Here is a 57,671-nt window from a genome sequence, read left to right as displayed (position 1 = left end):
TTTCCATCTCTTTTTAGACGCATTTTATGATTCAATAAGAGAATGAAGAAGTTTCACTTTACGCTGAATAATAAAGTAAAAATTTAACTTAAGTCACTCATTAATTTCAGTAACAGCCTTTATTAACATAAGATTTGTGACATTTCTCTTCCGCCCCGTTAAGCAGCAAGACACTATTTCGCAGCGGTTTTAATTTTGACTACAATAATAAGCATCTCTAACACTAACATTAGCCACACTAACCTCAGCTAATTTTTCTTCCTTCACCGCACAGGCTCAGATTTCATCCTGCGTCAATGACGCCCGGGTAATACACTATGACATTATAAAAGAGGATAACTGATGACTACACACCACCTGAATGCGTTAGATCTTTTAACCCTCCCCGTCTGGGTCGTTATTCCAGGAATGGAAGAAGTCCTTTTTGCCAATGCCGCCGCACGCGCGTTAGCCCAGGACGCCACCTTTTGCCATCTCAGAAACGGATTATTCTCCGCCCATGCGCAGGCTAACTTGTCGAATTATCTAATCGATCTGCGCAACCACCGGGATATCGTTGAAATTCTGACGGTATTTCGCGGTACGCAGGAGGCCGCTCTGACCTGCAAGCTGTCGGTTAAAATGTTGTCGCCTTACGGCGAGGTTATTCTGTTTGAAGGTATTGAAACCCCTCCGGCGCAGGGACTTAAAGCCAGCCGCTCAACAAATTATCAGCGTAAAAAGCAGGGATTTTATGCTCGCTTCTTCCTCACCAACTCCGCACCGATGTTACTGATCGACCCGTCCAGAGACGGCCTGATTGTAGACGCCAATCTCGCCGCCCTGAATTTTTATGGCTACGACCATGAAACGATGTGTCAGAAGCATACCTGGGAAATCAACATGTCAGGACGGAATATTATGCCCGTTATGCATGAGATCGCGCGTCTGCCCGGTGGGCATAAGCCCTTAAATTTCATTCACAAAATTGCAGATGGTACGACCCGCCACGTGCAGACCTACGCCGGTCCCATTGAAATTTATGGCGATCGGCTGATGCTTTGCATTATCCATGATATCACCGAGCAGAAGCGACTTGAGCAGGAGCTGGGGCGTGCAGCGATGCAGGATGCCCTGACCGGATTACTCAACCGGCGACAGTTTTACCAGCTGGCAGAACCTGGGGATCCGCAGCGGCTGATGTCATCGCAGGACTACTGTCTGCTGCTGGTTGATACCGATCGCTTTAAAGGCATTAACGATCTCTATGGCCATCTGAAGGGGGATGAGGTGCTTTGCGCCTTATCCCGGACTCTGGAGCAGTGCGCGCGCGAGGGTGACCTGGTATTCCGCTGGGGCGGTGAGGAGTTTGTATTGCTGCTCCCCCGTACCACGCTGGATATCGCGCTCGATCTTGCCGAGTCCGTTCGCGCCGCCGTCGCGAAAATGTGCATCCAGGGGCTTCCCCGCTTCACCGTCAGTATCGGCGTCGCTCATCATGAACCCGATGAGAACCTCGATGAACTGTTTAAGCGGGTGGATGATGCCTTATACAGGGCCAAAAATAATGGCAGGAACCGGGTGCTCGCCGCCTGAAGTTCGTGCAGCTTTCCGATATTTACATGACATCACAAAAGCGGTAGTTTTGAATGGATTTGCATAATTTATAGATAACCATTCATTTAAGGACTTTTTCATGGACCGGAGAACACTACTCAAATCCTCAGGATTGCTTTTGGGCGGCCTGACCCTGGGCCGTTTCCTGACGGGAACCGCCAACGCCAGCCAGGCGCAGACAATAGCCACGACCGGGAGCGTCACCCCGCTTTCTCCCCCAGGCGAATCTCATCCGCTGCTGCTCAATTTCAACGAGAACGCGGCGGGGATGTCTCCTGCGGCCAGACAGGCTATTGTGGATGCGCTTTCGCAGATGAATCGGTACCCTGACGCGGCCAGAGAAACATTAATTGGCAAAATCGCCCATCAGCATCAGGTCGAGCCAGGACAGATCTCCCTGGGTAACGGTTCGTCAGAGTCTATTCAGGCTTCGGTCCAGATGGCCGTCTTCCACGCGCAAAAGGCGGGTAAAGCCGCACAGGTGGTCGTGCCGGACCCGACCTTCAATTACGCAGAGCTGTATGCCGCCTCGCTGGGCGTCAACGTCGTCAAAGTCGCGCTTACGGACAAACTTGAATTTGATATCGCCAGCCTGAAGCAGGCGGTTGCGCGCTTTGACGGTGTTTCCGTGGTCTATCTGTGTAACCCCAATAACCCCACAGCCACCATCACCTCATCCAGCCAGCTCGCATCGTGGGTCACCTCCGCATCCGGTGATACCTGGTTTATCATGGATGAAGCGTACGCAGAATTTGTCACCCATCCTGATTTCAAAAGCGCTGTAGATCTGGTTAAGCAGGGCCATAAAAACGTCATTGTGACCAGAACGTTCTCTAAAATTTATGCGCTGGCAGGATTGCGGATCGGATATGCGGTTGCGCATGCCGATACCCTCGCGGACATAGAGGCGTTTATGTCGTTAGACAATACCAACATGGCCGGTGCCATCGCTGCTATTGCCTCACTGGAAGATCGTGAGTTTCTTGCCAACAGTCTTTCATCCACAAATACAGCGCGAAAAATTGTGACCGATGCGTTAGATGAACTGAAGCTGGAATACCTGCCCTCTCAGGCAAACTTTATTTTCCACAAAGTACCGGGAGAGGTTAAAACTTATCAGCAACGGATGAAGGAACATCATGTTTTTGTCGGTAGAGAATTCCCACCGGCGGTGGGATGGAACCGTCTGACGCTGGGGACTCCGCAGGAGATGATGCAGTTTGTGATCGTCCTGAAAATGTTCAGAGAAAAAGGCTGGGTATAGCGTTATGTGGACGCCAGGTTTATCAGTAACCTGCGCGTCCTGACCCTCTTGCTGCTTAACACGATTGTCCTGCGGCGTCTCTTTCATCAAACACCTGCCGGGCCAGGTGCAGCGTGGCATTCGCTGCCGGTAACCCGCAATAAAGCGCAGAGTGCATAATCAGTTCTTTCAACTCCTCACGCGTCACGCCGTTATTGAAGGCGGCATTCAGGTGCATCTTCAGCTCAGCTTCCCGGTTCAGGGCAATTAGCATCGCAATGGTGATCAGGCTACGGGTGTGGCGATCCAGGCCCGGACGACTCCAGATATCGCCCCACGCATAGCGGGTAATAAAATCCTGAAACTCTTCATTTAAAGGCGTCAGATTCTGCACCGTGCGATCAACATGCGCGTCACCCAGGACACTGCGTCGCACGGCCATTCCCTGCTGATAGCGTTCTTCATCCTGCATGCTGTCCTCCTAAAAAATGGAATAGTGCCGCATTCACGGCGTCTGGTGCTTCAAGCGATGACAAATGCGATGCCCCGACGGTCACCAGCGACGAGCCAGAAATACGCTGGTGCATGAACTGCGCATCAGCAACGGTGGTGACCGGATCGTCCTCACCGGCAATCAATAATACCGGCAGCGTAATTTCCGTTAACTCGTCGCGCAAATCGGCCTTCGCCAGCGCCTCACAGCAGGCGGCGTAGCCTTCAGCTGAGGTTTCATTGAGTTGCGTACAGAGCGTGGCGACGGTCTGCGGTGATGAGAGGCGAAATGCCGGAGTAAACCAGCGCTCCGGCGCGCTTGCGGCAATCCCCTCCATCCCCTGTTCACGCACCATTTTCGCCCTGTCAAGCCACCCTGTTTCATTACCGATTCTGGCGGCGCTGTTTATCACCGTCACGCTTAACATCCGCTGCGACTGGTGACGCGCCAGCCACAATCCGGTCAGTCCGCCCATCGATATGCCACAGAAATGCGCTTTTTCAATCTCCAGATGGTCCAGTAAATCGGTCACATCCTGCCCCAGTTGTTCGAGACTCGTGCTATCCGTTTTTCGCGTCTTCCCGTGCCCATGGGTGTCGTAGCGAACAACCCGAAACCGGGCGCACAGCGTTTGTAACTGAGGCTCCCACATCGACAACGTGGTCCCCAGAGAATTGGATAAGACCACTGCGGGCGCACGTTCTGGTCCGTCAATACGATAATTAAGATCCATACCGGTGTTCCTTATAGCGGGACAATACGCGTTCGACAAAAATCCCGGCGCTGCCCGTAGCCCCGGTCGGATCAAGGAGCCGGGCTATCTGTGAAATGGTGAGATAGTCTGTGACGCGAGGTTCGTTCACCAGCATCATCTGCAACGGTGTATTCTCTTCAACAGACCGCCGACAGAGCGATTCCAGCACATGGTGAGCATCCGCCTTACCGATAAACGCCGCAAGCGCCAGGGTGACCGATTCCGCCATCATCAGTCCGCGGGTGATATCCAGATTCTCACGCATTTTGTCCGGGAAAACCTGCATATGTTGCGTCAGGTGCTGCGTCTGCTCCATCGCATGTCCCACCAGCATGATAATCTCCGGCAAGACCTCCCATTCAGCCTGCCAGCCGCCCAATGCGCGCTCGTGTTGCTGAAGCTGACAGCTGTATAACGTTGTCATCAATCCTGGCGTACGCTGCATCGCTGTCAGAATCGAGGCGCAGCTGACCGGGTTACGTTTATGCGGCATCGCAGAAGATCCCCCCCGCCCGGGGGCATCCGCTTCACTGACCTCTGCCACTTCCGTTTGCATTAACAGAGAAAAATCCTGCGCAAATTTTGCCAGCGTTCCGCCAACGCCCGCATACCAGGCTCCCACCTCAAGCAGACGGTCGCGCTGGGTATGCCACGGCGTGTCCGGCAACGCTAACCCCAGCGCCTGCGCCAGTTTCTCCGCCACCGGCAAGGCGTCTTCTTTTAATGAAGCGAGGGTTCCGGCAGCACCGCCAAACTGTAAAACCATCAGACGCGGCAGCAGTTGTTGCAGACGCGTCTGCCAGCGCAGTAACGCATCGAGCGTACCGGCCAGTTTCAGACCCCACGTTACCGGCAGCGCCTGCTGCATCCAGGTTCTGCCCGGCATCACCGTCTGCTGGTAACGCGCCGCCTGTTCAGCAAAGGTATCGATTAATCGGGAGAGTTGGCCCTGCGTGCCAGCCAGCGCCTCGCGTAGTTGCAGGATCGTTCCCGTATCAATCACATCCTGACTGGTCGCTCCCCAGTGCACATAACGCGCGGCCTCTTCGTCCACCAGCCTGACCTGCGCGGTTAATTGTTTCACCAGCGGAATCGCCAGGTTTCCCGCGTAAGAGGCCGAATCAGCCAGCGCCGTCATGTCTATATTTTCGACGCGGCTGGCGCTGGCTATTGGCGCGACGGCCAAAGGCGGAATAACGCCGCATTCGGCCTGGGCACATGCAAGCGCCGCCTCGAAATCGAGCATTTTCTGCACCAAATTGCTGTCGGAAAAGGGTTCCGTTAACGCAGAGCCGCGCATCAGCGGGGTGAACAAAGTCATTAATTCTCCTTAAACTCTCTCGATAATCAGCGCAATCCCCTGCCCGACGCCAATGCACATCGTGCAAAGCCCATAACGCCCCCCGATCCGCTGTAGCTGATATGCCGCCGTCATTGCCAGACGTCCACCAGAAGCGCCAAGCGGATGCCCCAGAGCGATGGCCCCGCCATTGGGATTCACCTGTGGGGCATCGTCCGGCAGCCCCAGATCGCGCATCACCGCCAGCGCTTGTGCGGCAAACGCTTCATTCAGTTCGATAACGTCCATCTCTGCCAGAGTGAGTCCGGTCTGGGCCAGGACTTTACGAATCGCGGGCGCCGGGCCAAACCCCATGATCCGCGGTGCCACGCCAGCCGTTGCCACGCCGACAATACGCGCAAGTGGGTGCAAATCGTTTTGCGCCATCGCCCGTTCGCTGGCGAGTAGCAACGCACACGCCCCGTCATTCACGCCGGAAGCATTCCCGGCGGTCACCGTCCCCTCTGGCCGCACCACGCTTTTCAGTCGTGCCAGCGCCTCACTGGAGGTTGCCCGTGGGTGTTCATCCCGGGTAAACAGCAGAGGATCGCCCTTTCGTTGTGTGACGGATACGGGAGTCAGCTCAGCATTAAATACGCCGCGCTCCTGTGCCAGCAGGGTGCGCTGCTGGCTACGCAGGGCAAAAGCGTCCTGACTGGCGCGGCTGATACCGAACTCCTGCGCCACGTTTTCTGCCGTTTCCGGCATTGAATCCACGCCATAAAGCGCTTTCATTTGTGCATTAATAAAGCGCCAGCCAATGGTGGTATCTTCTATTTGCATACTGCGACTGTAGGGGCTTTCCGCTTTCCCCATGACAAACGGTGCGCGCGACATGCTCTCCACCCCACCCGCAATCATCAACTGTGTTTCGCCGCTTTTTATCGCCCTCGCCGCCACGCCGATGGCATCCAGACTGGATCCACACAGACGGTTGACGGTGCTGCCCGGTACGCATTCAGGCAGCCCTGCCAGCAACAGCGCCATACGCGCCACGTTGCGATTATCTTCTCCCGCCTGATTTGCGCAGCCGTAGATCACATCATCAATCAGCGCCGGATTAAGACCAGGGTTACGTGCAAGCAGCGCCTTCAGAGGGATCGCCGCCAGATCATCAGTACGGACACTTGCCAGCGCCCCGCCGAAACGACCAAATGGCGTACGTATCGCATCGCAGATAAATGCCTGATTCATCTTAGTTCCTTATGCGCTTTCCGCCAGTTGTTCAAAGCCAAGTGTGACAGGCGTTAAACGCTGCAACTCCTCGAATGACAGACCGTTGAAGATTTCCCGAACCACCGGGCTGCCGTTGAAAATGTCAATAACGGCCAGGTCGGTATAAATCCGGCTTACGCACCCCACACCGGTCAACGGATAGCTACAGCTTTCCACCAGCTTGCTCTGTCCGTCACGTGTCAGGTGATCCATCATCACAAAGACCTGGCGGGCGCCGATAGCCAGATCCATCGCCCCACCCACGGCCGGAATCGCATCCACCGCGCCGGTGCTCCAGTTCGCCAGATCGCCGGAGGCGGAAACCTGATAAGCACCCAGCACGCAGATATCCAGATGCCCGCCGCGCATCATGGCAAAGGAATCGCCGTGATGAAAAAAGCAGCCCCCCTGCAACAGCGTGACATACTCTTTACCGGCATTAATCAGCTCCGGATCTTCCTTGCCTTCAGCGGGCTTCGACCCCATCCCCAGCAGTCCGTTTTCACTGTGCAGAAAGATCTCCTTATCTGCGGGGAGGTAATTGGCTATACGCGTTGGTAAACCAATCCCCAGATTCACATATGCCCCTTCCGGGATGTCCCTGGCGACACGTTGCGCCATTTCATCACGCGATAATTTTTTCATCAGTGCTTCCTCAGGCGCTCAGGGCGGTGCGATTCAGATTTTCAAGGGAAAAGACACGCTGTACGAAAATGCCTGGCGTGATGATGTGTTCCGGATCCAGTTCACCCAGCGCGACCCGCTGGCTGACCTCCACTATTGTCGTTTTCGCCGCTGTGGCCATGATCGGACCAAAGTTACGCGCCGCTTTGCGGTACACCAGATTTCCCCAACGATCCGCCTGATGCGCTTTAATCAGGGCATAATCAGCGTGGATTGGGTATTCGAGCACGTAGTCACGCCCATCGATACGGCGGGTCTCTTTTCCCTCGGCCAACGGCGTACCAAAACCGGTTGGCGTAAAGATAGCCCCCAGTCCGGCCCCCGCCGCCTGGATGCGTGCCGCCAGGTTCCCCTGCGGCACCAGTTCCAGCTCAACTTCCCCACGGCGGTATAACCCGTCAAAAATCTGCGAATCCACCTGACGCGGGAAGGAACAAATCATCTTGCGCACCCGTTTTGCCTTCAGCAATGCGGCCAGACCGACCTCGCCATTACCGGCATTGTTATTGATAATGGTCAGGTCGCGGGCGCCCTGAGCAATCAGCGCATCAATCAGAAACGTGGGCTGTCCCGCCGTCCCGAATCCTCCAATCATAATGGTGGCGCCATCCGGGATCCCGGTAATGGCCTCTTCCAGCGAAGTGACGCTTTTATCAATCATCAGGTTGCTCCTTATTATGCGTATTTCGCACATTTATGCGTTGTTCGCACAAAATGTGACCCACATAACGGAGTCGATCAAGGGCGATAATCGAAATATGGTGCGATTATCGAACATCGTTTATATTTGTGTGCAGAATGTGATCTGTGACGAACAACGAGGTAAAAACAGTGGAAAAACATCCTGATGATCGACTCAACAACGAGGCCGATCCGTTTAAGGGCGATCCGAATTATATGGCCTCGCTGGCGCGCGGGCTGGAGGTGATACAGGCGTTTACACCTGCACGCCGGGTGATGTCGATATCGCAGATTAGCCAGAAAACCGGTATTCCGCGTGCGGCGGTGAGACGCTGTCTCTACACGCTGGGCAAACTGGGTTTTGTCTATGCCGAAGATGGGAAAAATTTTGAGCTTCGCCCACGGATCCTGGCGCTCGGTCACGCTTACCTGGCCTCTACGCCGCTGGCGCGCGCCACGCAGCCGGTGCTCAAACACCTTAGCGAAATGCTGAACGAATCATGTTCGATTGCCACCCTCGACGGCGACGACATTCTTTATATCGCCCGCGCCTCCAGCTCGCGCATTATGACTATCGATCTGGATATCGGTAGCCGCTTACCCGCATGGGCGACCTCAATGGGACGGGTATTGTTGAGTCATCTTTCCGACGAAAAGCTGAACGACCTGCTGGGTCGAATAACGATGATTCGTTTTACTTCCCAGACGGTCGATTCGATGTCAGCACTGCGGAGTGAACTGAAAAAGGTGCGTCAGCAGGGCTATGCACTTAACGATCAGGAGCTGGAGATAGGGCTGCGATCCCTTGCCGTACCGCTGATCAACGCGCAGGGACAGGTTCTGGCCGCACTCAACGTTGGCGTCCACGCCGGGCAGGTTTCTGCCGAAGAGCTGCGTACTCGTGTCCTGCCCGAACTGCAAAAAGCCGCGCAGGAATTATCGCTGCTCCTGCATTAACGACTGCGCTTGGCGTGGCGCTCCCAGTTTTCCAGCTTCGCCTGCGCCGTTTTACGTAATGCAACGTAACATGCCCCGCTGCCGCCGTGATGCGGTAGCGCCGTACAATACGCCTGCACATCGTCAAACTCGGTCAGCCAGCGTGCGACATAGCTGCGTACCACATTGGCATGTGACTTATCTTCCCGCCCTTTTCCATGAATAATAAGTACGTTACGTAAGCCATCCTGCTGCGCCTGCAGAATGAAGCTGAACACCATTTTGCGACACGACTCCACCGGCTGACGCAGAAGATTGAGGCTTGCCTGCTGGCTGTATTTTCCCGTGCGGAGTTTGTCGAGCACGCCCTGCTGCAACCCTTCCCGACGAAACTCCAGAGGCTGGTCAAGGGGAACAACATCAAGGAAGCCGGTCGTAAGAAAGTTATCAAGCTGGAGCGTATCCATACGCGGCTGCGTCCGCGGATTGCGAACCGGCTGCCAGTGTGTATCAACGTTGCGCTTCAGGGGCTGAACATCCTCCATGGCGTCAAGAAACAGCGATTTGTCGTCAAGATTCATGATTCATCCTCCAGCGCGTTAAGACGGCAGCTATGATAACCGCGCCCCCCGGCACCGACAACGGTTTACAGTTATTTCCAGTAATGGCTACTCAATACACATTCATGTAATAAATAGTTTGTATTTATTTTAACTGGAGTGAAATCGTATTTAATTGTCAGTTAACTACTCTGATTTAATTTATTTTTTTGTGAAATTAATCACTCAGCAAAACTGGTATATATTCTCTTCTCTTGTTATAAATTTGTTACCCGAAACGTGGATATAGTCCGGGAATAAATAATGGAATACTGCTGTGTGTACTGTAGGGTCTGGCGGATGTCGACAGGCTCTATTTTTTTATCTGCATCAGGATTGAATATGCCCACATTCCCGGCGAAATTGTGTCATCAACGGCGTCTGACGACTTTCATGGCGCTGAATAAGATAACAGGTTGCTTGCGGTAACCTCCCGTTCACCGGCAGCATCACCAGATGATGCGCCAGCAGCGGCTCGCTCCCTGCTCTCTGAGGAAGAATGCTCAGAAAATCACGCGTTGCAACCAGACTGATGCAGGCCGAAAAGGTTGCGCATACCACGCCGACAGGCGGTATTGGCGCGCGATCGTTAAGCTGTTCTTCCTGGTGCTGATAATAACTGCCCTGCTGCGGAGGTTCATTAATAGAGCGAGCGCCAATAGCGGGATGTCCGGTACGACAAAATATCGCAAAGGGCTTTTCCAGTCATTTCTTAAAGGTAAACCTGATAATACGTATTGCTTATCTTTCCAGGCGTCTGGCTGCTGATGTTAGTGGCGTGGTATCTTGTCGGTCTACCGATTGGTCCGGGAATTTATCCCCGCCTGAATGAAGAGTGAACGGATGCTGAGATTACTTGAAGATAAGATTGCGACACCTCTTGGGCCGCTATGGATAGTTTGCGATGAACAGTTTCATCTGCGCGCCGTTGAGTGGGAGCAACACAGTGACCGCATGGCGGAACTGCTGGATATTCACTACCGCCGCGAAGGATATGAACGCGTAAAGGCGAAGAATCCCGGCGGCCTGTGCGATAAGCTAAATGACTATTTCGCCGGTAATCTCAGCGTCATTGATACCCTGCCAACAGCAACCGCAGGCACGCCGTTTCAACGCGACGTGTGGCAGGTGCTACGCACCATCCCTAGTGGTCAGGTGATGCATTATGGTCAACTGGCTGAACAACTGGGACGTCCCGGCGCGGCGCGCGCCGTTGGTGCAGCGAATGGCTCCAACCCGATCAGTATTGTTGTTCCCTGCCATCGCGTTATTGGACGCAACGGCACAATGACCGGTTACGCCGGCGGTGTGCAGCGAAAAGAGTGGCTTTTACGCCACGAGGGCTATCTTCTGCTGTAGTGACCTGGCAATTTGTGCTTTCCTGCTCACACTTTTATGTAAAATGGCTGCAAAGAAAGCACTTATTTTCAAAGAGATATAAATATTTCACGCTCTGATGGGTGAATTATCCGCTATTGCGGTTAGCTCAGACTTACGTGCACACCAAAAAGATGTTAAAATTGACAAATATCAATTACGGCTTGAGCAGACCTATGATCCCGGAAAAGCGAATTATACGGCGCATTCAGTCTGGCGGTTGTGCTATCCATTGCCAGGATTGCAGCATTAGCCAGCTTTGCATCCCGTTCACTCTTAACGAGCATGAACTCGATCAGCTTGATAATATCATCGAGCGTAAAAAGCCTATCCAGAAAGGCCAGACACTGTTTAAAGCCGGCGATGAACTGAAGTCACTTTATGCTATTCGTTCCGGTACCATTAAGAGCTATACCATTACCGAACAGGGTGATGAGCAGATCACCGGCTTCCATTTAGCGGGCGATCTGGTGGGTTTTGATGCCATCGGGAGCGGTCATCACCCGAGCTTTGCGCAGGCGCTGGAAACATCGATGGTTTGTGAGATCCCATTCGAAACGCTGGACGACCTGTCCGGTAAGATGCCGAATCTGCGTCAGCAGATGATGCGTTTGATGAGCGGTGAAATCAAAGGCGACCAGGATATGATCCTGCTGCTTTCGAAGAAAAACGCGGAAGAGCGGCTGGCGGCGTTTATTTATAACCTGTCTCGTCGTTTTGCACAGCGCGGTTTTTCTCCACGCGAATTTCGCCTGACGATGACCCGTGGCGATATCGGCAACTACCTGGGCCTGACGGTTGAGACCATCAGCCGACTGCTGGGTCGTTTCCAGAAAAGCGGCATGCTGGCGGTGAAAGGTAAGTACATCACCATCGAAAACAGCGACGCGCTGGCAATTCTTGCTGGTCACACGCGTAACGTTGCATAATTTTTCCACAAGTAGTCAGTTACCCTTCTGTCAAATCGTTAAATTTTCAGATTTTCGATATGGCAGAAGGCTATTCCTTATCAACCTCAGCGTCGCCGCTTCAGTTGTTGAACATTTTACTCATAAAATGTCGCACGAATATCCATATGCAATGTGGCTGTGGTACCCTCATCAAGAAATTTGTACGTAATATCACAACGCTCAGGCGTCTTATTTTTATACTTGCACGACATTTCTGTCACACTTTCTCCCAACAAAGGGCCATCTGATCTTGCTGAATAATCCAGATATTTATTGACAGGATCGGAATAAGATATTTTCGTTTTATCGACAATGGCATCAGAGACAATAACGTCAATGACCATCTCTTTCCCGTCAGGATGATAGCGATAACGATAGCTCTTGTGCGGTTTTCCATTAATGACAGAAACGACAGTATTATTTTTATCATAGGAAAACGACGAGACAAGCTCACCGTTATCCATTTTCTTATTCAGGATAATGCAGTTTTTATCCGTTTCAAACGTCACCTTTTTGTTATCTTCCGTCCCCGCAATCCTGTTCCCTTCTCTCTTCAGACTTACTGCGCCAACGGGAGTGCCTTCCACATCCATGCTGGTCAGGCAGCCATGCGGATCGAGTTTTATCACTATCTCCTGGAAACTTTCGCCTGTTTCATCGCGGATGGAGAAATGCGCTTCCCGGACCTCGCCTTTTAATGGCTCAAAGTCATAAAGCGCAGCAAATAGTTTCATATTCGATTCAGAGTAATCATTTCCGCCAGAACATCCCGATAACCACGGTACGAAAAATAAAACGGACCAGCCAATTTTCATTTCTGACTCCTTGTCTTTTTGTGCATGAATCTATCAGCAGACGGATGCCAAAACAATCAACGTTAACAATAACGGGCAGATATGGACTCACCGTCACAATACCCGGTCCTCCCGTCTTCGACATGGGAAACAAAGCCACTCATAAAGCGGGGACAATGACAGACAGGTACCGCAGAAAATTGTATTGATTGAACAGGATATCGTCAAATAGCATAGATTTTCCTGATTTATTGATCTGGCAGGAGGTTCTGCCCTGTTTCAATCACCGTATATGGGTTACTCTTTTAATTACAAACTGCGGTGACAGTTGTAAGGAGACCCTGTATGGCTATGTATCAAAACATGCTGGTGGTTATCGATCCAAACCAGGACGACCAACCTGCTTTACGGCGTGCGGTGTATTTGCATCAACGGATTGGTGGCAAGATTAAAGCCTTTTTGCCGATCTATGACTTTTCCTACGAAATGACCACCCTGCTGTCACCCGACGAGCGTACGGCGATGCGCCAGGGTGTGATCAGTCAGCGGACGGCATGGATACGCGAGCAGGCGAAATACTATATCCAGGCGGGCGTGCCTGTTGATATCAAAGTGGTCTGGCACAACCGTCCCTTCGAAGCCATCATCCAGGAAGTGATCAGCGGTGGACACGATCTGGTGCTGAAAATGACGCATCAACACGATCGGCTGGAAGCAGTGATTTTCACCCCGACAGACTGGCATTTATTGCGTAAATGTCCAAGCCCGGTGTGGATGGTGAAAGACCAGCCGTGGCCGGAAGGCGGCAAAGCGCTGGTCGCGGTTAATCTCGCCAGCGAAGAGCCGTACCACAATGCGCTGAATGAAAAACTAGTCAAAGAGACCCTGCAACTGGCTGAGCAGGTTAACCATACCGAAGTCCATCTGGTTGGCGCCTACCCCGTTACCCCAATCAACATTGCCATTGAGCTGCCGGAATTCGACCCCAGCGTCTATAACGACGCCATTCGCGGTCAGCATCTGCTGGCGATGAAGGCGCTACGTCAGAAATTCAGCATCGATGAGAAAATGACTCACGTAGAGAAAGGCCTGCCGGAAGAAGTGATTCCGGATCTGGCAGAACATCTGCAGGCGGGTATCGTGGTGCTTGGTACCGTTGGCCGTACCGGACTTTCCGCCGCGTTCCTCGGCAACACTGCCGAGCAGGTGGTCGACCATCTGCGCTGTGACCTGCTGGTTATTAAGCCCGATCAGTATCAGACGCCAGTTGAACTGGACGACGACGAAGACGATTAACTGAGTGCAAGAGTGACTAAAAAGCCCCGCTAATTCGTAATGCCGATCGGTTAAGGATCGGCGTTATAACAAAGCGGGGTTTTTGTCATTCAGGACTTGTCGTCGCCACCAAGAAAGTAGATCCCCAGCGGAATCGCCAACAGGATAGTAAAGACCAGGCTGTAAACAAAAATCATCGAAGACTGAATGACATACATCGATGTCGTCCAGTCAGACAGTGGAATGTTGTACTGCTCAATGACGCCGCCAATCGTGGCTCGCGTCACTACCGATGCGGCAATGATAAATACGGTCAGCAGACCCAGCAGAAACTTCTTACCCTTCGCCGTCTTCAGCTTCCTCATGATCATGATATTGTCCTTACGCAGATGAAAGCCTCGTTACTTATCCATAACAATATCATGACAATAAGCCGCTGTCTGTTACAGAAATTGCGGCATAGCGGCTACATCACATACATCTGACTCAAACCAGAGCTAATTTTGCTATCCTTTGCTCCTTTTTATTAATGAACTGAATATTTCATCTGCATAAAATATCGCTGTCCCGTGGGAACCGACTATCAGGAGGAGCAGAAGACAGACATGATCGCTGAACTGTTTACCAAAAGTGCGTTTGATCTGGCCGTCATTGTAATCAGCGGCATCACGTTAGTCCTGATGGGCATTGTGTATCGCCGTACCAGTAAGAAAGGTTTTATATTTCACGCCGCGCAATTTCTGATTTATGCCATTATGATTAGCGTTGCGGGCGGCATCGCGAACAACCTTATCGACAGTTATGAGATAACCTTTATCACATCCGGGGTGATTGATTTTACCTGCACGTCCCTGATTGCACTTATTCTGACGGTGAAACTCTTTTTGCTGATTAACCAGTTTGAAAAAACGCAGATAGGGAAAGGCAGAGACGTGACCAGTGCCCGGATACTCTCTCGTATTATTAAGATCACCATTATTATTGCCATTGTCCTCCTCTATGGCGAACATTTTGGGATGAGCCTCTCTGGTCTTTTGACCTTCGGCGGCATCGGCGGTATTGCGGTGGGTATGGCGGGTAAAGATATCCTGAGCAATTTTTTCTCCGGGATCATGCTTTACTTTGATCGACCTTTTAGCATCGGCGACTGGATCCGCTCGCCAGACAGAAATATCGAAGGTACGGTTACCGAAATCGGCTGGCGTATCACCAAAATCAACACGTTTGATCATCGCCCTTTATATGTACCGAACTCAATCTTCTCCTCCATCAGCGTGGAAAATCCCGGCAGAATGAGTAACCGCCGTATTAATACGGTGATCGGGTTACGGTATGAGGATGCCGGTAAAATCGGCGCAGTCGTTGATGCAGTACGCCAGATGCTACAAACCCATGAGAAGATAGATCAGCAGCAGAAGCTGTTGGTCTATTTCAACGGTTTTGGCGATTCGTCGCTTAATATCATGGTCTACTGCTTCACCCGAACCACGGTATGGGAAGAGTGGCTCGCCGTCCAGCAAGAGGTCTATCTGAAGATTATTGATATCGTACAGGCACACGGCGCTGATTTTGCCTTCCCAAGCCAGACGTTATATATCGACAATCCTGCGTCGCAACCTCGCGCCCAGTAAAGCGGAAGACGCGGTACTCCGCGTCTTCTTCAACGTTATTTCAGCGAGGCAATATCAATAACAAAGCGATATTTCACGTCGCTTTTTAGCATCCGTTTCCAGGCGGTGTTGATCTCCTGAATATTGATCACCTCAACATCGGCCGTAATGCCATGCTTGCCGCAGAAGTCCATCATTTCCTGGGTTTCAGCAATACCGCCAATCACCGATCCCGCAACCGATTTGCGGCCTAAAATCAGCGGCGTACTGTTCAGGAAAGGATCCAGACTTCCCAGATAACCTACCAGCACCAGCGTGCCGCTCAGCGCCAGCGTAGGGATATACGGGTTCAGGTCATGAACGTAAGGCACCGTATCGATAATCAGATCGAATTGATTCGCGGCTGCTTTCATCTGAGCGTCATCTGTTGAAAGCACGACATGACCGACCCCCAGACGTCTGGCATCGGCTTCTTTGCCCGGAGAGCGCGTGAACAGCGTAACTTCTGCCCCCAGCGCTTTTGCAAGCTTGATCGCCATATGTCCCAGACCACCGAGTCCGACAACAGCAACTTTGCTGCCCTCGCCAACCTTCCAGTGGCGAAGCGGAGACCAGGTGGTAATTCCGGCACATAAAAGCGGTGCGGCGCCGCGTAAATCCATAGTTTCCGGCACCTTCACGACAAACTTTTCCGTGACCACAATCCTGTCAGAGTAGCCGCCGTAGGTCGGTAAGCCGTCATGACGATCGATATCGTTGTAAGTCAGGGTGCTCCCTTCTTCACAATATTGTTCAAGCCCCTGTTCACACGCGCTGCAGTGCTGGCAGGAGTCAACCATGCAACCCACGCCGACCCGATCGCCGACGCTGAACTTTGAAACTGATTTCCCGACATACGCCACGCGACCGATAATTTCGTGACCGGGCACCATGGGGTAAGTTGCGCCGCCCCAGTCATTAAAAGCGTTGTGAATATCCGAATGGCAAACGCCACTGAATAAAATATCAATAACCACATCATCTTCCCGCGGATCGCGGCGGACAAAACTGTGTGGAACCAGCGGCTCTTTTACCGCCAGCGCGGCGTAACCTTTCACATTCATAGCCATTCAACCCTCCTCAGGGATCATGTCTGCACGATGTCAATCAGCATAGCTCAAGGGAGCAAACGATAGTCATCGTCAGAAACGGGCTCCAGCCACTCGTTTGATGCGTCTTTTGCAGGGATCTCGACCGCAATATGGGATAACCAGCTATCATGTGCGGCGCCATGCCAGTGTTTCGTGCCAGGGGAAATATGCACGACATCCCCGGTTTTGAGTTCACGCGCAGGCTGATTCCACTCCTGATACCAACCTCTTCCGCCAGTCACCAGCAGAATCTGCCCGCCTTTATGATGAACATGCCAGAAGTTCCGACAGCCTGGCTCAAATGCCACATTGCCGATAACCACACCCTGCATGGAGAGCATCGTCAGATAACTGGTACCGGTAAAATATTTGGCATACGCTTCGTTTTTCTCTCCCCGTGGGAAGACACTGTTACCATCAAATTCACTCATTGCTCACACCAGGTAATTAGTTAGCCAGTGACAGTATAGTGAGTCAGAATTTGCCTGATTAGAGGGCAAAATGAAAACGGAGTTATGAGGGAGATTCATAAAAGTGTGGAAACCGTGATTGTAAAATAGTGCTCGCCCCAGACGGCATTGCATCGCCGGGGCTTTGCCTGCGCTTATCCCACAATCTCAATCAGATTGCCATCGGGATCTTTTATCACGGCCTCATAATAACCGTCTCCGGTGGTACGCGGCGCACCGACCAGAATTCCCTGCTCCTGAGCACGCTGAGCCAGCAAATCCACGTTTGCTCTGCTGCCAACGCAGAGCGCCAGATGCACCCAGCCGGTCGTATTATTATCTGCGCTCTGCCGGACAAGGCCGGGCTTGCTCATCAGTTCAATAGCAATCTCCTCCCCTATCCGGACAAAGTAAGATTCAAATCCGGGATTAGTCTTGCTGCAATATTTCTCATTGATTTCTGCATCAAAGAAATCAAGCCAGAAGCGCGCCTGCGTTTCCAGATCCTGTGTCCACAGGGCAATGTGGGCAATCTTCATCTTCAACCTCTTTATGTTTTACGCTTCCCGGTATCAGGACGTTGACAGGGACCGCCGTCATGCACGATCATGCTTTTTATTGCTCAGTGTTTGTTAATTCAGGAACTACAATGCTCGATTATGCAGCTTTTCCGGAACAGCGACAAGCGATCATTCGCCAGATCCTTCAGGAAAATGGGCGCGTTATCTGCGCCGAATTGGCCAGTCGTCTGAACGTTTCAGAACACACTATTCGCCGTGATTTACATGAGTTGAGTAAAGAGGGGATCTGTAAAAAGGTGTACGGTGGCGCAGTCATCATTCTGCCCGAAGCCGGGGACTATACTGTACGAAAAGGGACAAAAGCGGATAAAAAGAGCAGCATCGCGCAAAAATGCGCACGCCTGGTTAAGTCAGGTAGCTGCATTTTTATTGATACCGGAACAACGAATCTGGCAATGGCAGAGGCGCTGCCTGCGGAGCTGTCGCTGACGGTGGTGACTAACTCACCGGAAATCGCCGCGGTTCTGCTTAAAAAGCCGCTCTATGACGTTATTGTGCTTGGTGGACAGCTCCAGCGCTCCTCAGGCGGTTGCGTTGGCTTATCGGCCATTAGCCAGCTCCAGGGGATCCTCTTCGATCAGGGATTTATGGGAGGGTGTGCGATGGCGCCCGAATCCGGTCTGACGGGATTCGACTATAACGATTGTGAATTCAAAAGGGCGGTAATCAAACAGTGCAATGAAACTATCGTCGCACTCACGGCGGATAAAATTCCCGCCGTCGCCCGCTATGTCGTAGCCGAAAGCAGTGAGATTGACGTTATCGTGGTAGAAGACAATATCAGCAAAGAGTATTGCGAGGCTTTCCGCGAGCATGATATTCGCATCTACGCGGTATAAACGGCTGATACCCCAGCTGTCCGCCAGAAGCGACACATGCGCATGACGTGACGGATGAACAATGTAGAATCGGTAATCGTTGTGCCATCTCAGACACCAGAAAGGACAGGCAAAACGGCGAACGGCTGCGAAGGTCATTCGCCCACACCAGGAAGCGATAACGTGAGGTTTTGCTACCCCACGTCAGGAGCGCCGGCGGCTTATCAGTGCTTCAACAGATACATCGTCCGGCTGTACGCCACATCTTCCGGATTGCCGATCGGATAGCCCTTCAGCCACGGTTTGATCAAGCGGCCATTGGTGTACTGATAGATTGGCGCAACAGGTGCCTGCTCCATCAGGATCTTTTCGGCAGCGTTGTAATCAGCATTGCGCGCTTTTTCGGTATTCTCCATTGTCGCCTGCGTCAGCACCTTGTCATAAGCCGGATTATTAAAGCGAGAAATATTGCCGGAATGCGTTGAAGTTAACAGAGACAAAAAGGTTGACGGCTCGTTGTAATCCCCAATCCACGACGCGCGAATAACATCAAAATTTCCGGTGTTGCGGCTGTCGATATAGGTTTTCCATTCCTGATTTTGCAGTTTCACATCCACACCCAAATTTTTCTTCCACATGGATGCCACCGCGATAGCGATTTTCTGGTGGTTTTCAGACGTGTTGTACAGAAGCGTCAGCTTGAGCGGTTTTTGCGGGCCGTAGCCTGCGGCGCGCAGGAGCGTTTTGGCCTGCGCATTAAGCTCCTCCTGACTCATCTGCTCAAATGGCGATGGATCTGGGGTAAATCCGGCGGTCACATCCGGCGTAAAGCGCCACGCCGGTTTTTCCCCGGTGCCGAGCACTTTCTCTGCCATGATACGACGGTCAATGGTCATACTCAGCGCCAGACGCACGCGGGAATCTGCCGTCGGCCCTTTTTGCGTATTAAAGGCGTAGTAATAGGTACCTAACTGAAGCGGCGTATAGACCTGACCAGGAATATCCTTCAGCAGCTTCTGGTACATATTTTTCGGGAAAGATTCTGTGATATCAATGTCCCCCGCCAGATAGCGTTTGGTCGCCGCTGTCTCCTGATTAACAGGCAGGAAAGTCACTTTTTGCAGCACGGTTTTACCGTTATCCCAGTAATGGGTATTCGGAACCACCACCAGCTTTTCGTTAACGACGCGCTCTTGCAGCACATACGCGCCGTTACCGATCAGATTCCCCGGTCTGGTCCACTCTTTGCCACTCTCAACGTTCGCTTTCTGAACCGGATAGAAAGCAAAGTTAGCGGTGAGATTAGCAAACCACGGAAGCGGCTTATCCAGTTGAACTCTCAGGGTGCGCGCATCTACGGCGGTAACCCCCAGCGTATCCGGCGTCGTTTTGCCATCAATAATCGCCTGCGCATTGTGAATTCCCGCCAGCGCAGCAAACCAGGCAAATGGTGAAAGGGTCTTCGGATCCACCAGACGCTGCCAGCTGTAGACAAAATCCTGTGCCGTTACCGGCGAGCCATCAGCCCAGCGTGCTTTATCGCGCAGGGTAAACGTCCAGATCCGGTTATCGTTACTTTTCCAGCGGGTGGCGACACCAGGAATAATTTCACCTTTGTCGTTCTGGTTAACCAGCCCTTCAAACAGATCGCGGATAACCTGAATCTCAGGAAGGCCAACGGCCTTTGCCGGATCGAGCGAAGCAGGTTCATCCTTAATGTGACGAACCAGTTCCTGCTTCTCTGCCAGCACCGTTCCGCTGGGAACATCCGCAGCATAAGATAAAGAAATGCTGCTAACCAACAGCGCACAACAGGTGACTGAAACAGAGTGCTTCATTAGGTACCCTCGATCCGGCATATTAAGTGATGGCGTAATTATTTGTTTCGCCTTGAAGAAATGCAAATAACTTCCTGCAGAAAATTGATATTACCCCTGAAAAACGAAGCCGTTGAAAACGATTTGATTATCCAGCAAATTTGCACAACACTGCGAATAATAACGACTGCATTCAGAGACGATTATGACCGTTACCCGCCCCCGTGCCGAGCGCGGCGCATTTCCACCGGGAACCGAGCACTATGGACGTTCATTATTGGGAGCGCCGCTGATCTGGTTTCCGGCGCCCGCAGCCGATCGCGATAGCGGTTTGATTATCGCCGGAACCCATGGCGATGAAAATTCATCGGTAGTCACCCTTTCCTGCGCGCTAAGGACGCTGACCCCCACCTTACGCCGTCATCATGTGATCCTGTCGGTCAATCCCGACGGTAGCCAGCTGGGGCTACGGGCCAACGCCAATGGCGTTGATCTCAACCGTAATTTTCCGGCAGCAAACTGGAAGGCGGGTGAGACCGTCTATCGTTGGAACAGCGCGACGCCGGAGCGCGACGTGGTATTACTGACCGGCGAGCATTCCGCGTCGGAACCCGAAACCCAGGCATTGTGCCAGTTGATACACCGTATTCACCCGGAGTGGATCGTCTCATTTCACGATCCGCTGGCTTGCATTGAAGATCCCCGACGCAGCGAGTTGGGTTCGTGGCTGGCGCAGGCGTTTGCGCTTCCGCTGGTCACCAGCGTCGGTTATGAAACGCCCGGCTCGTTTGGTAGCTGGTGTGCGGATCTTAATTTGCACTGCATCACCGCCGAGTTTCCCCCCGTCTCCTCCGACGAAGCCAGTGAAAAATATCTGCTGGCAATGTCGAATCTCCTGCGCTGGCAGCCTAAAGATGGAGCTGGCCGGTCGTAAAGTGCAGCGCCGGTTCGACGTCCACAGCAAGCCAGGTGGGTCCGTCAAGATCGGCAAAGCTGACCTGCGGCGTGAGCGGCAGCGCCGCGCCGATGGCTCTTGAAGTACAAAGCATGCAGCCCAGCATCAGCTGGAAACCTTGCGCCCTGGCGTCGGTCGCCAGTGCCAGCGCTTCCGTCAGGCCACCGGTCTTATCAAGTTTGATATTAATCATCTCATAACGCCCATGCAGCGCCTTCAGACTCCCCCGCGTATGACAGCTTTCGTCAGCGCAAATGGGCAGCGGATGGATAAAATTTTCCAGCGCCGCGTCATCATGCGCGGGCAGCGGTTGCTCCAGCATAGCAACCCCCAGATCCGCCAGCAGCTGGCAGCGCGCTGCCAGCCCTTCCGAATGCCAGGATTCATTGGCATCCACAACGATCGTTGCTTGCGGCACTGCGGAGCGGATCGCCACCATACGTTCGCTGATCAGCCTGTCATCCAGCTTCACCTTCAGCAACGTTGCTCCATTTTCCCATAGCGCTGCCGCGCTGGCCGCCATCTGCTCCGGAGCGCCAATAACGACGGTTTGCGCGGTGGTCACCACCTCGTCCAGTGTTACGCCAACATATTCTGCCAGGGTTTGTTGCCCCTGACGGGCGCTCAAATCCCACAGAGCGCAATCAACAGCATTCCGCGCAGCCCCTGCAGGCAACAACTTTTGTAATTCTTCCCGACTCAGGCCCCGCGCCAGCTGGGATTCAATACTCATAATCTGCGCCAGTACCGAGGCATCGCTTTCACCATAGCGCGGGTAAGGCGTACACTCGCCGACCCCCTTCACCCCATTTTCCTCCAGCTCAACCACCACGACCTGCGCTTCACTGCGGCTTCCTCTGGCTATAACGAACGGCGTGTGCAACGGCCAGGCTTCCTCGTATACCTTCACAGATCTCATCTTGTTTCCTCATGTCGTAACGTGGTCGTTTGTGCCCTGGGCGGAAATAGCGTTTGCCGTGTTATCTGCTGTTGGCATAAACTAGCGATAACGTTAACTATATGTAAACAGGAAGATAACCATGTCACAAACCGTTCATTTCCAGGGCAACCCGGTTGCAGTCGCCAACTCCATCCCGCAGGCAGGTAGCAAAGCGCAGCCTTTCACCCTCGTGGCTAAAGATCTGTCTGACGTCGCGCTGAGCCAGTTTGCAGGCAAACGTAAAGTGCTGAACATTTTTCCGAGTATCGATACCGGCGTTTGCGCGGCATCGGTACGTAAGTTTAACCAACTGGCGACTGAAATCGACAACACCGTAGTTCTGTGTGTTTCTGCCGACCTGCCGTTCGCCCAGTCCCGGTTCTGCGGCGCAGAAGGCCTGAGCAACGTTATCACGTTGTCCACCCTGCGCAACGCTGAATTCCTGAAAAACTACGGCGTGGAAATCACTGAAGGTCCGCTGAAAGGTCTGGCGGCGCGCGCCGTTGTCGTTCTGGATGAAAACGACAACGTCATTTTCAGCCAGCTGGTGAACGAAATCACCAACGAACCCGACTACACTGCCGCGCTGGACGTGCTGAAAGCGTAATAGCCCCTTGCTGATGTGCCCGATGGCGCAAGCTTATCGGGCCTACAAAAAACGCATAATTTGCTGAAAAAACGGCGCTTTGCAGGCCGGATAAGTCGCAAGCGAACCATCCGGCAAAACAGCTGTGACGTTACTCTTCGCCCTTCTTCTGGCTCAGGCCATATTCACGCAGCTTATTGGCAATCGCGGTATGCGATACGCCGAGACGCTTAGCCAATTTACGCGTGCTGGGATAGCTACGATACAGTTGGCTCAACACTGAGCGCTCAAAGCGGCTGGTGATATCATCCAGCGAGCCTTCCATCGCATCTTCGCCTGGCGTCACCGTCGTCGCATCATAATCCGGCAGCAAAATGTCCTGCGGACGCAGTTCATACCCTTCCAGCTGGGTCAGCGCCCGATAAATAGCATTTTTTAACTGCCGTACGTTCCCCGGCCAGCCGTAGCGCGTTAGCACCGTACTCAGGTCGGCGGACAGTTTTGGCCGTGGCACCCCCTGCTCATCGGCAAAACGCGCCACGAACAGTTCGGTCAACGGCATGATGTCCTGCGGACAGTCGCGCAGCGGTGGCAAATTAAGCGTCAGTACGTTCAGACGATAGTAAAGATCCTCACGGAACAGCCCCTTTTGGACCAGCTCCACCAGGTTTTTCTGGGTCGCACAGATCACGCGCACATCGACGTGAACTTCATGATCTTCCCCGACGCGACGGAAGGTGCCGTCATTGAGGAAGCGCAGCAGCTTGGTCTGCATCCGTGGCGACATCTCACCAATTTCATCCAGCAGCACCGAGCCACCGTTAGCCTGTTCGAAAAAGCCTTTTTTACCTTCCGGCGCATGTCCGAACAGCTCACTCTCTACCGCATCCTCCGGAATGGAAGCGCAGTTCAGCGCCAGATACGGTTTCGTCGCGCGTGGGCTCGCCAGATGACAGGCATGAGCAAAGAGATCTTTCCCTGTCCCGGTATCGCCGATAATCAGCAATGGCGCACTCAAGGTCGCCAGCTTACGCGCCTGCTCAACCACGTGTTTCATCTTGCTGCTTTCGGCAATGATCTGGCTGAACGCGCTCAAATCCTGAGAGGTCAGATTTTGCAACTGGCGTCCCATACGAATGGTGGAGCGCAGCATCACCACTGCGCCGGTCAGCATCTGCTCGTCGTTTTCCCCCTGAAGATAGACCGGGGTGATTTCCATCAGAAAGTTTTGCCCGTTAATCACCACATGTTCGCTATGCGATGTTTGCGGATTGCTCTCCAGCCAGCGCTGGAAGTTAAAACCATTAATCAATTGCGCGGCGGTGTGGCTACGCATCCGTTCCGGATCCTGCGCAAATAACTGGCAGCTCGCCGGGTTCGCCATCTCAATCTTGCTCTTCATATCCAGCGAGAGAACCGGCTCCGGTAACGCTTCCAGCAGCGCGCTGAGCGCCAGGTGCTCGCGTTCAGACGGCATCCACGGCACGGTGCGGACATCTGTAACGCCATCGATACGGCGAATTTCCGCCATCAGGCTGCTGAAGGTATCGAACGCTATTTCGGCAAAATTAAGGTAAATTCGCCCGATGGGGTCTATCTCAATACCACGCAAATCAATGCTACGTAAAACAAGCAGATCGAGTAATTCGCGGGTCAGACCAATTCGGTCCTCACAAAACACATTCAGACGCATGGGGGATTCATCCTGTAAGCCAGTCACCTTAAAATAATAAGCCAGATATCGAGCGGCTGGAAGATGGCTGTCAAGAAATATTGACAGCTTGCGCAGAAATCATACGTCAGAGATGAAAATCTCCCGACCGGACGATCCGATCGGGAGATTCTGGTGCCAACACCCTTACATGATGTAAGGGCAAAAGGTGCGCCTTACCAGCTATAGCGGACGTTCAGGCTGCCGCTAAAATCGCTGTAATCGTGATTGCCTTTCTGTCCTGCGGCCTGTGCGGTGAGAGTCCACTGATTGTTGATATTCGCCTGAATACCCATTTTCAGTTCCCCACGATTTTCCGGCGTATCCATCTTCGCCTGCGAATCGTTGAACGACACAGTGACATCATCCGACGTGTACAGCCAGTTGGCTTCCATAAAAGGCTGGATCACGTTATCACCCCGGTGCAGTTTGCTGTCCATACGCAAACCTAAACGGCTCGTCCAGCTATCGCTGTTCTGGTCGTCGATACGTGAACCTCCCTGGTCTTTCAGGCTGTCGGCTTCGTACTTCTGCCACGTTATCTGCGCCTGCGGCGTCAGACTGATGGTATTGCCGGTTTCCAGCGCAATATCGTGACGATAGCCGGTTTCCAGCGAAACGGCGTGAGACGTTGAATCGTAGTTTGTAGAACCGACATTGCCATTCTGCACGCTGTTGTCATAGAAACCGTACTGATACCAGCTATCCACGTACAGACCGCTGTGGGTTTTCGTGTCGGCAAACCAGGTGGCGTAGACGCCGACGTTGTAGCCATCCACGTCGCCGGACGCCGAGAAACGACTGCCGTCCGCCCCGCGATTGCCGGTGCTGTCGGTATCGGCCTGCATATAGCTGCCCATCACCCCAACCTTCAGGCTCTGCACGCCGTTGCTCCACGCGGCAATGTCACCGCCCAACTGGATCTGCGAATAGTCGCTGTCGATATCGATCTTCCCGCCCATCGCCCCAGACTCTGTCGTACCGGCTTTAACCCGCGCCCAGACGCTACCATCTTCCGAGCGGAACTGGCTGCCCTCGCGATCGTACAGCGTCTGCATTTGCAGGTTACGCGCCATCCACTGGTTGGCAAGGTAAGCACCGATATCGGCGCGATACTGCGGCGTACCCGGATTATTCGGACCGTCCGGGTTATTCGGACCATTCGGATCGTTCGGGCCATTCGGGTTATTTGGGTCGTTGGGGTTATTGGGATCCGTTGCCAGAGAACGCAGATACCAGTTCTCGCCATCCTCATACAAGCGGTATTCATATAACCCAACCTGTACCTGATTACTCAGCGTAAAGCTGTTATCTGCTGAAGTACCGCTGACATCAACCACTTCAATGCCCTGGCTGGTCAGTGCGCCCGTGCCCCCGAGATTCGTCACACGCAGCATCGTGTTGCCCGAGACATTACCATTCACGACCAGCTTGTCGGTCGGTGAACTGTCATTGCCCAACTGTGCGTTGATGTAAAGGTTACCGTTATTGCCGACATAGTCACCGTTAATGGTCAGTTCGTTGCCCATCTGACCGGGTTCGCTGATAACGATATTACCTTTGTTATTAACATCGCTGTTAACCACGCCGTTACCGCCGAGGGTGGCGCCAGACTGCACGTTCACATCCCGCGTGTTGCCATTTGATGCGCCTATCATTGCGCTACCGCTCGCCAGCCAGAGCGTTCCTTCGTTAATATTGGTCTCGCCGCTGTAGGTGTTGGCCTGCGTCAAAATTAGCTTGCCGCGGCCCATTTTAGTCAGCGACTGGCCGTCCCAGTCGCTGTTGCCAGCGACGTCCTCCAGTACGGTGTCAAGCGTAAAGCTACCATCAGGATTGCTCAGGGTGAAGGTGCCGTGAGCAGACGGCGTGCCCGGGGCGGTGCGACGAGCGGCGCGAAGGACCGCTGGCTCGGTAGCCGCGTTGTCCCGATCGGCGTACCAGCTAAGCGATCCGGTCAGAACATACTGTGTGTTATCACCAGGCTTAGTCGTACCATCGATAGTGATAAAGTCTGTCGTTTTAGCATCAATACCGGCGATGGTCAGATTGCTGAAATCAGTGGTAATGGCGCTGTCTGAGTCAATCAGCGTGAAGGTTTCAGAAGCGACACTGCTCGCGCTACCCGAATCACCCGGGTTGGTCATATCTTCTATGTTGCTGATGCTGAAACCAGTGATATTGAGCGTACCGCCCAGAGTGGCGCTGCCGGTAGTCATAATCGGGGCGCTGGTATCAGCATTAGTCAGATCGACATTCAGGGTGGTGCTATCGCCCGTCAGTTTCAGGACGCCAATGTTTGAATCACCGGTGACGGTCCAGGTGGTGCCCCCCGCCAGGGTAACATTGGAATGACTGGCGTCAAATGCCCCCTTCAGGGTGCTGTTGGTAGCGGAAAAGTCCACACCTGTATATTCGACGCTTCCGCTATTCGCCTGCAGGATATACTGTGAGTTAACGGATACACCATCCAAACTGATAACTGATGTATCATGCGGCTCTGGCTGGCCTGGAGGAACAGTGCCAGAAAACGCAGTACCAGTACCGTTACCCTCAATGCTGCCGCCATTCATGGTAGTGTGGGAATCTGATGCAACTTCGACCCCTGTAGCCTTGCTATCATTAAGAGTAATAGTTGTATTTGTCAGAGTTACATCGTCTTTGTTCCCTATCCCCGTGCTTTGACCATCCGCGATAATGTTTGTGTTGGTAAGAGTGATAGAACCCGATGTGTTATTTACCCCCTTACTGGTATCATGGGTATTAATCGTGGCATTGTTTATTGTAAATGTGGCAGTGGTATTAGTACCGTCATTGTTCAATATCCCTGTACTGGCGTCATTGGTGGAGATAATACTTCCATTCAGACTTATCTCGACAGCTCCCGCATTTTCTATTCCTCTACCTGTATTCCCGACGGTAATTTCACCACCGGAAAGAGTAAGTTTAGTCGCCCTTCGGTCAAGAAATATTCCCCAATCACCATTTTTTCCACTTACATCTATTTCGCTATCTATCAAAATGGTAGTGCTACCCTCTCCGCTCCGTATCCCTACACCTCCGCCCACTATGTCAGTATCAATGACTCTAATGATGCTATTACGGAGATCGGCCTGCCCCTTATTTGATATCCCAACACCGCTTTCATTGACTGCAACTGTAGTATCTTCCAGAGTAACTTTAGAACGGCTGTCAGTGATTACTCCGTTATTATCTTTACTGACATTAATAGTGCTATCCCCACTTAACTTTATTTCCGCCCCATTTTGTATCAATATGCCAGTATTATATATTTCCAGAGCATTAATCGTTATCTGACTACCGACTACGACTACACCATCACCCATAACGCTAATTGCAGTGTTTGGATATACACTAGAGCCTCCTACAGCAGTATATATGTCGCCATCAGTGAGTACTGTATTTGAATTAATCTCACAACTATTCCCAACAAGTGTACCGGCACAAGTCGCCGCACTGGCACTCCCCATTGAAGCCAGCGCCAACCCAACCGCCACTGCACCAGCGCATACCTGGGTTTTAATCCGGCTATCGCCGCGTGCTAACTCGGAGGCAACCACATACATATTACGGGCAGCATTCCAGACAATATTGTAACTCTTATTCATTTCAACTCCTTTTGCTTGCTCTCAGTACATTCAGTTAAATTATTTATTCCGGGTATTTATTACAGGCTCACTGCATTTGAAATGCTCTGGTTAAAAAACACAAATAGCCTCCCCGGACGCATGAATCTGATTATTCACATCCGACATCGTTCATGTTTCCAATATATTAAGGATACATTCATCACCGTAACGAATTAATAATTAATTCACAAAACAGATGGTTGTTTATTTTATCCATCGTTTTTCATATCAGACCACAGTAAATGGGAGAATATTATATATTATGCTTTATTTATAAATCTCTATTTTAAACAATAAAAGCACAATTTGTGATTGCTTGCGCACAGGGTAAGCAAATGTAATCCATTGCATCATCCACTGACGATAAGAACCTCCGCGTACTCGGGGGCCGACGGCAAGCCGCTGATGGCCTGTTTATGCTATACTCGTCATACTTCAAGTTGCTGGTGCGTTGGCAATGCCTGAAATATTCTGGCAGGCATTATTCGGATATCAAATACAACGTTTCAATATATTGATGAATGAAAGGTGAGTGACAGGCTGGCGATAAAGCGGGAATAACATCGTGCGCCAGACGGGTTCCGGCGGCACGATGTGAAAATCACTGCGGCTTATCTATTTATCGTGTCTTTTTAGCTGACCAATTAATTCACGGCGAAAATCACCAAGCCGTGGTTTGTCGTCGTCAATCCACGGCAGCGGACGGCAAAGCTCCATCGCCTTGATACCCAGACGCGCGGTAAGCAGCCCGGCGCCGATGCCCTGCGCGGCGCGCGCAGACAACCGGGCGGCGAGATCCTGCGACATCCAGTCCATCCCCATCTCACGCACCAGTTCGCTGGCCCCGGCAAAAGCGATATTCAACAGCACCAAGCGAAACAGACGCAGACGGCTGTAATAACCCAGCTCGATGCCGTACAGCGTCGCAATACGATTGATCAGCCGCAGGTTGCGCCAGGCAATAAACGCCATATCCACCAGCGCCAGCGGGCTGACGGCGATCATCAGCGTCGATTCTGCCGCCGAACGACTAATCTCTCTTCGCGCCTGTGCGTCCAGAACCGGCTGCACCAGATGTGCATACAGGCTGACCACTTCCCTGTCGTTTTGCGTTTCATGGATAGAGGCATACCAGCGCTGTAGCGCCGGGTGAGACTGATCGATTCCCGCTTGTTGCGCCAGCTTTTCACAAAATGCGCGGCCTTTTCCGGTACCATGGCTGTGCAACAGATCGCGAGCCTCATCGCGCTCATGGGCGCGCTGGCGCAGGCGCCACAGCCGACGCCACTCGGTCACCACTGAGCCGACGCCCGCGCCGATGATCAACGCCCCCGCCGCACAACCGCCCAGCGCCACCCAGTCCTGAGTTTGCCAGGCATTCATCGTCCACTGCACGCCCTGGCCGACCACGCTGGCGCCAAACAGCGTCAGTCCCCCCATCACCATTTTGCGCCACAGGCTGCGCTTAGGACGCAGGGCAGCGTTAATCACCGCCTCCGCCTGCCCCTCTTCCTCCACAGGTTCATCCAGCGTCGCCGGAGAAAAGGTCTGCGCCTGTGATTCGCTGAAGGTTTGCTGCGCCTTAAACGCCGGATTTTGCTCAACCTCCAGCGGTCCTGCGAAATCGATACGCGGTTTTAACGGTTCGGTCATCGCAATTTATCTCCTATTAAAAATTCCAGCGCAGCATCCAGGCGAATATGGGGCAGCGGTTTGTCCACATCCATCACCTGCGGGCGAAACGCTTCAAACTGAAAACCCTGATTATCCCAGAATGCCTGTCCAGGCAACCTGGCCGGAACTTCCCCCGGATAAACGGTAAGCGGCTCTCCATCGCTGAGTCGGTTACCTCGCAGAGCCGGAATCTTCTCGCCATTGACATCAATCAGACCGCTGGTGGTCGCCTGTACCGACGCCAGCCCCAGGCAGTCCATGCTGATGCCTTCAAACGCCGCGTTTTGCCACGCATCCTGAATCAGCTGCTGGAGCAACGACACCATATTGGCATGTTGATCCACCGTGACGTGATCGGCCTTAGTGGCGGCGAACAGTAGCTTATCAATCACTGGCGCAAACAGTCGTCGAAACAGCGTGCGCTGTCCATAATGGAAACTTTGCATCAATTGAGTCAATGCCAGACGCATATCATTGAACGCCTGCGGTCCGCTATTCAGGGGTTGCAGGCAGTCCACCAGCACAATCTGGCGGTCAAAACGCAAAAAGTGGTTTTTATAGAATCCCTTAACCACCTTCTCACAGTAGTAATTGAAGCGTTCCCGCAGCATCCCGGCGTTGGTATGTTTATCTGCCTGCGCCAGTCTGGATTCCCCCTGCGCGTCCACATCCGGCCACGGGAAAAATTGCAATGCCGGTGCGCCAGCCATATCGCCAGGCAGGACGAAGCGCCCCGGCTGAATAAAGTGCAGCCCCTGTTGTTTACACTGATGTAAATACTCTGTCCAGGCAGCGGCAATTTCCGCCAGGCGATTCTCATCGGCAGGCGCCAGCGGATCCAGCCCCTGGGAGATCTGCCGCCATTTCGCCGACCATTCAGCCCGCTGCCCGTGCAGTAAACCGGTCATCTGTCGCGACCAGCTCAGATAGTCCTGCGCCAGCATCGGCAGATCCAGCAACCATTCGCCGGGGTAATCGACTATTTCGAGATACAGCGTTGATGTATCTTTAAAATGACGAAGTAATGAGTCATTGGATTTATAACGTAGCGCCAGGCGGATCTCACTGACGCCGCGCGTCGGCGTAGGCCAGGTTGGCGGTGAACCGTAGAGTTGCGCCAGCCCTTCATCATAGGTAAAGCGCGGAATACCAAAATCGCGCTGCGGAACGCGTTTCACCCCCAGTAAGCGCTCCTCACGCACGGCGCCAAGCAGCGGCAACCGCGCCCCGGCGTGGAGGTTGAGTAACTGGTTCACCATCGCCGTGATAAACGCGGTTTTTCCGCTGCGGCTAAGTCCGGTAACGGCCAGCCGTAAGTGCCTGTCTACGCCGCGATTGACCAGCGAGTTGAGTTCGTTTTTAAGTCGCTTCATCGCCCATCCCGTTATGCCTGAAGAGCAGAAAAAAGAGAATATACTCTTAATTATTCGTGTCGCGGGACAAAGAACCTGGGCCATCGGCTCTAAACGGCATCGCCGTGTTGAACGCTGCTTACGCTGGCCCCACAAGGCCAAAGCCCTGGGATATGCCAGGTAACAAAGCCAACTCCCCGCAACGTGAAGTATGACGAGTATAAATATGGGGTCAGGTTGTTGATAATCAACCGCCTTATGTTGTCATCCGCAGGTTAACTCCATAAGATGTGTACTATTCACTCTCTGCTGGCGTTCCCGAACTATGTCTCCAACTATTTATGATATTGCGCGTGTTGCTGGTGTATCAAAATCAACGGTATCGCGTGTACTCAATAAACAAACCAATATCTCACCTGAAGCCCGTGAGAAAGTTTTGCGTGCGATCGACGAATTACAGTATCAGCCGAATAAACTTGCCAGGGCGCTGACGTCCTCTGGCTTTGACGCCATTATGGTAATTTCTACCCGTTCTGCGAAAACGACAGCCGGCAATCCTTTTTTCTCAGAAGTACTCCATGCCATTACCGCTAAAGCGGAAGAAGAAGGTTTTGACGTCATATTACAGACTTCCCGAAGCACAGAAGATGATTTGCAGAAATGTGAAAGTAAAATAAAGCAGAAAATGATTAAAGGCATTATTATGCTGAGTTCCCCGGCTGATGAATCTTTTTTTGCACAGCTTGATAAATATGATATTCCCGTTGTCGTCATCGGCAAGGTTGAAGGTCAGTACGAGCACGTTTATTCGGTAGATACCGATAACTATCGTGACAGCATTGTTTTGACTGATGCCTTAATTAACAGCGGCCATCAGCATATTGCCTGCCTGCACGCGCCACTGGATTACCATGTTTCTGTCGATCGCCTGAATGGTTATAAACAGAGTCTGAATAATCACCATTATCCGCTGGCACCACAATGGATTATAGATGGTGGTTATACGCATGAAAGTGCGCTGGAAGCAGCGAGAACCCTGTTAAGCCAGCATCCTTTACCGGACGCGGTATTTGCGACAGACAGTATTAAGATCCTCAGTTTGTATCGCGCAGCCGCAGAGAAAAATATTGCGATTCCGCAGCAGCTGGCCGTGGTGGGCTACAGCAACGAGATGCTCTCATTTATTCTTACCCCGCCGCCTGGCGGGATTGACGTCCCGACGCGTGAACTGGGCGAACAAAGCTGCGATCTGTTATTTAAGCATATTGCCGGTAAAGCTGAAGCCAGGTCCATTACCGTAGAAACCCGAATCTCTCTGACCGCCTCGCTGGCCTGAGTAACGGCTGCCCGTTGACTTCGGGCAGCCGGAATCATCAGAAGGCGTAATTCACGCCTACGCCCGCATAGTGGAACCGATCGCTTTCCCCTTCGTCATGATCTTCCCACTCATATGCATATTCCAGCGACATCGACAGGCCGTTCTGGAAATCATAAGCATAGAGCAGGCCGAGACGGTTAAAGTCATGGCCTTCACGTTCGATATCGTCCTGCCAGTCCCAGTTGCTCCAGCGATCCAGCCCGATACGGGTATACGGCGTCAGCGTGGTGTTACCCAACGAAAGCGGCAAATAGGCACGGATCTCCTGGGTGGAAAACTCACCATTATTCCGTGAGCTATCCATATTAAACCCGCGCTCCAGGTAATAGTTCACCGTCAGCCCCACCGTTTCATTGATGGTATAGTGCAGGCCAGTTTCGGTTTCGACACGACTGTCCGCGTAACCGGTCGTCGATAAATCATTGACAAACTGATACATCGACAACCAGCCGCTGAAGCGTAAATCGTCAGCGAGTTTCACATCCCAGTCAGGCGCTATTTTCCAGCGCTGCATATTGGCGGTGTCTTTCCCCGCTTCATTCACGTAGTGGTAGCCGTAATTACGAAAACCACCGGTCAGGCCAAAATTCACGTCATCGCTTTCGAGGAACTGATAGTGAACTTCCAGTTCCGGACGGTCGAACCAGCTGCCGCGCTTACCGGCACTATAATCAACCGGGCCTTCCTGATAATAGGCCAGCGACATTCTCCACGGACCGTTTGCCGCATTAAAATAGATGGAAGGTTCAGCCAGTCCATCCATATCTTCGCCGTAGCCTTCGACGTTTTCAATTTCGTACATGGCACCAATATTAAAATGCCAGTCATTTTTTTCGGCAGCCTGCGCGCAGGAAACCCCTGCGCACATGGCGAGCGCAGTAGAGAACAGTAAGGTTTTCATTTTTATTCCTTATTAAAACTCGATAAAAAACGCACCTGAAACCGGAGAAATTACTTTCTCCGGTATCTATACTCGTCATGCATCAAATTGCTGGTGCGCTGGCTTTATTACTCGGCCCATTCCTGGACCTCGCCCCTTCGGGACCTGCGCAAGCGCTGTTCAAAACGACTACGCGTTTTATCCCGCAACTCAAATTATTTAAAGTATAAATTTATGTCATTGCATACTCAGTTTCAGTATCAAAGAAATGACATTTCGTCATATCAAAATTAATGGTGATGTTTTCTCCTGCATGGTAGTCGTTCATTGCTCCGGCACGGACGACTAACTCGTGCCCCCCAACGGTGGTATAAAGCATAAATTCAGCGCCAGTTAATTCTGCAACGCTTATTTTTGCGGGCACACTGTTTTCATTTTGTGGCTGTGGATGAATATCCTCCGGGCGAATCCCCATCGTGATCGCTTTGTGTTCATAACCCTGCGCTTTTAATAACGCGAGAATGGAACCCGGAATCGTTAATTTAAGGGTTTCAGTAACAAATTTATCGCCATCAATAGCGCCGCGAATAAAATTCATTGCCGGTGAACCAATAAATCCGGCAACAAACATATTCGCCGGACGGTTATACACTTCTTTCGGCGCGCCCACCTGCTGGATAATGCCGTCTTTCATGATCACAATACGCGTCGCCATCGTCATGGCTTCCGTTTGATCATGCGTGACATAAATCATGGTGGTATTCAGTTTCTGATGCAGTTTGCTAATTTCCGCCCGCATCTGTACGCGTAGTTTGGCGTCCAGGTTGGATAACGGTTCATCCATCAGGAATACCCCGGCTTCCCGGACAATCGCCCGTCCCAGCGCCACGCGCTGGCGCTGTCCGCCCGATAACGCACCCGGCTTACGCTTAAGATAATCGCGCAGGCCGAGGATCTGCGCCGCCCAGCTCACGCGCTCTTCGATAACGGCGGCGTCGATTTTTTGCATTTTCAGCCCGAACGCCATGTTGTCATAGACGGTCATATGCGGGTACAGCGCGTAGTTCTGGAAAACCATCGCGATATTCCGTGATTTCGCCGGAACATCGTTCATCCGCTTACCGTCAATCAACAATTCACCGTCGCTGATCTCTTCCAGTCCGGCGATCATCCGCAGCGTGGTGGACTTGCCGCAGCCGGAAGGCCCCACAAAAACGATAAATTCTTTGTCCTCAATTTCCAGATTAAAGTCTTTAACGACATGCACCTGGTTATCGTATATTTTTTGAATGTGTTGCAACGAAAGCTGTGCCATGTTGATTCCTTTACTTGTCGTTTTGCCAGAAAGCCGATAAGCACGGCCACGTCAGAAATTCCGTCGAAGGGAGATGCAAATCCGCATTGATAAGCCCGGAGCCAATCCCCACCGAGCGCATGCCGCTGGCATTGATTGCCTCAATTCCCGCCTGCGCATCCTCTATGCCGATGCACTCGCGTGGATTAACCCCCAGCCCTTTACAGGCCGCCAGAAAAATTTCCGGGTCCGGTTTCGAACGGCTGATTTGTTCAGCATCAGCGCAAAAACTAAACCAGTGGCTAAGTTCCAGCGCCTGCAAAATGGCGGGCGCATTGAGCGACACCGAGGCCAGTCCTGTCGGGATCTGCAATTCCCGCAGCGTGACCAGCAGCGCCCGGATCCCCGGTAACACCGAATTTGTCGTCAGCTGTTTCAGCGATTCGACATACAGCCGGTTCTTACGCGCTGCTAATTGCGCCCGCGCCTCTTCGCTGAATTCGCCCTCTTTCCCGCCGTGTTGCAGGATACGGCGCAAGGATTCACCACGACTGATACCTTTCAGGGTGTCATTGAACGCCTCATCAATGACAATTCCGGTTTCGTCTGCAATCTGTCGCCAGGCGAGAAAATGCAGATGCGCGGTATCCGTAATCACCCCGTCCAAATCAAAAATAACGGCCTGCGGCTGGCGTTTCATTCAGCATCCCCCTGCGTGGTAGCGGTCCCATTTGTGGACAAAATGAATTCCGGCTTTTTGAGGACACATTCCCCCTGCACGATCGTCTTTTTACCGTTAACCCACATCCCTACAGCCGCACTGCTGGTAATCTGAATTTCAGCGGCAGTTATCGTGAACAGCATGTCACTGCCCTGCCAGCGCAGCGGGAACGTCAGATTTTGCCAGCGATCCGGCAAGGAGGGATCCAGATGCAGCTCCCCGTCGCGCACGCTGACGCCAGCAAATCCCTGAATTGCCCCTAACCAGACAGCCCCGGTTGCCGCGGCATGGATCCCGTCATCACAACCGTGCGGATCGTCGCCGAGATCGATTTGCGCGCCTTCGCGCCAGAAGCGATATCCCTGCTCTGACTCACCGCAGCGCGCCGCCACGATACCGTGGATAGATTTACTCAGAGAGGAGTCATGAATCGTCCGTGGCTCATAAAAACAAAGATTTGCGAGGCACGCCTGCGGACTGAACGCCCAGGGCAGCATGTAGGTCAGCATCACCACATCGGCCTGCTTGAGAATTTGCATCTCATTGACTTCAGCCCTGGAATAATCCAGGAGAATGGTCTGCTTACCGGCCTTCGCTTTATACTGCGACAGGTCGATAACCGGCTTGCTCAGGAATGAATCATCCTGCGGCAGCACGCCATCCTGCTGCGCTTCGGGTCTCCACAGGTGCTGTAAAAAGTGTTCGGCGCGGTGAATAAAAGCCTCATCGCCACACTGAAGAAAACGGGCGAACCAGAGCGCTTGTTCCACGTTGTAGTACGCCATGTAGCTGGTAAACGCGTTGTTGTTAACATGCTCTGTATATTCATCCGGGCCGATAACGTCGTGAATTTCCAGACGGTTATTCACCTCAACCGCGCGGCTTATCCAGAACTTCGCTGTTTCCAGCAGCAGCGCCATTCCTTCATGAGACATGAAGGCCATATCCCCGGTGGCGTGCCAGTAATTGACAACCGCCCAGGCGATATCGGCAACCAGATGATGCTCCGCCTGCGCTGAGGCGACTTTCTGACGCAGCCCGGTGCGAATATTAATGGCCGCGAACTCCGGGGTTTCTTCTTCACCGCTACGCGCGCTTTCCCACGGGAATAGCGCCCCCTGCCAGCCGTTACGCCGGGCTTTCTCCTGCGCTCCGGGTAAGTTATGCCAGCGATAACGTAACAGACTTCTGGCTATCTTCGGTTCGGTGAACATATGAAACGGCAGCAGAAAGACCTCCGTATCCCAGAACACATGTCCTTTATAACCTTCTCCCGTCAGCCCCTTTGCCGCGATACTGCTGCGTTCATCGTGTACCGGCGTCATGGCGCGCAGATGATAAAGTGCAAAATCCAGCGCCCGCTGATCCATGCTGTCAGAACTGGTCACCTGGACACGGCGACTCTGCCACCAGACATGCCAGTTTGCTGCGGACCCTGCTAATAGCCCGTCATACCCTTGCTGCACGCACGCTTCGAGTTCCTGAAGCGATTGCTGTCCCCAGGTTTCCAGCGAGACGCTGCGCTCGCTCGTCCATGCAATCCAGCAGATCTTGCGCAGCGTGACGCGCTGTCCGGCCGTCACCGCCAGGCTGTTATGTTGCAGAAGACGACGTTCTTTCGCGGTAAAGCAGCGCTGCACATCACCGTCAACCTGACAGTAAGAGGAAATAGCAATGTCACTGCGGCCATTCTGCGTCGTGTAAATCCCCTGCAGATACTGTTGGCCAAAGACCCGAACCTGCGTTTCGTCCAGATGCTGGCGACCATGATTGGTGAGGGTGGCATCTATCCCGGTCGATATGGAAAGAGTGGCATCGGCATCCAGCGGGGTGATCGCCATCTCCATCGCAAACAGCGGTAATTTCTCGACAGAAGCAAACCGGCGGCTCTCAATGGCAAAACGGCCTCCGTGCGGCGCCCGCCACACCACCGTGCGGCGCAATTCTCCGCTGGCAAAATCCAGTTCACGATGCCAGCTCTCAATCACGCCGCTTTGCAGGGAGAACAGTTCTCCGTTAAGCGTAATTTCCATCCCCACCACGTCGGGCAGATTAACCAGCTCGTTAATCTCGCCTTTCCCCGCCTGGTGATAAAGCCCGGCAAGATACATCCCCCGCGTCTGCCGCGTGTAGGCTTCTTCATGACTGCCACGGATCCCCATATAACCGTTGCCGGTGGTCATGAGTGATGCGTATTTATCCAGACTTTGCAGACTAAATATTGGATCGGTTAGCGTTACTGGCTTAGTCATAGTTCCACGTACATCCCTGTTTCAGCTGACTGATAAAGTGCAGCCACCAGTTGTTGAAGAACGACGCCCTGTTCAGCGTCGGCAATAGTGACAGCGTCACCTTTCACGTGATTAACAAACGCTTCCATGCTACGAAAATGACGGTTGTCATCGGCCTTTTCGCGCTGCATCAGAACCTCAAGTTCCCCGTCGCGATCGGTATAAATCTGTGCCGGAAACAGCGTCGCCCCAGCCCGGTCGCCACAAAAGTTCACGTTCATGATGGATTGCTCAGGAATATTCAGCGCAAAAGAGGTTTCCAGACGCAGGATCCCGCCGTTATGAAACTCAATCGTGCCAAACAGTGCATCTTCCACGGTGTAGGTTGTCGGATCCCATTCCCCAAACTGGCCGCTATGCTTGCGCGTACCGATTTTCTGAAAGCTGTGCGCAGTGACGCCTTTTACCGCCGGGAAACCCAGCACGTACATCGCGGCATCCAGCATATGAATGCCGATATCAATCAGCGGCCCGCCGCCCTGTAATTGTTTATTAGTGAAAACGCCCCAGCCCGGCACGCCGCAGCGACGCAGCGCGCGGGCGTTGGTGACATAAATTTCCCCTAATGCCCCGGCCATGACCCGATCGCGCAGCAGTTGAGTGTCCAGCGCAAAGCGATGATGAAAATCGTAGGCCAGCACTTTCCCCATACGGCGCGCGGTGTTACGCATCTCCAGCGCCTCTTCCGGGGTCATCGCTGGCGGCTTTTCACACATCACATGACAGCCCGCGTTCAGCGCCTGCATGGTGTGCTCGTAGTGGAAACGATTAGGTGAACAGACGCTGACGATGTCGGGTTTCACCGCCTGTAGCATCGCCTGAACGTCATCCCAAACCTGCGGATTGCCGTATTTCTCTGCCAGCGTCCCGGCCTGAGACAGGCGGCTGTCGCAGACAGCCACCAGTTCCAGATCCTCGCGGGTGCAGTAGTACGAAGCATGAACCTTATCCGCCACCTGTCCGGCGCCAATAATAGCGACGCGAAGCGGAGAGCCTGTCATTGCACTTTTCACGGAAACCCTCTTAACAGGTACGCAACCAGGCGAGCGACTGACGATACGCTTGTGCTGGATTGTCTGCCCTTACACGGCCTTCATACACCACGTAGCCCTGATAATTATCCTCGCGCAACTGGTCAAACAGCGCGGCGAAATTCAGCGTGCCGGTTCCCGGCTGATAGCGATGATTATCGGCAATATGGACATGCCCCAGCAGATCGCGGTTGTCGTGCAGCGCCTGCGCCATATCGTCTTCTTCAATATTCATGTGATAAAAATCGCCGATGATCTGCACATGCTTCAGGTCGTTTTCCACGATATAGCGACGAGCATCAGCCAGGGTGTTGATCATATGATCCTGATAGCGGTTGAGCGGCTCCAGGTAAACCACCGTTCCGGTCCGTTCTGCCACTTTATCGAGATAAATCAATGAGTCACTCACAGCTTTACGATCGCCCGCCAGGCTACGCGGCGAGGTCATCGGCGGCAGACGGAAGGTAAACATCCCCCATGCCGCCGGGACGATAATCCCTTTGCCGCCCACTTCCGCCAGCGCTTCGAGGATCTGCGTTATCTGCTGCAAACCGTTCAGACGACGCTCTTCGATAAAGTCGCCAATCCAGCCGTCATAGCCGCCGCAGGCAGTGGTTACCGGCAGACCGGTTTCTTCGATCGCCGCTTTCACTTCTGCCAGGTTGTTAACCAGCAGCCTGCCGTCAATTTCAAAACCGTCAAAACCCATCTCTTTGATATAACGGAATTTCTCCAGAATATTTTCCGGGAAAAAAGCCTGATTCTGTGTGCCAATTTTCATCTTCTGCATTCCTTTGGTTAAAACGTCACGCCCATTTTGATGCTCTGCTCCGGATGGCGGTCGACATACTGCATGTAGCTCTCCGGGCTGCTGGTAAAGGTCACTACCGGGTCGATAAGCTCCTCGCAGTTCAGATAACCGTTCATCAGCAGTTCCCAACAGGTCTCTTCAATACGCTTGCGGCTCCAGCGCGGATAGTCAGGATTGGGTTCACTACAGGCGCGGGAGAAGACGATTCGGGCATTATTAAAGTGAGCTTCACGCCCGAGGTTGAAACCTTCGGCAAACGGCTTGGCAAAAGCGACATAGGAGATGGTGCCGCCATAGGCCAGCCCGCGAAGCGCCGACTGCAACGCATCGGCATAGCCGCTGGTTTCAATGATGACGTCAGCGCCCTGCCTGCCGGTGAGCGTTTTGATCTCTTTACCGACATCGGAGCCAATGGGGTTAAGGCAGATATCGGCGCCGTGGCGACGGGCGATATCACAACGATGGGCAATCGGATCAACGCCAATCACCACGGATGCCCCCGCTTTTTTCGCCAGCTGTACCGCAATCTGACCAATGGCCCCCAGGCCGACGATAACCACATAGTCACCGACGCGCACATTGGCATCCCGCACGCCGCTCATGGCAAACTGGGCCGGGTCATAGCAGACGGCGTTTTTCCAGGAACTGCCTTCCGGCATTTTGCGCAACTTATAGTTGTTTACCGCATTGATAATGACCGTTTCAGAAAGCGGGCCGTAGCCACAAACGGTGTCACCCACGGCATAATCCGTCACGTCAGAGCCACACTCGATAATCTCGCCCACCACCATATTACCCAACTGGAACTTACCGAATTCAATACCTCGCGGCGTGCCCTCTGCGCGCGGCATAAACATCTGCCATTCCGCGTTGAAGTCTTCATCAATAAACGGGCTTGCGGCGCGGAAATCGACCACTTCAGTGCCGTGTTTTGGCGCGCCAAAGCGGACGCGGATTTTCACTTCATTCGCCAGTACCGCACGATCTTCATACGCCACCAGTGCCGCGACGCGCGGTGCGGTGGCAACTAACTTTTTCATTGATAACTCCTTGATTGAACTGGCCGCTTTAGCCCTTAACGCCACCCGCGGTCAAACCACTCTTAATAAAACGTTCGGAGAGCGCGTACATAATGACGACAGGCAGTGCCGTCACCAGCGACGCGGCCATCATCCGTCCCCAGATATAGTCAGGCGTGCTGAACAGCGCGTTCAGACCGACCGGTAAGGTGAAATTGCTGGCGCTGGAGAGGAAAATCGAGGCAAACAAATAGTCGTTCCAGGCCACCATAAAGCAGTAAACAAAGACCGATACCAGCCCGGACATTGCCAGCGGAACGGTGATGCGGAAGATAATCTGTAGCCGATTTAAGCCGTCCATCATTGCCGCCTCTTCGATCTCATCCGGGATGGTGTCGAAGTAGCTTTTCAGCATGAAAACTGCGGTCGGCAGCGTCTGGGTGACCATCGTAATAATCAGCGCCATTTCGGTGTCGTAAATGCCGAGCGCGGTGATGATTTTGAACAGCGGCACCACCAGCAGAATGCCGGAGAACATGTACACCGTGTAAAAGCTGGCGTTGATGGTCATCCGTCCCTTAAAGCGCAGGCGGGACAGCGCATACGCCCCAAGAATGCCAAGAAACAGCGCCACGGCAGATGACGCGACCGATACCACCAGGCTGGTGCGGAAGTAATCGACAAACGGGAAAATCAGCGGATTAAAAATGTCGATATAGTGTTCCAGCGTCCACTGCTGCGGTAACAGCGTTGGATGCAGCGATATCGCCTCTTTCGCGCTCTTGAACGAGGTCATCAGCATCACAAAAAATGGAAACAGCGTGATGATGAGAAAAACAGCCAGTCCGCAATAAAAACCGATGCGTCCGGACTTGCGCTTATTTGTTGCCATTGAGGTTCACCCGTTTTCTGGTCAGCAGGATAACAGCGAAAATAATCACGAACAGCACCACAGAAATCGCTGCCGCTTTACCTAAGTCATTAAATGCAAACGCCGTTTTATAGAGATACACCCCGAGAATATCGACTTTAGTGGTGAGCAGATAAACGTCGGCGAACATGTAGAACATCCAGATGGTACGCAGCGTCACGACGGTCGCCAGCACCGGCATAATGGCGGGCAGCGTGACAATGCGAAACCGCTGCCAGGCGTTGGCGCCATCCATCTCAGCGGCTTCATACAGCGATTTGTCGATCGTCTGCAAAATGGCCAGAAACGAGATAAAGGCATACGGGAAGTACCGCCAGATAGCGAATATCACCACCAGCACAAAGCTGCTTCCGGGATTGTCAAACCACAGCGGCGCCTGATCGTAGAGATGCAGCAGATCCACGCCGAGATAATTCACAATGCCGTAGCCATTGTTGAACATGTACTTCCATGCAAACACCAGCGAAATAGACGGCGTCACGTAGGAGAGGATCACCAGCGAACGCGCCGTTTTACGCAGCCGAAACTCGCGGTTAAAAAACATCGCCACGCCCAGCCCCAGAACGGTGCTACCCGCCACCACCAGCGCGGTATACCAGACCGTCATCCACAGCGAATGCCAGAATCCGGGATCGGATAAAATACGGATGTAGTTGCTCAGACCGACAAACGTGGACTCAATTCGCGGATTAAGCGGCAAACGCATAAAGCTGATTTCGATATTCGATATCATCGGCCAGACCACCAGTCCGCCCAGCAAAAGTAAGCTCGGCGCCAGCAGCAGCATGGCAAATGGCATATCAGAACGACCTGAAAAGAACCTGTTCATCACGGCTTTACTTCCCCATTAGCGCTGCTCAACAAGGTCATCCAGCTTTTTCTGGCTTACCTTGATGGTCGTTGACAGGTCGGCTTTCCCGACCGTGACGTTATGCACCATCGTGCTCACGACGCCTGAACCGGTTACGTCCCCCATGCGGGTGAAATTTTTATCGCCGACCGCGCCAAATACCTGAATATTCGGCAGTTCCGCAATCAGCTGATTTGGCAACTCGCCAAGCGCTTTAATCACGTCGTTATTTTTCCAGGTCGCCGTATTCACCACCGCTTTATTGACCGGCAGCGCCGCGCCGGGCGACATCATGACCCAATCAGCAATGTTGTCGGCCTGCTCCATAAAGGTGATAAATTTCTCCGCGGCATTCGTCTCTTCGGCTTTCTGCCCCGCGGTAATCGTCAGTGAGGTCAACATGCCGTAGACGGCAGAATTTTTTTCTGTCGGAACCACAAAGCCGACATTTTGCGGATCGCCCTCTTTGATCACGGCGGGAAGGATATAGGTCGAGTAAATCGCCATTGGCGCCGTGCCGTTCATGAAGGCGTCTTTCACTTCCATGATGTCGTTAGAGCCAGGCATGGTGTTCGTGGCCAGATCGCGGTAGTAGCTCAGCGCCTGGGCCATCTCTGGCGTATCCAGCGTGATCTTGCCTTCGGCGTTAAAAACGTTAGCCTGATTGGAGAGCGCAAACTGCGAGAAGGACTGCTCGGTCAGCACGCTTTCCGCAGTGGGTAGCGCAATACCATATTTCTTATTGGCAGGGTCGTTCAGTTTTTGTGCAGCACTCAGCAACTGCTGCCAGTTCTGCGGTTCTTCCAGCCCCGCTTTCGCCAGCACATCTTTGCGATACCAGATACCGCCAATCCATGCGCTGACGGGTACACCGGTCCACGCGGTGCCATCTTCGGTACGGACAATACGCAGCACGCCATCGTAGAAAGCATTTTCACCGACGGTCTTAATCACATTACCAACGGCATTTCTGTCGATCAGCGATTCTTTATCCATCACTTTGGCGTAGTCATGGCTGGTCTCAATCACTTCAGGAAGCGATCCGCTGCGGGCGAGTGTGATCACTTTAGTGTTATAAGCGTCTTCTTCGACAGGGACCTGCTTAACGCTAATGCCGGGGTTCTCTTTTTCGAAGCGTTCAATCAGTTTTGCAATCACCGCCTGACGCTCCTGCTCTACGGAGGAGTGCATAAACTCAATAGAGACATGAGACGGTTTATCATCTTTACACCCTGAAATCAGGGCGCAGGAAACCAGTGCTGATATCAGCACGATTTTTGATTTAAGCATGAGATGTTCCTTGTTATTTTTTAATCCACATTACCTGCCAGGGGTACAGCGTTAATTCCTCGCCTGCAACATTGACTTCGCTAATCAGATCGAATCCATTTTTTATATCAATTGAAATAGTTTGATTCTTATCACTTATATTAAACAGGGCAATAATACTCTCGCCCGTTTCTGTCTCACGGTTAATTTGCATAACCGCTGGCGTAACGCTGCATATATCAAAATGACTATCCGGGTGAAAGGCTTTATTTTTGCGACGAATGGCAATCAGCCTGGATAATTTATGATATACGTGGTGACGTAACGTGTTTACATCCTTTAAGTCGGCTTCAATATTATTTAGTTGATATTTCTGTCGATTTATTGCTCTGTTATATCCCAGTTTTTCTACACCCGCATAGTCATTACGCGATCCCAGCACGCTCTGGATATAAATCGCAGGAACCCCCGGGAAAGACAATAATATCGCGTGAGCAAGAATAAAGCGGGCGAGCCGCTCCGGGTCGCTGGCATTCTGAGGGCTCAGCGCATCCATATACGTCACATTGATTTCGTAAGGACTACGGCTGCCATCCGGGTTATTTTTCCAGTTAACTAAAGCCCCTTCCTGCTGTAAATCGGCCACCAGTTTTAAAATTTCCTCTTCCGGTAACAGACCGCGTAACGGATTGAGGCCAATGCCATCGTGCGAGGCAAGGAAATTAAACCAGGTTGTCTCTTCGGATGGCAGCTGTAGCGATTGCGCCCAGGCACACAGCGCGGTGACGTCCTGGCGCTGCACGGCATGAAGCACCAGCGGCGGCAGTGAAAACTGGTACACCATCTGGGCCTCATCATGCCCATTACCGAAGTATGAAATGTTGTCTTTATGAGGAACGTTGGTTTCCGTAATGATAACCGTGCCCGGCGCGACCGCATCAGCAATGGCGCGGAAAAGCTTGATAAGCTGATGGGTTTTATTCAGGTGAATGGACGACGTGCCAGGCTCTTTCCACATGAAACCCACGGCATCCAGGCGCACATAATCGGCCCCTTTTTCCAGATAGGTCAACAGCACATCCACCATCGCCAGCAGGACGGCAGGATTGGCATAATTGAGGTCGATTTGATCGTCGCTGAACGTGGTCCATAAATGACGAACGGTATTATCTTTCAGCGTAAACGGTGTAAGCAGAGGTAAGGCACGCGGGCGCGTTACGGCGCTGAGATCCACCTCAGGGTCCATAGCAATAAAGAAATTATCAAACTCCGGAACCTGATTTAAATAGTGTTTAAACCATTCACTTTTCGCGGACATATGGTTGCAGACGAAATCAAACATAAGCCGACTGGATTGGCTCAGTTTATCAATATCTTTCCACTCTCCTGTGTCTTCCGCTACCTGGTGGTAATCCATCACCGAAAATCCATCGTCCGATGACCACGGATAAAAAGGTAACAGGTGAACATGAGAAAAAGTGGTTTTCAGCCACTGCCGATAAAATTGATTAAATGTCGGGAGTGGTTTTTGTTCGCGGCCATGAAATTGATCCGCATAGGTAATGAGTACAACATCCCCCTCATCCCAATGGGATTTACGACTCTTATTAATTAAATGTCGCGACTTTTCCATACGCGAGAACAGCACTTCATAGTGAAGCGCTGTAAATGATTCCCCATAAACATCACTCAGGTAATTCTCTATTTTCTGGTTCACTTTACTTTTCCGTGGTAGCGGTCCCATGAATCAAGAGACTACTCTGCAGAAAATAGGCTGTCAATCAGGAAGGCGACTTTCAGAGGGGAGATAAAAAGGATTTTAGCAGCCCAAAAATCGTATTTGTGAGCTGCCGCAAATTAACAGAGGGAATGTTAGTTAGTTGTTACTGCCCGGAGATCAGGTGTGATTACCGGAATAACGTTTAGCTATTTTGGCCGCTGCGCGACTCAGAAACGGTTCAAGCGCCAGCGCCAGCAGCATTTTCAGGGGACGCCTGGCGACAGATTTCACTGCCCACCCGGCGACGCCTGCGGGCCCATAACGCAGCGCAGCCAGAAGAACCAGCTTGCCTGCTATTTTAACACCAGGCGTCATCTTCTGCCCGGCACGTTGCCAGCGAGTATTCATCTCAACCCTCTTACAATTGACGGAAACGACTGCGTAATGTGAAGGTATCAGACGTCACATAACGCTCCATTTCACGCAGGCGATTTTCACTGTCAGCCAGTTCACGATCCACCACATCCAGTAATTCACTACTGGAAGGTTGCTGTTCACCGAAGGCCAGACGGTCCGGCATCGGATCGAGGGCGAATGACAAAATGATGTAAGCCACCAGCGTAAAGAACGCCAGTCCGAAGAAAATCGACAGCACCACTAAAATGCGAACCAGCTTTACAGGGACATCAAAATACTGCGCGAACCCCGCGCATACCCCCCGCACCATGCCCTGCTGCGGAATGCGCCATAACTTTTTGTTCAGATTAATACCGCCCATTAGCGATCCCTCCAGTTCGGATGCTCAGCGTCCAGGATATCTTCCAGCGCCTGAATGCGCTCCCGCATCCGTTTTGCGTCACCCGTCAACTGGACTAAACGTTGCTGTTCGCTCTGCGAGAGCTCGTCGCGACCAGAACGGTTGTTGTAATGCAGCCATAACCAGATTGGCAACACAAACAGCACGAAAATAGTTAACGGAATGGCCAGAAATAACGCGCTCATGAGTACTCCTTACAGGTGATGAGCGGCGGCGCGGGCACCGCCTGGTATTATTATTGATTGTCTTGCTTCATTTTGGCTTTCAACTGCGCTAACTGCTCGCCGATTTCATCATCTGCTTTCAGATCGGCAAACTGCTGATCCAGATTTCGCTGTTTACCAAAGTTGTGGCTTTCCGCCTCGGCTTCCATCTGATCGATACGACGCTCAAAAGATTCAAAACGCGCCATCGCCTCATCCAGCTTGCCGCTATCCAGCTGACGGCGCACATCGCGGGAAGAGCTCGCCGCCTGATGGCGTAACATCAACGCCTGCTGACGGGCACGGGTTTCACTGAGCTTGTTCTCCAGTTCGCCAATCTCTTTCTTCATGCGCGTCAGAGTGTCTTCCACCAGCGTCATTTCATGTTCCAGCGTACCGTTCAGATCGGTCAGCTTCTGTTTTTCGATTAATGCAGCACGGGCCAGATCTTCTTTATCTTTGCGCAGGGCCAGCTCGGCTTTCTCCTGCCATTCAGCCTGTTGTGCGGTAGCCTGCTCAATACGGCGGGATAACTGTTTCTTTTCTGCCAGCGCCCGCGCTGAATTGGAACGGACCTCGACCAGCGTGTCTTCCATTTCCTGAATCATCAGTCGCACCAGTTTTTGCGGATCTTCCGCCTTTTCCAGTAACGAGTTGATGTTGGCGTTCACGATGTCGGCAAAACGAGAAAAAATACCCATAATTTACTCCTCACAATATTTTGATGTCGGGCGATGCCCTGCTGCTGTTCTAATACAATCTGCGTGCCAACTTTTTATTTCATTGATTTATAAAAGATTAGACTGTTTTACCTTTAATGTCATCCAGGTTAAAGTGGTGAATATCGCGAACATTTGGTGAATTTCATCATGGCAGAATACAAAGATAACCTTCTGGGTGAGGCCAACAGCTTTCTTGAAGTGCTGGAGCAGGTTTCGCATCTCGCCCCTCTGGATAAGCCGGTGCTCATTATTGGGGAACGCGGAACCGGGAAAGAGCTGATCGCCAGCCGCCTGCACTACCTCTCCTCACGCTGGCAAGGACCGTTTATTTCGCTGAACTGCGCGGCGCTGAACGAAAATTTACTGGATAGCGAACTGTTTGGCCATGAGGCCGGGGCATTCACCGGCGCGCAAAAACGTCATCCCGGGCGTTTTGAACGTGCCGATGGCGGTACGTTGTTTCTTGATGAGCTGGCAACAGCGCCAATGATGGTGCAGGAGAAGTTACTCCGCGTCATTGAATATGGCGAACTGGAGCGCGTCGGCGGCAGCCAGTCGTTGCAGGTTAACGTGCGCCTGATTTGTGCCACCAACGCCAATCTGCCGGCAATGGTGGAGGAAGGCGCGTTCCGCGCAGATTTGCTCGACAGGCTGGCTTTCGATGTGGTCCAACTCCCCCCTCTGCGCGAGCGTCAGACGGATATCATGTTGATGGCAGAACATTTCGCGATTCAGATGTGTCGGGAGATCCAGCTACCCCTGTTCCCAGGATTCACTGAACATGCAAAAGAGACATTACTGCGCTATCGCTGGCCGGGAAATATTCGTGAGTTGAAAAACGTGGTTGAACGTTCGGTTTACCGCCACGGCACCAGCGATTATCCGCTTGATGAGATAATCATTGATCCTTTTCAACGTCAGAATACTGAAGCACCGGTGCCGGAAACTCCTTCCGCACTTCCTGCCCTTCCGCTCGATTTACGTCAATTTCAGCAACAGCAGGAGAAAGAGTTTCTGCAAACCAGTCTGCAACAGGCGAAATTTAACCAGAAACGCGCGGCAGAATTACTTGGGCTGACCTACCATCAGCTGCGTGCGCTGCTCAAAAAGCATCAGATTTAGCGATTCTTTCCACACGATTGCGCACATTTACGCCAGTTGCCCGCAGTCATTTTTACCTGGCGGGCCGAAGTGCGATACACTTTGCAGATTGAATCTAAAAACCTTAAAAATTATGCAGCTTTAACTTAAAATACATGAAAAACATACATTTGTTTTGATTTCAAAAAGTTAAACACAGCAGCCATCGGATAATAACAGTCAATATCGTTGATTTCATTGCCCCCAAACGCGCCCCTGGCTCTTGTTTTACCCCCAATTTTGCCCCCAAAATTCGCTCTTTTGCGTAGCTCCTTCCAGTTTCGCTGCGGCCTTTTTTACCATGTCCATAACATCAGACATTATGGCCACGTTTCTAAATCATAAAGTTTCGGTGCGCACCTCTTTTTCTCCCTGCCCTATACTTTCAGTCTGACATCTGGCTGGAGGTTTCTATGTGTGGACGTTTTGCACAAGCCCAAACCCGTGAAGAATACTTGGCACACCTCGCCGACGAAGGCGATCGCGATATCGCGTATGACCCTGAGCCAATTGGGCGCTATAACGTCGCGTCTGGCACAAAAGTCCTGCTGCTGAGCGAACGCGACGAGCAGTTGCACCTCGATCCGGTTGTTTGGGGTTACGCACCCGGGTGGTGGGATAAGCCGCCTCTGATAAACGCACGCGTAGAAACCGCGGCAACCAGCCGGATGTTCAAACCGCTCTGGCAACATGGCCAGGCGATAGTCTTCGCTGATGGCTGGTTCGAATGGAAGAAGCAAGGCGACAAGAAGCAGCCGTACTTCATTCATCGCTCGGACGGTAAGCCAATATTCATGGCGGCGATAGGCAGTACGCCGTTTGAACGTGGCGATGAAGCGGAAGGCTTTCTGATAGTCACGGCGGCAGCCGACAAAGCCCTGGTCGATATTCACGACCGCAGGCCACTGGTTCTGTCACCAGAGGCAGCGCGCGAATGAATGAGGCTGGATGTGGGCGGGAAAGAAGCAGAGGAGATTGTTGCTGACGGCTCTGTGCCAGCAGATGCATTTATCTGGCACGCAGTGTCGCGCGCCGTCGGCAATGTGAAGAATCAGGGCCAGGAGTTAATCGAGCCTGTCTGATTAAATTACCGGGCTATCATCATCCGCCGCCCAGTTAATAAGATGCGTCAGAATACCCTTCACATCCACCTCATCCAGAACCTCACCTTCCAAAACTTCACCATCTACCGTTATCAGCGCACCACCTCTACGTTTGGCAAAGTGACAACCGCCTGAATACGAAATCAGGTAGGTGCTATCTGGAGTCGGCTTCAACCCCCTTTCTATCACAGCAAACCCTTGCGATGTCTCAATCACAAGGCTGTTAACCGTGACGCCGCAAATTGTCTCTATGGTTAGCGTGTGTTCAATGTAGTCTTTAGCTGGACTCGGGAACCCCATAATGACCTCCAATAGGCACTGTTCATACATACAGTATGACCTGAATTTTAGCGTGTTCAAGTGCTGAACGGAATTCTCTTAAGTGTTAAACTCCCAACTATCTAAAACATATAAGATTATGGATATGTCACTTAAATACAGAGCGGATATTGATGGTCTCAGGGCTATAGCAGTGCTCTTGGTTGTTCTTTTCCATGCAAAACTTCCTATACCGGGTGGTTTTGTTGGCGTAGATGTTTTTTTTGTAATATCAGGGTTTTTAATAACCTGTATACTTGATAAAGAGATCAGGGAATCCCGTTTTAGTTATGTAAGTTTTTACGTGCGCAGGATTAAACGGTTAATTCCGGCGCTATTTTTTATGCTCATAATTGTCGCGGCATACTGTAGTTTTTATTTGATGCCAGAAGATTTAATTTCTTTTGGTAAGACATCCATCTTAACTATGCTGGGTGTTAGTAACTTTTATTTTTATATTCACACTAACTATTTTGAATCATCATCATCAGAACCGCTACTGCACACCTGGTCTCTTGCGGTAGAAGAACAATATTATATCTTCTGGCCTTTGATATTGATGATGATATATAAGATAAAAAGAACCAGCATCAAGTTTGCTTTGTTCTCAGCGCTATTTATCACGTCAATATGTCTTTCATGGTATTACGTACATCAAGACAAGAATCTGGCATACATGATGTTGCCATTTAGATTTTTTGAGTTAATGGCTGGGGCATTGCTTGCAATTAATTACCGCAGAACTGAATTAATATTAAAGCATAGTAATACATTGAGTATTACTGGATTACTCTTGATACTTGCAAGTGCATTTTTACTTGACGATAATAGTTCTTTCCCCGGCCTTTTAGCGCTTCCTGTTATTATAGGTAGCGCAATGCTAATTGCTTCACGTGAAGGTATTGCAAACAAATTTTTATCTTTAAAACCAGTAGGATATATTGGCAAAGTATCATACTCGTTTTATCTTTGGCATTGGCCAGTAATAACTCTGGCTCTCTACAGAAGTGTGGAACTAACCGTAATCAACGCCATTGCACTTATTACGTTATCATTTGTTATGGCCTGTATCAGTTATCACTTTGTTGAAAGCCCATTCAGAAAACTAAAATCGCCGATGGTTGTTTTTCCTGTGTTTTATGCAATTCCATTAGCTGCTTGTTACTTCTTCATGAGTTATGTGGATGCCACATCAGGTATGAAATGGAGGATGCAGGGTATGTTTGATGAACTTAATTCTGATAACTCTGCCCATATCAAGCGCAGTGAATGCATGGAAAAAATGAAAATTGGAAATTTTAACGAGTGCTGGCTAGGTGTAAAAAAAGATAAGCCAGATATTTTAATGATTGGTGATTCATTCGGCAATGCTTATACTCCTTTTATTGATGCACTTGCGAAAGATGCGGGAATTATGGTCCATGACACAATGAGAAGTTCTACCCCCTCCATTCCTGGGGTATATGTCAATAATATAAGCAAGCCATTATCAAAATATAATGCCGATACCATTATGATTTATAATAATACGCGCACAAATTATGCCTATAGTATTGGAGCTGTTATAATATCAGACCATTTTGATATATATGACGGCAATAACGAATCATTACGGTTATTTGGTGATAATGAAATCGACTATAGCGCATCTGTGTATAAACTACGTGTAAACTATATTAAAAAACTCATCAAGAAAGGTGTAAAAGTATACATCATTGCCAGACCTTTTAATACAATCGGTTCAACTGGAATTTCTAAGCTACGTTCAGCAAAAATGAAACATGTTATAGACAATGTTGAAATGTTCCCCTATGGAATGAAAAAAGAAACAAGAGAAGAGTACAGACTTAAGCATGACATTCCAGAAATTACACTAATCGACCCTAATGTTCTTCTCTGCAAAAATGAAAATTGTGTAGCCACTATTGATGGTGACATTATCTTTAGAGTTGATGGAATCCACCTTAACTACACAGCAGCAAAAAAAATGGGTGATGCATATTTAAAAAAATATGATAATCCATTTAAATAGAACAAAGGTTCTACATGGATCCGTTTTAGTTCCTGACTATGTCAGGATAGCCTTCTGATGTTTCTATCATAGAACTATTCGTGGTCATGCCACATAGGATTTAAAGAGTGACAATGCTCTCTATAAAGTCTTTTGTAGTTTCTGGAGTCCCATGGTATCACCAGGACAATACTGTTTTCACTGAGGAGATCACAATTCGATGGAAGCGTGCAAGCATCAGAAACAGAAAAGCCCACCTGAGTGGGCTATGTATTTGTTTTTATATTTAGTTGAATATTTCTGGATAGTATTTCTTCAACTCGATACCTAACTCCGTTGCACCAACCTTTGTTAAATGCCCACTATCGAAGTAAAGGTACTTACCTGTTGCAGGAGAGACAATATTGCAGATTTTACTTTTGCCACACTGGACACTTAACATATCAACGTATTCAGCATTAGGTATTTTTGAAACCGTAGCTTTTGCATCCGTATTTGTTGCCCATCTTGAATTGATGTAAAACGTTGAGGCATAACCGTTAACCATTTCAAATGTTGTTTTTTTATTTTCCATTGCTTTTTTTGCAATAAACATTGGCGCATTATTAAACATCATTTTCGGCCCAAAAACTATAACCCTTGCATTTGTACGCGTTTTGATTTCGTTAATAACAGACCTTAGTCCACCCATATCATTAACCTGCCAGTCATCATGTAGCATGACAACATCAGCATCTTTAAGCCCATCGAATTTTAAAGTTGAAATTAAAACATCACTACAGAATTTTTGGTATTTTTGTTCATTTGGAGTGTACCCGAAGTTACTGCAATGGTTTGTAGTTCTCAGATATGAGATATCACCTTTAAACCCATTTTCAGTTAATGCATATGTTAAATCTATTCCGTGTGAATTTCCAATAATTACAATCTTCTTATCGCCAGTCTTTGGCACAGGGTTAATTTGATCCCCATCCGTCCAGTATCTTGCTCTTTCCTTAGCTAGTTCTTCAGCACTGATTAGAGCAAATGGGTATCTTCCAGGATATCCAGCAGAGGCGGTCACAGAGAATGCAGCCAAGTACACCGAAAGAAATGCAGCTAATACAATTGTAAGTTCTCTTGCAAGTTTACCTCTGTACTTATTAAGAATCTTTCTTGATGGGTTTTCTACTAAATAGAAAGATATGCAAGACAATGCAATTGATAACGCCACACCGAAAAATGATGCTAACCAACCAGAAAATCCGAGATAATTAAATAAAACAAACACAGGCCAATGCGTGAGGTATAAAGAGTACGATACCTTACCCAACCATTGCATTACTTTATTATCCAGCAAGATGTTTTTAATATCACCTGCTGAAATTACAATTGCACAACCAAGAACAGGGACAAGTGCCCAATATGACGGCCATGCCATATCAGAATTGAGTAAAAAAGTAGCAGCAATGATTATTGTAACACCTGCCATCTTTGCATACTTCCCAGTTAATAGACTAGCTGGAAATAGGTATACAAGTCCACCAACAGACATTTCCCATGCGCGAGAAGTTAAAAGATAAAAACCTGCGGAGCTATTTGTATTAGCGTAATATATTGATACAGCAAATGATAACAATGCAACAATTAGCACAGAGTAACTTGCTAAACTACGACCTACTGACTTATATAACACAAAAGCAAAAACAGGATATATCAGATAAAATTGCCACTCCACTGACAATGACCATGTATGCAACAACCATTTTTCTTTTGATGACGTATCAAAATAATTCACATCATAGAAGTATTGAATATTTGAATAAAAAAGAGAGCTACTCTTAACATGCTCAGAAAGTAACTGATAGTCAGATGGAAGTAAAAGAAAGTACCCAATAACTAACAAACAAAAACAGGTAAAATATAGTGCTGGGATTATCCTTCTGGCTCTATCCATGTAAAAACCGATGACCGAAAATTTAGAATCATCCAATCTTGAAAAGATTATTCCGGTCATAAGATAACCAGAGATGACAAAAAACACATCAACTCCAGAGAATCCGCCATCAAAGCCTGGTATCCCAAAGTGATAAAGAACGACAGCAATAACTGCTATCGCTCTCAGCCCATTAATATCAGTTCTGAAGTTCACTTCCCCGCCATAATCTCACTAAAAATCATGGCGGTGTTATAGCATGCAACATAAATTAAAGCCAGCAACTACAGTGGAATAGCTACTATTTGGCTTTCTGTTGTGACCTCAAACCAAAATGAAACGCCTCCGACGCCAATCATGGGAGTTGCAACAAGTTGATCGTTAATCAAGGTCCATGTAAAAGAAGGGAGTGAGGCACCGCCTCCAGAAACATGCCCAAGCTTCCCTATCTCCAAAACCTGGCTCCCCCCACCTATTGATTTATTGACTAGTAATTTGTAAAGAGTGGTATTCCTTTCTGGTGTCGAAGGTGGCTGATTCGAAGCCATGATCGTCACTTCACCGCCGTATCTGACCTTATGTCCTTGCGTACTTAGCATGTTACATATTGGTGTTGCAGCCCCAACCGGTATGGTGATGCTTCTTATCGGTAGGGTATCATGTACCCATTTTATATAACCACCGTTCTGGGTTTTCCATCCATTCAGTAGTTTTTGTCTATTCATTGTTACTTCTGCGCCAATTCCATCAACTATAACGCATGGAGTTATGTCGCCAACAGCTGGAATAGAAACTGAATCAAGTAGTGTGATTTCATTTTTTACACCGTCTTGAGCTATAACATGTAAACAGTTAGGGAAACCTCCAATAGATGTATTATTTGCATACATAAAAGCATCACGAATAGTGGCTTTATTTGGGCCTAATGTGGCGGATGAAATAGCCCCCATACCTGATCTGCCATTTGTTTCAGCGCCTGGCGCATCAAGAGAAAAACCGTTACATCTCTCAATAAGGTGTCCATATCTTGCACAGTTGTCAGCTGCGCAGGCGACACCGTTACTGTAGTTCATGTATCCCCATAACCACCCATCACCCTGACTATTAGAAACGTAACCCGCTCTTACTGAATGCGATGTGTGCTGGAAGCCAGGTGATGGATCAGACACGGTTCCAGGGTTGAATCTTACCCCGTTAGAAACACTGGCATGGGACATTATGTTATCGATACACATCACAATTCCATTACCGAAATAGAATCCATCAGCACCAGCTGACTCTGACTGAACTCCGCTAATAAAACCACGGGAATACTTATTCAAACTGACAGATCTACGCGGCGCACTTTTGACGTTGAAGTCTTGAAGTCTGAAAAACGATGCACCATTTGTATTCGCCGCCACTCCGTCAGATAAAGCGGCAGCTCCTGTCATATCGAGTTCGCTGGTTGACTGACCTTGGCCGATAATTCTAAGTCCTGTTATTCCAGAAGCGTGTTTTTCAAGACTAATAGGAGTTAAAAGAGTATGAGTACCTCTTGGTAATTCAACTTCCCCGCCACGAATGTTTTCTGTGGCGCTAGGATTGTATTCCGTTGCAAGCGATGCGGATGCTAAATTAACTGCTACTCCAATATCGGTGTCAGGATCACCAAAATCAACAGCTGATAGATGGCGACGCGCCCTATCCTTGCGTCCATACTTATTATTTGCACCAGTTGCTTCGTATGGCCCGATCTCATCACCAACGGTTCCAGGCGCATAAGTTTCTGCGCTGTCGTAACAAACAATTCCAGCTCCAAGAGAAGATGCGAGCATGGTACGCAATGTCGAATCACCAACTGAGAGCCAGGCACCAGGTCCTTCTCCGCCTGTAGAAGCCGGTGTTGAAACAGGTGGAACAACTTTCCCCCCAACAGGAAAAGTACCTGTCCACTTGAAATACTCGCCAGTACTTTCATCCAGGAGTAATTCATTCAGATTAACGGTACCGCCATCCTGAAAAGACATATCATTAAGAATGATATAACCGTATGCTGCTGCGGCATTAATTACCATCGTCTCAAGGCCAAACCACGTATTACGTGCCCGCCCAAAACGATCATTCCAGATTGCCTGAGTTATGTCATTTAGCGCAAAATCAAAATTCTGCGCATTATCGTACAAATCCTTTGCAGCAGCAGACCCCAGCGGATTGCCGGTGTTATAAGTCGTCATATGGACCTCATAAACGAAAAAACCCGCCGGAGCGGGTTGTAATGATGTGGTTGTTTAAATCAGGAGACGTTTCCGGGGTATAGATCGCTGTCGTACTGGTAGAAGTCGTCCCTGTACTCTTTCGCAGTAACCTGGCATGTGCCGTCAGCTTGTGGTGCTATTTCAGAGATAATAGCGTTATAACCAGCACGCGAAGAATCGCAGAAAATAAGGCGCGGTGGCTCGATGGCAGGATCGTTCAGGATGATATTTCCGAACTCCGGCTGTTCAGGCACAGAGATCTGATAATCTCCTGCCCTGGTAGCCACCAGTAATCCGGAGGTTGTCCCATCCTGATAACGGATGAGGGCACGCGGATTATCAAAGCTCCAGTCTGGCGGCTCCGTAACAGTAAATGTCGTCAGACCGTCAACCGTGGACATACTTTCAATCAGGGCGCTGACTGTTTTACTACCGGGGATATCATCAGTCAGCACAACCCGATCACCAACGTTATAGCAGAGCGCATCCAGTTCCGTTGTGGTCGAGAATGTCAAACGCTGCCTGAGATACTTCATCAGGCGACGCATGCCAATCTGATATGCATGGTCGCGGTCGAGTACACCATCAAGCATGTAGTCTTCTATTTTAACGGGGGTTAGATTACCCGGTGTCCGGCACTGTACCGTCTCTTCCGCCCATGTCGTCCCGTTGATATACGTAACATCCACGCCGTCATAGTCGTCGTCAGAGGGAGCCACAAACGCGGTTTGAAGGTCTTCCGTCATCTCATGTGGACTGATAACACCAGACCAGGGTTTGATACCTTCACGCGCTACTGATGCCAGTCCGTCAGTCAGCAGAAAATAACTTTTCCCTGCGTTAGCTATCTTCTGCAAAACTTCCAGTGCCGATGTGCTGTCTGTGGTCTCGAAGTCAAAGAACTCATTGTCAGGCGTCCAGTAGGTACTTTCCAGAGCATTAATGGCATCAGTGTCCATCTCCAGCCCCAGAGAATTACCAACGTTGAACAACGCTCCGGAAATGCTGCGTGGTGTTCCTGTATCGTAAATTCTGGTGGCTACCACGTTCACCCGGCGATCGGATTGAGCGGCCAGCTTGCCGCCAGTTTCCACCGTGACACTCATCGTCGTTACGCCAGCGTACGAGGATGGTCTGGTCAGAAGGCGTCCACGCAATGATTGCCAGTACATATTGTCGCGACTGTTATCCTGCCCCTGCTCGTTAGTTCGCCGGCAACGAACTTCAACGAGACCAGGAGAACTTAACGTGATGCGCTCAGTGTATCCGAGCCCATTGATATTCTGCGTGTTGTACGAACCAGTCTTACTGCTCCATCCTGATCCGGAACCATATACCCGAAACTGGATCTCCCATCGAACCTCTCTATTCTGTTTTTTACCCTTTTTGTTGTAACCGCAAATTCCATTCGGGAAAAAGAAATTAACCTCAAACATGTCGATTGTTTCATTTTCCGGGCATGCCATGAATGGTCCCATCCATGTATCATTCTGATTCACTCCAGAAGCATCGAAATCAAGAACTATTCTGGCAACAAATCCCGGCCAGGTGTTATCAACCACACCATTGACCAGGCGCCTGATCGTTACGCTACTACCATCAACAGCGAGAATTTTATATTGATTACCGGCATGAGACAGTGATAAACGGATATAACCTTCTGGAATTCCAGTAAACGGCGCTCCAGCAGAACTCTCATAGGCAAGAGTTACTGATGCGGTCACTACGTCACCGCCAAGCGGTGCTGAGTGTGGAGTGTAAGATGCAATGAAGAGGTTATAGTCGACGCTGTTGTACCAGA

50 protein-coding genes and 3 pseudogenes (1 of these 53 cut by a window edge) are annotated in these 57,671 nt (G+C 50.9%); 15 read left to right on the top strand and 38 right to left on the bottom strand.

Going from position 1 to position 57,671, the window contains the following annotated elements:
• The first annotated feature begins 342 nt into the window (after positions 1–342).
• Together C3432_RS23195 and C3432_RS23190 are read left to right on the top strand one after the other, a co-directional pair.
• A complete protein-coding gene (locus C3432_RS23195) occupies positions 343–1,575 on the top strand; it encodes a GGDEF domain-containing protein (RefSeq protein WP_103779322.1) in 1,233 nt (410 codons plus the stop codon).
• A gap of 100 nt (positions 1,576–1,675) precedes the next feature.
• Complete coding sequence (locus tag C3432_RS23190; RefSeq protein WP_103779320.1) at positions 1,676–2,860, top strand: pyridoxal phosphate-dependent aminotransferase; 1,185 nt, start codon at positions 1,676–1,678, stop codon at positions 2,858–2,860.
• 55 nt (positions 2,861–2,915) lie between these two features.
• Here the strand turns inward: C3432_RS23190 and pcaC are convergent, their stop codons facing one another.
• The 6 genes from pcaC to C3432_RS23160 are packed head-to-tail and all read right to left on the bottom strand — an operon-like array spanning position 2,916 to position 7,985.
• Positions 2,916–3,311 carry a 4-carboxymuconolactone decarboxylase gene (gene pcaC / locus C3432_RS23185; RefSeq protein ID WP_103779318.1) on the bottom strand — a complete coding sequence of 132 codons (396 nt, stop codon included), beginning with the start codon at positions 3,309–3,311 and terminating at the stop codon, positions 2,916–2,918.
• Positions 3,301–4,065 (bottom strand): 3-oxoadipate enol-lactonase, encoded by a 765-nt coding sequence (gene pcaD / locus C3432_RS23180; protein WP_103779316.1) that lies wholly within the window; start codon positions 4,063–4,065, stop codon positions 3,301–3,303. Before pcaD ends, pcaC begins: the two co-directional genes overlap by 11 nt.
• Positions 4,055–5,407 (bottom strand): 3-carboxy-cis,cis-muconate cycloisomerase, encoded by a 1,353-nt coding sequence (locus C3432_RS23175; protein ID WP_103779314.1) that lies wholly within the window; start codon positions 5,405–5,407, stop codon positions 4,055–4,057. Before C3432_RS23175 ends, pcaD begins: the two co-directional genes overlap by 11 nt.
• 9 nt (positions 5,408–5,416) lie before the next feature.
• A complete protein-coding gene (gene pcaF / locus C3432_RS23170) occupies positions 5,417–6,619 on the bottom strand; it encodes a 3-oxoadipyl-CoA thiolase (protein WP_103779312.1) in 1,203 nt (400 codons plus the stop codon).
• A 9-nt stretch (positions 6,620–6,628) separates the two neighbouring features.
• Entirely contained in the window at positions 6,629–7,285 is a 657-nt protein-coding gene (locus tag C3432_RS23165) for a 3-oxoacid CoA-transferase subunit B (RefSeq protein ID WP_103779310.1), read from the bottom strand.
• Positions 7,286–7,295: 10 nt separating this feature from the next.
• Positions 7,296–7,985 carry a 3-oxoacid CoA-transferase subunit A gene (locus C3432_RS23160; RefSeq protein ID WP_103779308.1) on the bottom strand — a complete coding sequence of 230 codons (690 nt, stop codon included), beginning with the start codon at positions 7,983–7,985 and terminating at the stop codon, positions 7,296–7,298.
• Between the two features lie 170 nt (positions 7,986–8,155).
• Between C3432_RS23160 and C3432_RS23155 the strand changes: the two genes are divergently transcribed.
• Positions 8,156–8,962 carry an IclR family transcriptional regulator domain-containing protein gene (locus C3432_RS23155; RefSeq protein WP_103779578.1) on the top strand — a complete coding sequence of 269 codons (807 nt, stop codon included), beginning with the start codon at positions 8,156–8,158 and terminating at the stop codon, positions 8,960–8,962.
• Here the strand turns inward: C3432_RS23155 and smrA are convergent.
• A complete protein-coding gene (gene smrA, locus C3432_RS23150; RefSeq protein ID WP_103779306.1) occupies positions 8,959–9,522 on the bottom strand; it encodes a DNA endonuclease SmrA in 564 nt (187 codons plus the stop codon). The genes C3432_RS23155 and smrA overlap by 4 nt on opposite strands.
• A 348-nt stretch (positions 9,523–9,870) precedes the next feature.
• Positions 9,871–10,245 (bottom strand): annotated as a pseudogene (locus tag C3432_RS23145) (LysR substrate-binding domain-containing protein); the annotation flags it as partial.
• A 138-nt stretch (positions 10,246–10,383) separates the two neighbouring features.
• Here C3432_RS23145 and ogt point away from each other — a divergent pair.
• Both ogt and fnr read left to right on the top strand, forming a co-directional pair.
• Positions 10,384–10,899, top strand: a complete 516-nt coding sequence (gene ogt, locus C3432_RS23135) for a methylated-DNA--[protein]-cysteine S-methyltransferase (RefSeq protein ID WP_103779304.1) — start codon at positions 10,384–10,386, stop codon at positions 10,897–10,899.
• A 194-nt stretch (positions 10,900–11,093) separates the two neighbouring features.
• Entirely contained in the window at positions 11,094–11,846 is a 753-nt protein-coding gene (gene fnr / locus C3432_RS23130) for a fumarate/nitrate reduction transcriptional regulator Fnr (protein WP_146050883.1), read from the top strand.
• Between the two features lie 116 nt (positions 11,847–11,962).
• Here fnr and C3432_RS23125 read toward each other — a convergent pair whose 3' ends face one another.
• Positions 11,963–12,682: a YnfC family lipoprotein gene (locus C3432_RS23125; RefSeq protein ID WP_103779302.1), complete on the bottom strand. Its 720-nt coding sequence runs from the start codon at positions 12,680–12,682 to the stop codon at positions 11,963–11,965.
• A 324-nt stretch (positions 12,683–13,006) separates the two neighbouring features.
• Between C3432_RS23125 and uspE the strand changes: the two genes are divergently transcribed.
• Entirely contained in the window at positions 13,007–13,957 is a 951-nt protein-coding gene (uspE, locus tag C3432_RS23120) for a universal stress protein UspE (RefSeq protein WP_103779300.1), read from the top strand.
• Between the two features lie 89 nt (positions 13,958–14,046).
• On the opposite strand, the gene C3432_RS23115 is transcribed toward uspE, so the two are convergent.
• Positions 14,047–14,307, bottom strand: coding sequence for a DUF2534 family protein (locus C3432_RS23115; RefSeq protein WP_103779298.1), 261 nt, complete (start codon positions 14,305–14,307; stop codon positions 14,047–14,049).
• A 234-nt stretch (positions 14,308–14,541) separates the two neighbouring features.
• Here C3432_RS23115 and C3432_RS23110 point away from each other — a divergent pair, with 234 nt between their 5' ends.
• Entirely contained in the window at positions 14,542–15,567 is a 1,026-nt protein-coding gene (locus C3432_RS23110; protein WP_103779296.1) for a mechanosensitive ion channel family protein, read from the top strand.
• Positions 15,568–15,602: 35 nt separating this feature from the next.
• Here the strand turns inward: C3432_RS23110 and C3432_RS23105 are convergent, their stop codons facing one another.
• From C3432_RS23105 to C3432_RS23095, 3 genes are all read right to left on the bottom strand, one after another.
• Positions 15,603–16,655, bottom strand: coding sequence for an NAD(P)-dependent alcohol dehydrogenase (locus C3432_RS23105; protein ID WP_103779294.1), 1,053 nt, complete (start codon positions 16,653–16,655; stop codon positions 15,603–15,605).
• Positions 16,656–16,702: 47 nt separating this feature from the next.
• A complete protein-coding gene (locus tag C3432_RS23100) occupies positions 16,703–17,107 on the bottom strand; it encodes a cupin domain-containing protein (protein WP_103779292.1) in 405 nt (134 codons plus the stop codon).
• A gap of 173 nt (positions 17,108–17,280) precedes the next feature.
• Positions 17,281–17,664 carry a VOC family protein gene (locus C3432_RS23095; protein WP_103779290.1) on the bottom strand — a complete coding sequence of 128 codons (384 nt, stop codon included), beginning with the start codon at positions 17,662–17,664 and terminating at the stop codon, positions 17,281–17,283.
• Between the two features lie 110 nt (positions 17,665–17,774).
• Here C3432_RS23095 and C3432_RS23090 point away from each other — a divergent pair, with 110 nt between their 5' ends.
• The gene (locus C3432_RS23090; protein WP_103779288.1) at positions 17,775–18,545 is read left to right on the top strand and encodes a DeoR/GlpR family DNA-binding transcription regulator; all 771 of its coding nucleotides are present in this window, start codon (positions 17,775–17,777) and stop codon (positions 18,543–18,545) included.
• 203 nt (positions 18,546–18,748) lie between these two features.
• Here the strand turns inward: C3432_RS23090 and C3432_RS23085 are convergent, their stop codons facing one another.
• A complete protein-coding gene (locus C3432_RS23085; protein WP_103779286.1) occupies positions 18,749–20,362 on the bottom strand; it encodes a peptide ABC transporter substrate-binding protein in 1,614 nt (537 codons plus the stop codon).
• Positions 20,363–20,546: 184 nt separating this feature from the next.
• Between C3432_RS23085 and mpaA the strand changes: the two genes are divergently transcribed.
• Entirely contained in the window at positions 20,547–21,275 is a 729-nt protein-coding gene (gene mpaA, locus C3432_RS23080) for a murein tripeptide amidase MpaA (protein ID WP_103779284.1), read from the top strand.
• Here mpaA and ycjG read toward each other — a convergent pair.
• Positions 21,250–22,215: an L-Ala-D/L-Glu epimerase gene (gene ycjG / locus C3432_RS23075; protein WP_103779282.1), complete on the bottom strand. Its 966-nt coding sequence runs from the start codon at positions 22,213–22,215 to the stop codon at positions 21,250–21,252. The two genes, mpaA and ycjG, sit on opposite strands and share 26 nt — an antisense overlap.
• A gap of 121 nt (positions 22,216–22,336) precedes the next feature.
• Here ycjG and tpx point away from each other — a divergent pair, with 121 nt between their 5' ends.
• Positions 22,337–22,843: a thiol peroxidase gene (gene tpx / locus C3432_RS23070; protein ID WP_103779280.1), complete on the top strand. Its 507-nt coding sequence runs from the start codon at positions 22,337–22,339 to the stop codon at positions 22,841–22,843.
• Positions 22,844–22,973: 130 nt separating this feature from the next.
• On the opposite strand, the gene tyrR is transcribed toward tpx, so the two are convergent.
• Positions 22,974–24,515 (bottom strand): transcriptional regulator TyrR, encoded by a 1,542-nt coding sequence (gene tyrR / locus C3432_RS23065; protein WP_103779278.1) that lies wholly within the window; start codon positions 24,513–24,515, stop codon positions 22,974–22,976.
• A gap of 194 nt (positions 24,516–24,709) precedes the next feature.
• Positions 24,710–26,512: pseudogene (locus C3432_RS23060) on the bottom strand (autotransporter outer membrane beta-barrel domain-containing protein); the annotation flags it as partial.
• A gap of 777 nt (positions 26,513–27,289) precedes the next feature.
• On the opposite strand from C3432_RS23060, the gene C3432_RS28140 reads away from it, so the two are divergent.
• Positions 27,290–27,661 (top strand): hypothetical protein, encoded by a 372-nt coding sequence (locus C3432_RS28140; protein WP_258041652.1) that lies wholly within the window; start codon positions 27,290–27,292, stop codon positions 27,659–27,661.
• A 1,137-nt stretch (positions 27,662–28,798) separates the two neighbouring features.
• Here the strand turns inward: C3432_RS28140 and C3432_RS23055 are convergent.
• Positions 28,799–29,836, bottom strand: coding sequence for a YcjF family protein (locus C3432_RS23055; RefSeq protein WP_103779276.1), 1,038 nt, complete (start codon positions 29,834–29,836; stop codon positions 28,799–28,801).
• Positions 29,833–31,230: a YcjX family GTP-binding protein gene (locus C3432_RS23050; RefSeq protein ID WP_103779274.1), complete on the bottom strand. Its 1,398-nt coding sequence runs from the start codon at positions 31,228–31,230 to the stop codon at positions 29,833–29,835. Before C3432_RS23050 ends, C3432_RS23055 begins: the two co-directional genes overlap by 4 nt.
• A gap of 304 nt (positions 31,231–31,534) precedes the next feature.
• Here C3432_RS23050 and C3432_RS23045 point away from each other — a divergent pair, with 304 nt between their 5' ends.
• Positions 31,535–32,545, top strand: a complete 1,011-nt coding sequence (locus tag C3432_RS23045; RefSeq protein ID WP_103779272.1) for a LacI family DNA-binding transcriptional regulator — start codon at positions 31,535–31,537, stop codon at positions 32,543–32,545.
• Between the two features lie 37 nt (positions 32,546–32,582).
• Here C3432_RS23045 and C3432_RS23040 read toward each other — a convergent pair whose 3' ends face one another.
• The 15 genes from C3432_RS23040 to pspA all read right to left on the bottom strand — a co-directional run bounded on the left by C3432_RS23040 (position 32,583) and on the right by pspA (position 47,125).
• On the bottom strand, positions 32,583–33,488 hold the full coding sequence (locus tag C3432_RS23040; RefSeq protein WP_103779270.1) for an OmpG family monomeric porin: 906 nt from the start codon (positions 33,486–33,488) through the stop codon (positions 32,583–32,585).
• 211 nt (positions 33,489–33,699) lie between these two features.
• Complete coding sequence (locus tag C3432_RS23035) at positions 33,700–34,782, bottom strand: ABC transporter ATP-binding protein (protein ID WP_103779268.1); 1,083 nt, start codon at positions 34,780–34,782, stop codon at positions 33,700–33,702.
• Positions 34,783–34,792: 10 nt separating this feature from the next.
• Positions 34,793–35,461: a beta-phosphoglucomutase gene (pgmB, locus tag C3432_RS23030; protein ID WP_103779266.1), complete on the bottom strand. Its 669-nt coding sequence runs from the start codon at positions 35,459–35,461 to the stop codon at positions 34,793–34,795.
• Positions 35,458–37,734 (bottom strand): glycoside hydrolase family 65 protein, encoded by a 2,277-nt coding sequence (locus C3432_RS23025; protein ID WP_103779264.1) that lies wholly within the window; start codon positions 37,732–37,734, stop codon positions 35,458–35,460. The genes pgmB and C3432_RS23025 overlap by 4 nt, the downstream gene beginning before the upstream one ends.
• Complete coding sequence (locus C3432_RS23020; RefSeq protein WP_103779262.1) at positions 37,731–38,786, bottom strand: Gfo/Idh/MocA family protein; 1,056 nt, start codon at positions 38,784–38,786, stop codon at positions 37,731–37,733. Before C3432_RS23020 ends, C3432_RS23025 begins: the two co-directional genes overlap by 4 nt.
• Before the next feature lie 10 nt (positions 38,787–38,796).
• Entirely contained in the window at positions 38,797–39,585 is a 789-nt protein-coding gene (locus tag C3432_RS23015) for a sugar phosphate isomerase/epimerase family protein (protein WP_103779260.1), read from the bottom strand.
• A gap of 17 nt (positions 39,586–39,602) precedes the next feature.
• Positions 39,603–40,655: a zinc-dependent alcohol dehydrogenase gene (locus C3432_RS23010; protein WP_103779258.1), complete on the bottom strand. Its 1,053-nt coding sequence runs from the start codon at positions 40,653–40,655 to the stop codon at positions 39,603–39,605.
• 28 nt (positions 40,656–40,683) lie between these two features.
• Positions 40,684–41,526: a carbohydrate ABC transporter permease gene (locus C3432_RS23005; RefSeq protein WP_103779256.1), complete on the bottom strand. Its 843-nt coding sequence runs from the start codon at positions 41,524–41,526 to the stop codon at positions 40,684–40,686.
• Positions 41,513–42,394 (bottom strand): carbohydrate ABC transporter permease, encoded by an 882-nt coding sequence (locus C3432_RS23000; RefSeq protein ID WP_103779254.1) that lies wholly within the window; start codon positions 42,392–42,394, stop codon positions 41,513–41,515. The genes C3432_RS23005 and C3432_RS23000 overlap by 14 nt, the downstream gene beginning before the upstream one ends.
• Positions 42,395–42,412: 18 nt before the next feature.
• Positions 42,413–43,705: an ABC transporter substrate-binding protein gene (locus C3432_RS22995; protein ID WP_103779252.1), complete on the bottom strand. Its 1,293-nt coding sequence runs from the start codon at positions 43,703–43,705 to the stop codon at positions 42,413–42,415.
• 13 nt (positions 43,706–43,718) lie between these two features.
• Complete coding sequence (locus tag C3432_RS22990; protein WP_103779250.1) at positions 43,719–45,428, bottom strand: sugar phosphorylase; 1,710 nt, start codon at positions 45,426–45,428, stop codon at positions 43,719–43,721.
• A 153-nt stretch (positions 45,429–45,581) separates the two neighbouring features.
• Positions 45,582–45,812, bottom strand: a complete 231-nt coding sequence (pspD, locus tag C3432_RS22985) for a phage shock protein PspD (RefSeq protein ID WP_103779248.1) — start codon at positions 45,810–45,812, stop codon at positions 45,582–45,584.
• Positions 45,813–45,822: 10 nt separating this feature from the next.
• Positions 45,823–46,182, bottom strand: coding sequence for an envelope stress response membrane protein PspC (pspC, locus tag C3432_RS22980; RefSeq protein WP_103779246.1), 360 nt, complete (start codon positions 46,180–46,182; stop codon positions 45,823–45,825).
• On the bottom strand, positions 46,182–46,406 hold the full coding sequence (gene pspB / locus C3432_RS22975; protein ID WP_103779244.1) for an envelope stress response membrane protein PspB: 225 nt from the start codon (positions 46,404–46,406) through the stop codon (positions 46,182–46,184). Before pspB ends, pspC begins: the two co-directional genes overlap by 1 nt.
• A 50-nt stretch (positions 46,407–46,456) precedes the next feature.
• Complete coding sequence (gene pspA, locus C3432_RS22970) at positions 46,457–47,125, bottom strand: phage shock protein PspA (protein ID WP_103779242.1); 669 nt, start codon at positions 47,123–47,125, stop codon at positions 46,457–46,459.
• A gap of 168 nt (positions 47,126–47,293) precedes the next feature.
• Between pspA and pspF the strand changes: the two genes are divergently transcribed.
• Both pspF and C3432_RS22960 read left to right on the top strand, forming a co-directional pair.
• Positions 47,294–48,268 (top strand): phage shock protein operon transcriptional activator, encoded by a 975-nt coding sequence (gene pspF, locus C3432_RS22965; RefSeq protein WP_103779240.1) that lies wholly within the window; start codon positions 47,294–47,296, stop codon positions 48,266–48,268.
• A gap of 431 nt (positions 48,269–48,699) precedes the next feature.
• Positions 48,700–49,368: pseudogene (locus tag C3432_RS22960) on the top strand (SOS response-associated peptidase).
• Here C3432_RS22960 and C3432_RS22955 read toward each other — a convergent pair.
• Positions 49,369–49,719: a hypothetical protein gene (locus C3432_RS22955; RefSeq protein ID WP_258041651.1), complete on the bottom strand. Its 351-nt coding sequence runs from the start codon at positions 49,717–49,719 to the stop codon at positions 49,369–49,371.
• A gap of 94 nt (positions 49,720–49,813) precedes the next feature.
• Between C3432_RS22955 and C3432_RS22950 the strand changes: the two genes are divergently transcribed.
• Complete coding sequence (locus C3432_RS22950) at positions 49,814–51,739, top strand: acyltransferase family protein (RefSeq protein WP_103779571.1); 1,926 nt, start codon at positions 49,814–49,816, stop codon at positions 51,737–51,739.
• Positions 51,740–52,004: 265 nt separating this feature from the next.
• Here the strand turns inward: C3432_RS22950 and C3432_RS22945 are convergent, their stop codons facing one another.
• The 3 genes from C3432_RS22945 to C3432_RS22935 all read right to left on the bottom strand — a co-directional run.
• Entirely contained in the window at positions 52,005–53,849 is a 1,845-nt protein-coding gene (locus tag C3432_RS22945; protein WP_103779238.1) for an acyltransferase family protein, read from the bottom strand.
• Between the two features lie 68 nt (positions 53,850–53,917).
• Positions 53,918–55,849, bottom strand: a complete 1,932-nt coding sequence (locus tag C3432_RS22940) for a tail fiber/spike domain-containing protein (protein WP_103779235.1) — start codon at positions 55,847–55,849, stop codon at positions 53,918–53,920.
• Positions 55,850–55,908: 59 nt separating this feature from the next.
• On the bottom strand, positions 55,909–57,671 hold the 3' portion of the coding sequence (locus tag C3432_RS22935; protein ID WP_103779233.1) for a host specificity factor TipJ family phage tail protein. It continues 955 nt past the right edge of the window; only the last 1,763 of its 2,718 coding nucleotides appear in the window; its start codon lies off the right edge, out of view; the stop codon is at positions 55,909–55,911.

The sequence above is a fragment of the Citrobacter amalonaticus genome, assembly GCF_002918555.1.
GTDB lineage: Bacteria > Pseudomonadota > Gammaproteobacteria > Enterobacterales > Enterobacteriaceae > Citrobacter_C > Citrobacter_C amalonaticus_A.
This window is presented reverse-complemented; position numbering and strand designations above follow the sequence as displayed.

Coding starts and splice junctions, on each gene's coding strand:
- C3432_RS23095 (WP_103779290.1), bottom strand. CDS start 17,664: ATGAAGATTGCCCACATTGCCCTGTGGACACAGGATCTGGAAACGCAG.
- pcaF (WP_103779312.1), bottom strand. CDS start 6,619: ATGAATCAGGCATTTATCTGCGATGCGATACGTACGCCATTTGGTCGT.
- pspF (WP_103779240.1), top strand. CDS start 47,294: ATGGCAGAATACAAAGATAACCTTCTGGGTGAGGCCAACAGCTTTCTT.
- C3432_RS23025 (WP_103779264.1), bottom strand. CDS start 37,734: ATGACTAAGCCAGTAACGCTAACCGATCCAATATTTAGTCTGCAAAGT.
- C3432_RS23040 (WP_103779270.1), bottom strand. CDS start 33,488: ATGAAAACCTTACTGTTCTCTACTGCGCTCGCCATGTGCGCAGGGGTT.
- C3432_RS23175 (WP_103779314.1), bottom strand. CDS start 5,407: ATGACTTTGTTCACCCCGCTGATGCGCGGCTCTGCGTTAACGGAACCC.
- C3432_RS23015 (WP_103779260.1), bottom strand. CDS start 39,585: ATGAAAATTGGCACACAGAATCAGGCTTTTTTCCCGGAAAATATTCTG.
- C3432_RS23100 (WP_103779292.1), bottom strand. CDS start 17,107: ATGAGTGAATTTGATGGTAACAGTGTCTTCCCACGGGGAGAGAAAAAC.
- pcaC (WP_103779318.1), bottom strand. CDS start 3,311: ATGCAGGATGAAGAACGCTATCAGCAGGGAATGGCCGTGCGACGCAGT.
- ycjG (WP_103779282.1), bottom strand. CDS start 22,215: ATGAGATCTGTGAAGGTATACGAGGAAGCCTGGCCGTTGCACACGCCG.
- C3432_RS23045 (WP_103779272.1), top strand. CDS start 31,535: ATGTCTCCAACTATTTATGATATTGCGCGTGTTGCTGGTGTATCAAAA.
- C3432_RS22990 (WP_103779250.1), bottom strand. CDS start 45,428: ATGGGACCGCTACCACGGAAAAGTAAAGTGAACCAGAAAATAGAGAAT.
- tpx (WP_103779280.1), top strand. CDS start 22,337: ATGTCACAAACCGTTCATTTCCAGGGCAACCCGGTTGCAGTCGCCAAC.
- pspC (WP_103779246.1), bottom strand. CDS start 46,182: ATGGGCGGTATTAATCTGAACAAAAAGTTATGGCGCATTCCGCAGCAG.
- C3432_RS23035 (WP_103779268.1), bottom strand. CDS start 34,782: ATGGCACAGCTTTCGTTGCAACACATTCAAAAAATATACGATAACCAG.
- C3432_RS23050 (WP_103779274.1), bottom strand. CDS start 31,230: ATGAAGCGACTTAAAAACGAACTCAACTCGCTGGTCAATCGCGGCGTA.
- pspB (WP_103779244.1), bottom strand. CDS start 46,406: ATGAGCGCGTTATTTCTGGCCATTCCGTTAACTATTTTCGTGCTGTTT.
- C3432_RS22955 (WP_258041651.1), bottom strand. CDS start 49,719: ATGTATGAACAGTGCCTATTGGAGGTCATTATGGGGTTCCCGAGTCCA.
- C3432_RS22950 (WP_103779571.1), top strand. CDS start 49,814: ATGTCACTTAAATACAGAGCGGATATTGATGGTCTCAGGGCTATAGCA.
- C3432_RS28140 (WP_258041652.1), top strand. CDS start 27,290: ATGGGTATTAATCGTGGCATTGTTTATTGTAAATGTGGCAGTGGTATT.
- C3432_RS23110 (WP_103779296.1), top strand. CDS start 14,542: ATGATCGCTGAACTGTTTACCAAAAGTGCGTTTGATCTGGCCGTCATT.
- C3432_RS23105 (WP_103779294.1), bottom strand. CDS start 16,655: ATGGCTATGAATGTGAAAGGTTACGCCGCGCTGGCGGTAAAAGAGCCG.
- pcaD (WP_103779316.1), bottom strand. CDS start 4,065: ATGGATCTTAATTATCGTATTGACGGACCAGAACGTGCGCCCGCAGTG.
- C3432_RS22940 (WP_103779235.1), bottom strand. CDS start 55,849: ATGACGACTTATAACACCGGCAATCCGCTGGGGTCTGCTGCTGCAAAG.
- C3432_RS23160 (WP_103779308.1), bottom strand. CDS start 7,985: ATGATTGATAAAAGCGTCACTTCGCTGGAAGAGGCCATTACCGGGATC.
- tyrR (WP_103779278.1), bottom strand. CDS start 24,515: ATGCGTCTGAATGTGTTTTGTGAGGACCGAATTGGTCTGACCCGCGAA.
- C3432_RS23010 (WP_103779258.1), bottom strand. CDS start 40,655: ATGAAAAAGTTAGTTGCCACCGCACCGCGCGTCGCGGCACTGGTGGCG.
- C3432_RS23090 (WP_103779288.1), top strand. CDS start 17,775: ATGCTCGATTATGCAGCTTTTCCGGAACAGCGACAAGCGATCATTCGC.
- C3432_RS23005 (WP_103779256.1), bottom strand. CDS start 41,526: ATGGCAACAAATAAGCGCAAGTCCGGACGCATCGGTTTTTATTGCGGA.
- C3432_RS23125 (WP_103779302.1), bottom strand. CDS start 12,682: ATGAAAATTGGCTGGTCCGTTTTATTTTTCGTACCGTGGTTATCGGGA.
- smrA (WP_103779306.1), bottom strand. CDS start 9,522: ATGAATCTTGACGACAAATCGCTGTTTCTTGACGCCATGGAGGATGTT.
- C3432_RS22995 (WP_103779252.1), bottom strand. CDS start 43,705: ATGCTTAAATCAAAAATCGTGCTGATATCAGCACTGGTTTCCTGCGCC.
- C3432_RS23115 (WP_103779298.1), bottom strand. CDS start 14,307: ATGATCATGAGGAAGCTGAAGACGGCGAAGGGTAAGAAGTTTCTGCTG.
- pspD (WP_103779248.1), bottom strand. CDS start 45,812: ATGAATACTCGCTGGCAACGTGCCGGGCAGAAGATGACGCCTGGTGTT.
- C3432_RS23190 (WP_103779320.1), top strand. CDS start 1,676: ATGGACCGGAGAACACTACTCAAATCCTCAGGATTGCTTTTGGGCGGC.
- C3432_RS23195 (WP_103779322.1), top strand. CDS start 343: ATGACTACACACCACCTGAATGCGTTAGATCTTTTAACCCTCCCCGTC.
- fnr (WP_146050883.1), top strand. CDS start 11,094: ATGATCCCGGAAAAGCGAATTATACGGCGCATTCAGTCTGGCGGTTGT.
- C3432_RS23055 (WP_103779276.1), bottom strand. CDS start 29,836: ATGACCGAACCGTTAAAACCGCGTATCGATTTCGCAGGACCGCTGGAG.
- pspA (WP_103779242.1), bottom strand. CDS start 47,125: ATGGGTATTTTTTCTCGTTTTGCCGACATCGTGAACGCCAACATCAAC.
- pgmB (WP_103779266.1), bottom strand. CDS start 35,461: ATGAAACGCCAGCCGCAGGCCGTTATTTTTGATTTGGACGGGGTGATT.
- mpaA (WP_103779284.1), top strand. CDS start 20,547: ATGACCGTTACCCGCCCCCGTGCCGAGCGCGGCGCATTTCCACCGGGA.
- uspE (WP_103779300.1), top strand. CDS start 13,007: ATGGCTATGTATCAAAACATGCTGGTGGTTATCGATCCAAACCAGGAC.
- C3432_RS23000 (WP_103779254.1), bottom strand. CDS start 42,394: ATGAACAGGTTCTTTTCAGGTCGTTCTGATATGCCATTTGCCATGCTG.
- ogt (WP_103779304.1), top strand. CDS start 10,384: ATGCTGAGATTACTTGAAGATAAGATTGCGACACCTCTTGGGCCGCTA.
- C3432_RS23165 (WP_103779310.1), bottom strand. CDS start 7,285: ATGAAAAAATTATCGCGTGATGAAATGGCGCAACGTGTCGCCAGGGAC.
- C3432_RS23085 (WP_103779286.1), bottom strand. CDS start 20,362: ATGAAGCACTCTGTTTCAGTCACCTGTTGTGCGCTGTTGGTTAGCAGC.